Source organism: Arthrobacter sp. CAN_A2 (assembly GCF_015752045.1).
In the GTDB taxonomy this organism is placed as follows: domain Bacteria; phylum Actinomycetota; class Actinomycetes; order Actinomycetales; family Micrococcaceae; genus Arthrobacter_D.
The window spans coordinates 170,892-225,614 of sequence record NZ_JADOUS010000005.1 but is presented as its reverse complement, the minus strand read 5'-3'; the positions used below and the strand labels follow the sequence as shown (position 1 = coordinate 225,614).

General features: G+C 69.6%; 58 protein-coding genes (1 of these 58 cut by a window edge). 28 read left to right on the top strand and 30 right to left on the bottom strand.

What is annotated here, in order from left to right; genetic code table 11:
• Window positions 1–138: 138 nt before the first annotated feature.
• From IWX63_RS08445 to IWX63_RS08425, 5 genes are all read left to right on the top strand, one after another.
• Window positions 139–759: a hypothetical protein gene (locus IWX63_RS08445; RefSeq protein ID WP_199277702.1), complete on the top strand. Its 621-nt coding sequence runs from the start codon at window positions 139–141 to the stop codon at window positions 757–759.
• Between the two features lie 123 nt (window positions 760–882).
• Window positions 883–2,154, top strand: coding sequence for an endonuclease/exonuclease/phosphatase family protein (locus IWX63_RS08440; RefSeq protein WP_334685741.1), 1,272 nt, complete (start codon window positions 883–885; stop codon window positions 2,152–2,154).
• A 252-nt stretch (window positions 2,155–2,406) separates the two neighbouring features.
• Window positions 2,407–2,640, top strand: a complete 234-nt coding sequence (locus IWX63_RS08435; RefSeq protein ID WP_199277701.1) for a hypothetical protein — start codon at window positions 2,407–2,409, stop codon at window positions 2,638–2,640.
• A gap of 146 nt (window positions 2,641–2,786) precedes the next feature.
• Entirely contained in the window at window positions 2,787–3,524 is a 738-nt protein-coding gene (locus IWX63_RS08430) for a helix-turn-helix domain-containing protein (RefSeq protein WP_334685749.1), read from the top strand.
• Window positions 3,525–3,529: 5 nt separating this feature from the next.
• Window positions 3,530–4,243, top strand: a complete 714-nt coding sequence (locus IWX63_RS08425) for a hypothetical protein (protein WP_199277700.1) — start codon at window positions 3,530–3,532, stop codon at window positions 4,241–4,243.
• A gap of 258 nt (window positions 4,244–4,501) precedes the next feature.
• Here IWX63_RS08425 and IWX63_RS08420 read toward each other — a convergent pair whose 3' ends face one another.
• The 5 genes from IWX63_RS08420 to IWX63_RS08400 all read right to left on the bottom strand — a co-directional run bounded on the left by IWX63_RS08420 (window position 4,502) and on the right by IWX63_RS08400 (window position 9,155).
• Window positions 4,502–4,780 (bottom strand): HPr family phosphocarrier protein, encoded by a 279-nt coding sequence (locus tag IWX63_RS08420; RefSeq protein WP_199277699.1) that lies wholly within the window; start codon window positions 4,778–4,780, stop codon window positions 4,502–4,504.
• A gap of 52 nt (window positions 4,781–4,832) precedes the next feature.
• The gene (locus tag IWX63_RS08415; RefSeq protein ID WP_199277698.1) at window positions 4,833–6,917 is read right to left on the bottom strand and encodes a PTS fructose transporter subunit IIABC; all 2,085 of its coding nucleotides are present in this window, start codon (window positions 6,915–6,917) and stop codon (window positions 4,833–4,835) included.
• Complete coding sequence (locus IWX63_RS08410) at window positions 6,917–7,936, bottom strand: 1-phosphofructokinase family hexose kinase (RefSeq protein WP_199277697.1); 1,020 nt, start codon at window positions 7,934–7,936, stop codon at window positions 6,917–6,919. Before IWX63_RS08410 ends, IWX63_RS08415 begins: the two co-directional genes overlap by 1 nt.
• Window positions 7,933–8,700 carry a DeoR/GlpR family DNA-binding transcription regulator gene (locus tag IWX63_RS08405; protein ID WP_199277696.1) on the bottom strand — a complete coding sequence of 256 codons (768 nt, stop codon included), beginning with the start codon at window positions 8,698–8,700 and terminating at the stop codon, window positions 7,933–7,935. The genes IWX63_RS08410 and IWX63_RS08405 overlap by 4 nt, the downstream gene beginning before the upstream one ends.
• 197 nt (window positions 8,701–8,897) lie before the next feature.
• On the bottom strand, window positions 8,898–9,155 hold the full coding sequence (locus IWX63_RS08400; RefSeq protein ID WP_199277695.1) for a DUF6458 family protein: 258 nt from the start codon (window positions 9,153–9,155) through the stop codon (window positions 8,898–8,900).
• 336 nt (window positions 9,156–9,491) lie between these two features.
• Here IWX63_RS08400 and IWX63_RS08395 point away from each other — a divergent pair, with 336 nt between their 5' ends.
• Both IWX63_RS08395 and IWX63_RS08390 read left to right on the top strand, forming a co-directional pair.
• Window positions 9,492–9,761, top strand: coding sequence for a GlsB/YeaQ/YmgE family stress response membrane protein (locus IWX63_RS08395; protein WP_199277694.1), 270 nt, complete (start codon window positions 9,492–9,494; stop codon window positions 9,759–9,761).
• A gap of 219 nt (window positions 9,762–9,980) precedes the next feature.
• A complete protein-coding gene (locus IWX63_RS08390; RefSeq protein WP_334685740.1) occupies window positions 9,981–10,736 on the top strand; it encodes a hypothetical protein in 756 nt (251 codons plus the stop codon).
• Here the strand turns inward: IWX63_RS08390 and IWX63_RS08385 are convergent.
• Window positions 10,733–11,980, bottom strand: a complete 1,248-nt coding sequence (locus tag IWX63_RS08385) for a DUF445 domain-containing protein (RefSeq protein WP_334685739.1) — start codon at window positions 11,978–11,980, stop codon at window positions 10,733–10,735. The two genes, IWX63_RS08390 and IWX63_RS08385, sit on opposite strands and share 4 nt — an antisense overlap.
• 128 nt (window positions 11,981–12,108) lie before the next feature.
• Between IWX63_RS08385 and IWX63_RS08380 the strand changes: the two genes are divergently transcribed.
• A complete protein-coding gene (locus IWX63_RS08380) occupies window positions 12,109–12,975 on the top strand; it encodes a glycerophosphodiester phosphodiesterase (RefSeq protein ID WP_334685738.1) in 867 nt (288 codons plus the stop codon).
• 37 nt (window positions 12,976–13,012) lie between these two features.
• Window positions 13,013–14,833 carry a glycoside hydrolase family 15 protein gene (locus tag IWX63_RS08375; RefSeq protein WP_199277691.1) on the top strand — a complete coding sequence of 607 codons (1,821 nt, stop codon included), beginning with the start codon at window positions 13,013–13,015 and terminating at the stop codon, window positions 14,831–14,833.
• A 68-nt stretch (window positions 14,834–14,901) separates the two neighbouring features.
• Here IWX63_RS08375 and IWX63_RS08370 read toward each other — a convergent pair whose 3' ends face one another.
• On the bottom strand, window positions 14,902–16,092 hold the full coding sequence (locus IWX63_RS08370; RefSeq protein WP_199277690.1) for a zinc-dependent alcohol dehydrogenase: 1,191 nt from the start codon (window positions 16,090–16,092) through the stop codon (window positions 14,902–14,904).
• A 98-nt stretch (window positions 16,093–16,190) separates the two neighbouring features.
• Here IWX63_RS08370 and IWX63_RS08365 point away from each other — a divergent pair, with 98 nt between their 5' ends.
• On the top strand, window positions 16,191–16,928 hold the full coding sequence (locus IWX63_RS08365) for an AzlC family ABC transporter permease (RefSeq protein ID WP_199277689.1): 738 nt from the start codon (window positions 16,191–16,193) through the stop codon (window positions 16,926–16,928).
• Complete coding sequence (locus IWX63_RS08360) at window positions 16,925–17,236, top strand: AzlD domain-containing protein (protein WP_199277688.1); 312 nt, start codon at window positions 16,925–16,927, stop codon at window positions 17,234–17,236. The genes IWX63_RS08365 and IWX63_RS08360 overlap by 4 nt, the downstream gene beginning before the upstream one ends.
• 37 nt (window positions 17,237–17,273) lie before the next feature.
• On the opposite strand, the gene IWX63_RS08355 is transcribed toward IWX63_RS08360, so the two are convergent.
• From IWX63_RS08355 to pta, 3 genes are read right to left on the bottom strand one after another with little or no spacing between them, the layout of a single operon-like run.
• Window positions 17,274–17,612: a YnfA family protein gene (locus tag IWX63_RS08355; protein ID WP_199277687.1), complete on the bottom strand. Its 339-nt coding sequence runs from the start codon at window positions 17,610–17,612 to the stop codon at window positions 17,274–17,276.
• Between the two features lie 25 nt (window positions 17,613–17,637).
• Complete coding sequence (locus IWX63_RS08350; protein ID WP_199277686.1) at window positions 17,638–18,753, bottom strand: acetate/propionate family kinase; 1,116 nt, start codon at window positions 18,751–18,753, stop codon at window positions 17,638–17,640.
• Between the two features lie 34 nt (window positions 18,754–18,787).
• Window positions 18,788–20,869: a phosphate acetyltransferase gene (gene pta, locus IWX63_RS08345; RefSeq protein WP_199277685.1), complete on the bottom strand. Its 2,082-nt coding sequence runs from the start codon at window positions 20,867–20,869 to the stop codon at window positions 18,788–18,790.
• Between the two features lie 165 nt (window positions 20,870–21,034).
• Between pta and IWX63_RS08340 the strand changes: the two genes are divergently transcribed.
• Window positions 21,035–21,382, top strand: coding sequence for an ArsR/SmtB family transcription factor (locus IWX63_RS08340; RefSeq protein WP_199277684.1), 348 nt, complete (start codon window positions 21,035–21,037; stop codon window positions 21,380–21,382).
• Between the two features lie 12 nt (window positions 21,383–21,394).
• A complete protein-coding gene (locus IWX63_RS08335; RefSeq protein WP_199277683.1) occupies window positions 21,395–21,892 on the top strand; it encodes an SRPBCC family protein in 498 nt (165 codons plus the stop codon).
• Between the two features lie 102 nt (window positions 21,893–21,994).
• On the opposite strand, the gene IWX63_RS08330 is transcribed toward IWX63_RS08335, so the two are convergent.
• Window positions 21,995–23,134: a fatty acid desaturase family protein gene (locus IWX63_RS08330; protein ID WP_199277682.1), complete on the bottom strand. Its 1,140-nt coding sequence runs from the start codon at window positions 23,132–23,134 to the stop codon at window positions 21,995–21,997.
• Between the two features lie 21 nt (window positions 23,135–23,155).
• Complete coding sequence (locus tag IWX63_RS08325; RefSeq protein WP_199277681.1) at window positions 23,156–24,268, bottom strand: ferredoxin reductase; 1,113 nt, start codon at window positions 24,266–24,268, stop codon at window positions 23,156–23,158.
• Between the two features lie 71 nt (window positions 24,269–24,339).
• On the opposite strand from IWX63_RS08325, the gene IWX63_RS08320 reads away from it, so the two are divergent.
• Window positions 24,340–25,575, top strand: coding sequence for a PucR family transcriptional regulator (locus tag IWX63_RS08320; RefSeq protein ID WP_334685737.1), 1,236 nt, complete (start codon window positions 24,340–24,342; stop codon window positions 25,573–25,575).
• On the opposite strand, the gene IWX63_RS08315 is transcribed toward IWX63_RS08320, so the two are convergent.
• Both IWX63_RS08315 and IWX63_RS08310 read right to left on the bottom strand, forming a co-directional pair.
• Window positions 25,572–26,435: a DNA-3-methyladenine glycosylase family protein gene (locus IWX63_RS08315; RefSeq protein WP_334685736.1), complete on the bottom strand. Its 864-nt coding sequence runs from the start codon at window positions 26,433–26,435 to the stop codon at window positions 25,572–25,574. The genes IWX63_RS08320 and IWX63_RS08315 overlap by 4 nt on opposite strands.
• Window positions 26,432–27,226 carry an SDR family NAD(P)-dependent oxidoreductase gene (locus IWX63_RS08310; protein ID WP_199277809.1) on the bottom strand — a complete coding sequence of 265 codons (795 nt, stop codon included), beginning with the start codon at window positions 27,224–27,226 and terminating at the stop codon, window positions 26,432–26,434. The genes IWX63_RS08315 and IWX63_RS08310 overlap by 4 nt, the downstream gene beginning before the upstream one ends.
• 90 nt (window positions 27,227–27,316) lie before the next feature.
• Here IWX63_RS08310 and IWX63_RS08305 point away from each other — a divergent pair, with 90 nt between their 5' ends.
• The 4 genes from IWX63_RS08305 to IWX63_RS08290 all read left to right on the top strand — a co-directional run bounded on the left by IWX63_RS08305 (window position 27,317) and on the right by IWX63_RS08290 (window position 30,059).
• Window positions 27,317–27,916 carry an SOUL family heme-binding protein gene (locus tag IWX63_RS08305; RefSeq protein ID WP_199277680.1) on the top strand — a complete coding sequence of 200 codons (600 nt, stop codon included), beginning with the start codon at window positions 27,317–27,319 and terminating at the stop codon, window positions 27,914–27,916.
• 99 nt (window positions 27,917–28,015) lie between these two features.
• On the top strand, window positions 28,016–28,321 hold the full coding sequence (locus IWX63_RS08300) for a DUF4193 domain-containing protein (RefSeq protein ID WP_043442948.1): 306 nt from the start codon (window positions 28,016–28,018) through the stop codon (window positions 28,319–28,321).
• 111 nt (window positions 28,322–28,432) lie between these two features.
• Window positions 28,433–29,074, top strand: coding sequence for an alpha/beta hydrolase (locus IWX63_RS08295; RefSeq protein ID WP_199277679.1), 642 nt, complete (start codon window positions 28,433–28,435; stop codon window positions 29,072–29,074).
• A 58-nt stretch (window positions 29,075–29,132) separates the two neighbouring features.
• Complete coding sequence (locus IWX63_RS08290; RefSeq protein WP_199277678.1) at window positions 29,133–30,059, top strand: AEC family transporter; 927 nt, start codon at window positions 29,133–29,135, stop codon at window positions 30,057–30,059.
• A gap of 144 nt (window positions 30,060–30,203) precedes the next feature.
• Here the strand turns inward: IWX63_RS08290 and IWX63_RS08285 are convergent, their stop codons facing one another.
• On the bottom strand, window positions 30,204–31,394 hold the full coding sequence (locus tag IWX63_RS08285) for a low temperature requirement protein A (RefSeq protein ID WP_199277677.1): 1,191 nt from the start codon (window positions 31,392–31,394) through the stop codon (window positions 30,204–30,206).
• 141 nt (window positions 31,395–31,535) lie between these two features.
• Here IWX63_RS08285 and IWX63_RS08280 point away from each other — a divergent pair, with 141 nt between their 5' ends.
• Together IWX63_RS08280 and IWX63_RS08275 are read left to right on the top strand one after the other, a co-directional pair.
• Window positions 31,536–32,402 carry a YsnF/AvaK domain-containing protein gene (locus IWX63_RS08280; RefSeq protein WP_199277676.1) on the top strand — a complete coding sequence of 289 codons (867 nt, stop codon included), beginning with the start codon at window positions 31,536–31,538 and terminating at the stop codon, window positions 32,400–32,402.
• A gap of 79 nt (window positions 32,403–32,481) precedes the next feature.
• Window positions 32,482–32,964: a tetratricopeptide repeat protein gene (locus IWX63_RS08275; protein WP_334685735.1), complete on the top strand. Its 483-nt coding sequence runs from the start codon at window positions 32,482–32,484 to the stop codon at window positions 32,962–32,964.
• A gap of 97 nt (window positions 32,965–33,061) precedes the next feature.
• On the opposite strand, the gene IWX63_RS08270 is transcribed toward IWX63_RS08275, so the two are convergent.
• Both IWX63_RS08270 and IWX63_RS08265 read right to left on the bottom strand, forming a co-directional pair.
• A complete protein-coding gene (locus tag IWX63_RS08270; RefSeq protein WP_199277675.1) occupies window positions 33,062–33,298 on the bottom strand; it encodes a hypothetical protein in 237 nt (78 codons plus the stop codon).
• A 96-nt stretch (window positions 33,299–33,394) separates the two neighbouring features.
• Window positions 33,395–34,234, bottom strand: coding sequence for a sigma factor (locus IWX63_RS08265; RefSeq protein WP_199277674.1), 840 nt, complete (start codon window positions 34,232–34,234; stop codon window positions 33,395–33,397).
• Between the two features lie 80 nt (window positions 34,235–34,314).
• On the opposite strand from IWX63_RS08265, the gene IWX63_RS08260 reads away from it, so the two are divergent.
• A complete protein-coding gene (locus tag IWX63_RS08260; RefSeq protein WP_199277673.1) occupies window positions 34,315–34,662 on the top strand; it encodes a cytoplasmic protein in 348 nt (115 codons plus the stop codon).
• Window positions 34,663–34,807: 145 nt separating this feature from the next.
• Window positions 34,808–34,966, top strand: coding sequence for a hypothetical protein (locus tag IWX63_RS08255; RefSeq protein ID WP_199277672.1), 159 nt, complete (start codon window positions 34,808–34,810; stop codon window positions 34,964–34,966).
• A 279-nt stretch (window positions 34,967–35,245) separates the two neighbouring features.
• On the opposite strand, the gene IWX63_RS08250 is transcribed toward IWX63_RS08255, so the two are convergent.
• From IWX63_RS08250 to IWX63_RS08240, 3 genes are read right to left on the bottom strand one after another with little or no spacing between them, the layout of a single operon-like run.
• Window positions 35,246–36,013 (bottom strand): SCO1664 family protein, encoded by a 768-nt coding sequence (locus IWX63_RS08250; protein ID WP_199277671.1) that lies wholly within the window; start codon window positions 36,011–36,013, stop codon window positions 35,246–35,248.
• On the bottom strand, window positions 36,013–36,567 hold the full coding sequence (locus tag IWX63_RS08245; protein ID WP_199277670.1) for a DUF3090 domain-containing protein: 555 nt from the start codon (window positions 36,565–36,567) through the stop codon (window positions 36,013–36,015). Before IWX63_RS08245 ends, IWX63_RS08250 begins: the two co-directional genes overlap by 1 nt.
• A 15-nt stretch (window positions 36,568–36,582) precedes the next feature.
• Window positions 36,583–37,284, bottom strand: coding sequence for an MSMEG_4193 family putative phosphomutase (locus tag IWX63_RS08240; RefSeq protein WP_199277669.1), 702 nt, complete (start codon window positions 37,282–37,284; stop codon window positions 36,583–36,585).
• Window positions 37,285–37,506: 222 nt separating this feature from the next.
• Between IWX63_RS08240 and IWX63_RS08235 the strand changes: the two genes are divergently transcribed.
• Window positions 37,507–38,589 (top strand): TerC family protein, encoded by a 1,083-nt coding sequence (locus tag IWX63_RS08235; protein WP_199277668.1) that lies wholly within the window; start codon window positions 37,507–37,509, stop codon window positions 38,587–38,589.
• A gap of 445 nt (window positions 38,590–39,034) precedes the next feature.
• Window positions 39,035–41,359: a polysaccharide deacetylase family protein gene (locus tag IWX63_RS08230; protein WP_199277667.1), complete on the top strand. Its 2,325-nt coding sequence runs from the start codon at window positions 39,035–39,037 to the stop codon at window positions 41,357–41,359.
• A 78-nt stretch (window positions 41,360–41,437) separates the two neighbouring features.
• On the opposite strand, the gene IWX63_RS08225 is transcribed toward IWX63_RS08230, so the two are convergent.
• From IWX63_RS08225 to IWX63_RS08215, 3 genes are read right to left on the bottom strand one after another with little or no spacing between them, the layout of a single operon-like run.
• Complete coding sequence (locus IWX63_RS08225; RefSeq protein ID WP_199277666.1) at window positions 41,438–42,655, bottom strand: cation:proton antiporter domain-containing protein; 1,218 nt, start codon at window positions 42,653–42,655, stop codon at window positions 41,438–41,440.
• Window positions 42,652–43,803, bottom strand: a complete 1,152-nt coding sequence (locus tag IWX63_RS08220) for a glutamate--cysteine ligase (RefSeq protein WP_199277665.1) — start codon at window positions 43,801–43,803, stop codon at window positions 42,652–42,654. The genes IWX63_RS08225 and IWX63_RS08220 overlap by 4 nt, the downstream gene beginning before the upstream one ends.
• A 17-nt stretch (window positions 43,804–43,820) precedes the next feature.
• Entirely contained in the window at window positions 43,821–44,243 is a 423-nt protein-coding gene (locus IWX63_RS08215) for a hypothetical protein (RefSeq protein WP_199277664.1), read from the bottom strand.
• A gap of 205 nt (window positions 44,244–44,448) precedes the next feature.
• Between IWX63_RS08215 and IWX63_RS08210 the strand changes: the two genes are divergently transcribed.
• Window positions 44,449–44,622, top strand: coding sequence for a hypothetical protein (locus IWX63_RS08210; protein WP_199277663.1), 174 nt, complete (start codon window positions 44,449–44,451; stop codon window positions 44,620–44,622).
• On the top strand, window positions 44,619–45,287 hold the full coding sequence (locus tag IWX63_RS08205) for a GAP family protein (RefSeq protein ID WP_199277662.1): 669 nt from the start codon (window positions 44,619–44,621) through the stop codon (window positions 45,285–45,287). The genes IWX63_RS08210 and IWX63_RS08205 overlap by 4 nt, the downstream gene beginning before the upstream one ends.
• A 37-nt stretch (window positions 45,288–45,324) precedes the next feature.
• Here IWX63_RS08205 and IWX63_RS08200 read toward each other — a convergent pair whose 3' ends face one another.
• The 3 genes from IWX63_RS08200 to IWX63_RS08190 form a co-directional block, all read right to left on the bottom strand.
• Entirely contained in the window at window positions 45,325–46,596 is a 1,272-nt protein-coding gene (locus tag IWX63_RS08200) for an LssY C-terminal domain-containing protein (protein ID WP_199277661.1), read from the bottom strand.
• A 67-nt stretch (window positions 46,597–46,663) separates the two neighbouring features.
• Window positions 46,664–47,128 carry a GyrI-like domain-containing protein gene (locus tag IWX63_RS08195; RefSeq protein ID WP_199277660.1) on the bottom strand — a complete coding sequence of 155 codons (465 nt, stop codon included), beginning with the start codon at window positions 47,126–47,128 and terminating at the stop codon, window positions 46,664–46,666.
• 55 nt (window positions 47,129–47,183) lie between these two features.
• A complete protein-coding gene (locus IWX63_RS08190; protein ID WP_199277659.1) occupies window positions 47,184–48,746 on the bottom strand; it encodes a chitinase in 1,563 nt (520 codons plus the stop codon).
• Between the two features lie 199 nt (window positions 48,747–48,945).
• Between IWX63_RS08190 and IWX63_RS08185 the strand changes: the two genes are divergently transcribed.
• Entirely contained in the window at window positions 48,946–51,381 is a 2,436-nt protein-coding gene (locus tag IWX63_RS08185; RefSeq protein WP_199277658.1) for a glycosyltransferase family 2 protein, read from the top strand.
• 9 nt (window positions 51,382–51,390) lie between these two features.
• On the opposite strand, the gene IWX63_RS08180 is transcribed toward IWX63_RS08185, so the two are convergent.
• From IWX63_RS08180 to IWX63_RS08165, 4 genes are all read right to left on the bottom strand, one after another.
• On the bottom strand, window positions 51,391–51,642 hold the full coding sequence (locus IWX63_RS08180; RefSeq protein ID WP_199277657.1) for a hypothetical protein: 252 nt from the start codon (window positions 51,640–51,642) through the stop codon (window positions 51,391–51,393).
• 141 nt (window positions 51,643–51,783) lie between these two features.
• Entirely contained in the window at window positions 51,784–52,086 is a 303-nt protein-coding gene (locus IWX63_RS08175) for a hypothetical protein (protein WP_199277656.1), read from the bottom strand.
• 105 nt (window positions 52,087–52,191) lie between these two features.
• The gene (locus tag IWX63_RS08170) at window positions 52,192–53,655 is read right to left on the bottom strand and encodes a protein adenylyltransferase SelO (RefSeq protein ID WP_199277655.1); all 1,464 of its coding nucleotides are present in this window, start codon (window positions 53,653–53,655) and stop codon (window positions 52,192–52,194) included.
• A gap of 71 nt (window positions 53,656–53,726) precedes the next feature.
• A complete protein-coding gene (locus tag IWX63_RS08165; protein WP_199277654.1) occupies window positions 53,727–54,641 on the bottom strand; it encodes a LysR family transcriptional regulator in 915 nt (304 codons plus the stop codon).
• Between the two features lie 72 nt (window positions 54,642–54,713).
• Here IWX63_RS08165 and hisD point away from each other — a divergent pair, with 72 nt between their 5' ends.
• Window positions 54,714–54,723: the beginning of a histidinol dehydrogenase gene (hisD, locus tag IWX63_RS08160; protein WP_199277653.1), read on the top strand. The gene runs 1,337 nt beyond the window's last position; 10 of the gene's 1,347 nt are visible here — the first part of the coding sequence; its start codon is at window positions 54,714–54,716; the stop codon falls past the right edge of the window.

Here is a 54,723-nt window from a genome sequence, read left to right as displayed (position 1 = left end):
GACGCCCTGCGATCCGAGGCAGCAGGAAGTCCCTCGGCGATCGGGGATTGACTCGGGGCGCCCGCTCGTTTGAACTGGAAGGAGCCATTGCTCGGTGGCGAGCCGGAAGGCCCGCCGAGCCGCAGCGGAGAGGGATTCATGGACGCCGTCGCCCTGGTGGGTAGCCTGGCCGCCTGTGCCGCCATGGTCGGTGCCGCGGCGCTGACCGCGTGGCGGATCGATGCCGTCTCCCGGCGCGGCGGCGAAGCGGACGACCCCTTCTGGCTCGCCTTCGGCGGGGCCGTGGTCATCGCGGGCGCCGGCGTCGTCGCCGGGGCCCTTGGAGCGGCGTGGCCGGCCCTCGCGGTGGGTATCACCTCCGCCGGTGCGGCCGTCGCCTGGACCTGGCGCCGCCATGGCCGGCGGCGGCGCCAGGCTGAGGAATCCTCGCGGGCGGCGGCGAGGCGGGATCTGCAGCACCGCCACGAGGACGTGCTGCGGCGCTGGGCGGACTACGACGTCGATCCGGGCAAGGCCATCCACTATCCGGGGATGCACGACCCGGGGAACCCTGCCGTACGCCCCCTGGTGCGGGCCGTCCGTGCTGCCGGGTCGGCCCGCGACGCCGTCACGTCCTCCCCGCTCGACGAGGCGGCGGCGGTGGGATACGCGGTCGCAGTGGCCCGGCTGGAGCAGGCGCTCGATGCGGCCGAGAGGGACCTCGGCGCCCTCGGGGCGCGAGGCCCGGGACGGCATCGGGCCACCCCTGGTCGACCTTGAATCGTTACCTTCGGGCCGGCTCCAGGACGCTTTCCGCCGTTAGGATCAAGTTACCGAAGCGAACCATTCGGGGACGGCGCGCACACGGGGCGGCGCCGTCTCCCCGACCCGAGGAGGGAAGCGATGCGACTGACAGCGCGCTGCGCCATCGGCCTGATGGCCGTCTCGCTCCTCGTCGTACCCGCGCCCCTCGCGGTCGCGAATCCGGGGGACGACACACGCGCCGTACTCCGCGCCGGCACCCAGGGCGCCCTGCAGGAGGTCCGCTTCGCCACGTACAACGCGAGCCTGAACCGGTCAGCGGCCGGCGAGCTCGTCCGGGACCTCGGGACGCCCGGCAACGCGCAGGCGACGGCGATCGCCGAAGTCCTCCAGATCAACAGGCCGGACGTGGTGCTCCTCAACGAGTTCGACTACGTCGCGGGGAACCGGGCCGCCGACCTGTTCAACGACAACTACCTCTCGGTCGGCCAGAACGGCAAGGCCCCGCTCGACTACCCCTATGTGTACACGGCGCCGTCGAACACCGGTGCTCCCAGCGGGTTCGACCTGAACAACGACGGCTCCGTGGGCGGAGCCGACGACGCCCTGGGCTTCGGCGTGTTCGAGGGCCAGTACGGTATGGTCATCTACTCCCGGTATCCCATCCTCACGGAGTCGGTGCGGACCTTCCGGAACTTCCTGTGGAAGGACATGCCCGGCGCGCTCCTTCCCGACAACCCCGCCACGGACGCGCCGAGGGACTGGTACTCCGCCAGCGAGCTCGCCGCGCTCCCGCTGTCCAGCAAGTCCCACTGGGACGTGCCCGTGAGCGTGGGCGGCACGACCGTCCACGTCCTGGCGAGCCACCCCACACCTCCCGTCTTCGACGGCGTGGAGGACCGCAACGGCAGGCGCAACAGCGACGAGATCCGCTTCTGGTCCGACTACGTCACCAGCGGGTCCGACGCCTCCTACATCTACGACGACGCCGGGGCGGCCGGGGGACTCCAGCGCGGCGAACGCTTCATCGTCATGGGGGACCAGAACAGCGACCCGCTCGACGGCGACTCGCTGGGGGGCTCGATCGATCAGCTGCTCGGCAACAAACTGGTGCAGGACCCGCTGCCGTCGTCGAACGGAGGCACCGAGGCCTCGGCGTTCCAGGGCGGCGCGAACGCCGTCCACCGGAGCGATCCCGGGTTCGACACCGCGGATTTCGAGGATCTCGACGCCGGCAACATCCGGGCCGACTACGTGCTCCCGTCCCGTACCCTGCGGGTCGCTGCGGCGGGGGTGTTCTGGCCGCGGGCGGGCATGCCCGGGTCGGAACTGACCGGGATCTTCCCCTTCCCCACGAGTGACCACCGTCTTGTCTTCGTCGACGTCGCGCTGCACGGCATCCGCCGTCGCTAGATCGGACAGGCCCGGCTCGCCCGGCACCTTGTCCGGCCGCTTCGGCCGGGTGTACGGTCATGGGCATGAGGACACTTCTTTTCCAGTAGAGAGCCGGCTCCGGCCGAGTTCCGCGCCACTTGTCGATGACACCCTCCAAGGGCGCCCACTGAATCTGTCCGGTCCTCCCGGCGCGATCCCCGCGGTCCTCCTGCGTCCCGTGCCGACCTGTCCAGACACGTTCCGCGGGCGTTCCTACCCGAAAGGAACACCATGACCAGCACGCCCCAGAACCACCAGCCCCAGGATGACGCGTCGGCCGCCGAGGCCGGCAGGACCCCCGCGGGGGCCGGCGCCAGGAAACTGCAGGACGACCCCAGGGCGCGGCTCGCGCTGGCGAAGAAGAACAACGCCGCCGGTCCCGCTGCTGCGACCGGGGCCGGCCACGCCAAGGCCGCGCACGAGAGCAGCAAGCAGGGAAAGAAGGAGAAGAAGGTCCGCTGGTAGGCCCGCCGTGGGCGGCGCGCGCCGCCGCGAGGGAATGCCGTTAAGTGGAGCTGGCTCCGAGTTCTGCGTATGGGGGAATCGCAGAACTGGGAGCCAGCGATCTCAGTATACTTCGACAGGAGACCGGAAAGTCCAATCGAAAGGTGATGATGGCCGTCACAGCCAAGGCGTTCCAGCTGTGGCGTTCCCGGATCGCACCCGAGGACACCGTGACCGACCTCTGCAGGGTCGCGGGCATCAAGCGATCCACCCTCGCCCAGCAGCTCGTCCGGGGCAAGGTCTCGGTACCGACCATCGTGGCCATCGCCCGTGCGTACGGGCTCTCGCCCACGGATGCACTCGCCGGCTTCGAAGGCTATGGCGACCTCCAGGACGGCATCCGGACACCGACCGACGCGGAACTCGTCAGCCAGGTCTCGCACATCGACATCCTCCGACTGCTCGTGGCCCGCAGCGAGGACAAGGAGTGTGCGGGGACGGACCTGCGGTTGAACCTCGCACCCTTCCCGCACCGGAACTCGGTCCGGGCCTGGATCGAGGCGATCGACCCCGGCGATCTCCGGCAGCAGCTGGCGGCCAGCACCGGCGTCGCCCGCCAGAACCTGTCCGCGCAGCTCACGGCGGGCCGGCTCGCACCCGAGATCGCCATGCAGGCGGCCAGGATCGCCGGCGTCTCCCTCACGAGCGGGCTCGTGGTCACCGGTCTCCTCACGCCGCTCGAGGGAGGCTGGCCGGAGGACGGGCGCGCTCGGGCCCTCTGCGCGCTGAGCGACCTCGACCTCGTGTTCCTCGCCCGGGACCGCCTCGACGTGCTCGGCAAGCAGATCCGGCGGGCCGAACTCGACGACGGCAAGGACCGTGCCATGTGGGAGAACCTCGGATGAATGCGATGACGATCCAGTGGGTGGCACTCGGCCTGTGCGCCGCCGGCGCGGCAGTCCGCATCCCGGGGCTGCGAGACCGTCGGGGCGGCACCATCTTCCTGGCGCTCGTGCTCCTCACGCTCGCCGTCGGCCTGTCGATCGATCCGATCTACCTGGCGGTCGACGCAGCCCTCGGCGGGGTGAATATCGCGAACCTCCTGCTGCGTCTGGCCCTGTACGCCGTCTTCGTCCTCCTCGGCATCCGGATGGCGGCGGCGTTCGGTTCCACCCTGGCCCGCCGCCTGATCATCGGACCCTTCGGCCTGGCGATCGTGGGCCTGAGCGTCGCGGCGACGCTCTACTTCTTCGTGTCCAGCGAGCTCGAGGGAAGCTCGACCGCCCTGCTCGCCTTCGCGGACCAGGACACGGTGCAGCAGTACGCCGCCGTCGGACGGCTCTACCCGGGGTGGGTCGCCGCCTGCCTCGTGATCCCGGCGGCGGCGGCGGCCTTCGACCGGCAGGGGCGGATCATCCACCGCGTCGCGTGCGCCCTCCTGGCCTGCGGCTTCGCGCTCGTGGTGGTGTTCGTGCTGCTGAGGCTGACCACCCTGGACCTGATGTACTGGGACATCGTCCTGCCGTTCTCGGCCATCCTGCTGACGGTCCTGGGTCTCTGCCTGATCTGGGTGAGCCGTGCCGTCGGCAGGAAGAGCGCCGCCTCCGCGAACAAGCTCGCGTAGAGGGGCATCGAGACCTGCACCCCTGCAGGAAACGTGACGTGTTTGTGTCCGGCTGCTGTTCACGTTTCCATGATTGTGTGTGAAAATTATGATTATGTAACTGCCGCTCTCCGTGGGGGGTCAGCGGATCGTTACCCGGCAGGCGGGTGTGTCCATCACAACCGGTGGATCCACCCGGAGGTCTCGCGCTGGGGACGCAAGAAGGGCACCACCCGCCACGTATGGACGGCGGATGGTGCCCTTTTGCGTTGGTGCAGGCTACGCGGCGTCGTGGTCCGTCTCGATGATGCGGGCCAGGGCCTCGAGGGCGTTCTCGGCACCGTCACCGTCGGCACGCAGGACGACGACGTCGCCGTGCGAGGCTCCGAGGCTCATGAGCGAGAGGATGCTCGAAGCGTCCATGGCTTCCTCGGCGGGCTCGCCGTCCATCGCGATGGTCACCTCGAGGGGAAGCTCGCCCGCTGCCTCCGCGAAGATCGATGCCGGACGGGCGTGCAGCCCGACGCGGCTCGCGACGGTTGCCTTGCGTTCTGCCATGATGTGCTCCTTTTTCGTGGATGGGTTCAGGTACAGCCAAGCCGACTGCGGATCAGGCTGCAACCGGCTCGGCCACGGGGGTCTCCGTCTTGCGGGTCGCGTAGCGCTTGAGGGCGATCACCGCGAGTGCCGAGACAACCATCCCGACGAGGATCGCGACCACGAACATCGCGAAGTTCCCGATCGCGAAGAAGACGAAGAAGCCGCCGTGGGGTGCCTGCGAGGTGACGCCGGTGCCCATGATGATGGCGCCGGTGACCGCGGAGCCGAGCAGTGACGCCGGGATGACGCGCAGCGGGTCGGCCGCCGCGAACGGGATGGCGCCCTCGGAGATGAAGCTGGCACCCAGCAGCCAGGCGGCCTTCCCGTTCTCCCGTTCCGGTGCGGTGAAGCGGTTGCGGTCGATCAGGGTGGCCAGGGCCATCGCGAGCGGCGGCACCATGCCGGCGGCCATGACGGCCGCCATGATCTGCAGGGGCGCGATGTTGTCGACCGAGGCGGCTCCGAGCCCGGCGACGGCGAAGGAGTAGGCGACCTTGTTGACCGGGCCGCCGAGGTCGACGGCCATCATGAGTCCGAGGATCACGCCGAGCCCGACGGCGGCCGTGCCGGTGAGCCCGGACAGCCAGGCGTTGAGGCCCGCGGTGAGCGCGGCGATCGGTCCGCCGAGCAGGAGGAACATCAGGCCGGACGCGACGATGGACGCCACGAGCGGGATGATGACGACCGGCATGAGGCTCCGCAGCCAGCGGGGCACGGAGAGTCGGCCGATCATCATGGCGGCGTACCCGGCGAGCAGGCCGCCGACGATACCGCCGAGGAAGCCCGCACCCATGAATCCGGCGACGGCGCCGGCGACGAAGCCGGGGGCGATGCCCGGGCGGTCCGCCAGTGCGTACGCGATGTAGCCGGCGAGGGCCGGGACGAGGAACCCGAGCGACAACTGGCCGATCTTGAAGGCCACGGCTCCGAGGTACTCGCCGAGCCCTCCGGCCGGCAGGTTCACGAGGCTGTTCTCGAGGACCACGGCGTCCGCGGTCTCGGTGATGAGGTAGCCGCCCAGGAGGAAGCCGAGGGCGATCAGCAGACCGCCGCCTGCGACGAAGGGGATCATGTAGCTGACGCCGGTGAGCAGTGCGCGCTTGAGTGTGCTGCCGACGCTGTCCCGGCCGCCGTCGTCATCCGTCTGCTGGTCTCCGGCGGTGCCGGCGACGCGCCGCGCGTTCGGGTTCCCGGCCGCGGCGAGGGCTTCCTCCACCATCTCGCCCGGCTCGTCGATGCCGCGCTTGACGGGCGAGCTGATGACGGGGAGGCCGGCGAAGCGCTGCTTGTCGCGGACGTCGACGTCGACCGCGAAGATGACGGCGTCGGCGGCCGCGATGACCGCGGGATCCAGCGGCGTGGCGCCCGAGGAGCCCTGGGTCTCGACCTGGAGATCGACCCCGCGCTCCCTGGCCGCCGCGACCAGGGAGTCGGCCGCCATGTAGGTGTGGGCGATGCCGGTGGGGCACGCGGTCACGGCCACGAGGCGGCGCACCTTCGTGTCCGTGGAGTGCCCGTGCTCGACGGCGGGTCCCGCGGTGTCGGCCCCGGCAAGCGAGGTGCCGAGCGTGGCAGCGGCTTCGGCCGTCCGCGTGCCTGAGGTGGACCCGGTGGACGCGCCCGCGGCGTCCGTCGGTGCGGTACCGACGCCGAGCGCGCCGTTGACGAGCGCGACGACGTCGGCCGGCGACTGCGCGGCGCGCAGCGAGGCGGTGAAGTCCTTCTTGATCAGTGACCGCGCGAGTTTGGACAGCAGTTTCAGATGCTCCTGGTCCGCCCCGTCGGGTGCGGCGATGAAGAACACGAGATCCGCCGGGCCGTCCTTGGCCCCGAAGTCCACGGGCGGGGAGAGGCGTGCCATCACGAGGGTCGCCTCCGAGACGGCCGTGGATCGGCAGTGCGGGATGGCGATGCCGCCGGGGATGCCGGTCGCGGTCTTCTCCTCCCGGGCGAGGGCATCGGCGAACAGCGCGTCGACTTCCGTGGAGCGGCCCTGTGCGGCGACCAGCTCGGCGAGGTGGCGGATCACCCTGGAACGATTCGCCCCCAGGTCCTTGTCCAGAGCCACGAGCTCCGGGTTGATGAGATCGGACATCAGAATTCCTCCTGTTGGGGCCCTGCGACGGACCCGATTGCACTTGGTTCGATCACGGGCAGCGTGACCTTGAGGGGTGTGACCGCGACGATGGACGGCGTGGTCTGGTCGAGTGACGGGACGGTCGAACCGGGAAGCGCGGCGGCCGCCGATCCGTGGGCGACTGCCTGGCGCAGGCAGTCCTCCGGGAGTTCGCCTGCGGTGTGCGCCAGCAGGTAGCCGGCCAGTGCTGAATCGCCTGCACCGACCGTGGAACGCGCCGTGACGGGCGGGTGCACTGCGTGCCACGCTCCCTTGTCCGTCACGAGGAGGGCGCCCCTGGATCCAAGGGTCGCCAGTACCGCTCCCACCCCCGCGGCGATGAGCACCGCGCAGGCCTTCGCGGCCAGGTCATGGTCCTTCTCGAGCTCGTCGCCCGTGCCGATACCGGTCAACTCGCTGAGCTCCTCGGCATTGGGCTTCAGCAGGTCCGGAGCCGGGACGCCGGCGGCGGCCTCGTTGAGGGGCTCACCGCTGGAATCGATCGCGACGAGGGGTGCCGCCGGCCCGTACGCCTTGCGCACCGCGGCAGTGACCGTCGTGTAGAAGGTAGGAGGGACCCCCGGGGGCAGGGACCCGGCGAGGACCAGCCAGTCCGCGCCGTCGCTCTCCGCGACCACGACGGCGAGGAGTTCCTCGAGGCGGGCGGGGGAGAGCTCCGGGCCGGGCTCGTTGATCTTCGTCGTCGTGCCGTCCGGCTCGGTGATCGCCGTGTTGGTGCGGAGGCCCGCGCCGATCGGCAGGTTGCGGAACGGGAGGGCGATGCTGCGCAGGCCGGCCAGGACCGCGTCGTCGTCGTCGCCAGGCAGGACGGCGAGGGTGCGGGTACCGGACATCGCGAGGGCGCGGCTCACGTTGACGCCCTTGCCGCCGGCCTCCTGCACCACGTGGGTGGCACGCTGGACCGCCCCGCGCGCAAGGGGGGCGCTGAGCTCGACGGTGCGGTCGATGCTCGGATTCGCCGTGAGGGTCACGATCACGCGACGATCACCTCCACGTCGGCGTCGGTGAGGGCCTCGGCGAGGGGGCCCCGGGGTGCTCGGTCGGTGATGAGTGCATCGATATCCTCCAGGTAGGCGAAGCTGGTCAGGGTCTCCTCGTCGAACTTCGACGAGTCCGCCAGGAGCACCACGCGCCGGGCGGAGCGGACGATGGCGGTCTTCACGGCCGCCTCGTCCACGTCGGGCGTGCTGAGGCCGAAGCCGGCTGCGAGCCCGTTGGCGCCGATGAAGGCGATGTCCGCGCGAAGGCGGGAGAAGAGGCTCACGGTGCTGCTGCCCACGGCGGCGCTCGTCAGGGCCCGGACGCGGCCGCCGACGAGTTCCACGCTCAGGCCGGCACCGGAGATCAGGGCTGCGATCGGGACGGAGTGGGTGATCACGGCCAGGTCCGTGCGGGCTTCCTCGACGAGGAGGTCGGCGAGTGCGCCGGTGGTGCTCCCTGCGTCGAGGACGACGGCGCCGGTCGCGGGAGTGAGCGCGAGGGCGGCCTGTGCGATGCGCTTCTTCTCCGGGGAGTGCTGTGTCGAGCGGCTGGTCAGGCTCGGCTCGTTCGTCGTCGCGCCGCTGCCGGCGATGGCACCTCCATGAACGCGTCGCAGGACGCCGTCGCTCTCCAGGAGGGCGAGGTCCCTGCGGACGGTCTCCTTGGTGATGCCGAAGCGCGAGGAGAGCCCCGCGACGGTGACACGACCGTCGGCGGAGACAAGGGTGCTGATCTGCCGGTACCGCTCTTCCGCGAACATGGTGACCCCCTCGTCGTGGCCGTCGGGCGGGCCCGAGGCATGTGGCTTTATCTTTGTTTGAGTGACTCTATCTTTGCTTTGATGTGACGTCAAGCACTTTTCTGTCGACCTGGACCACGCGATGCACCAGGGGCGGTGGTAAACGCAGACAAAAAAGGCCGGGACCATCGTCCCGGCCTTTCCCGTGCGTGTGGAGGCTAGATCCCCGAGTCGCGTGTCTCGTTGCGCGTGATGGTCTCGCCCGTGTTCGGATCGACGATGGATCGCGACTCCGAGACGCGGTTCTGCCTGCGCGGGGCCGCGAGGACGAGGGAGGCGATCAGGCCGATCACGCCCACCGCCATGAGGATGTAGCCCACGAGGTTGATGTCGACGATGCTGATGACGTCGGCCTGAATGGCAAAAGCAAGAATTGCACCGAGTGCAATGAGGAAAATCGAAGAACCGATTCGCATTAGTAATACTCCTTAAGTGTGGGCTCAATGGGAGTTCCGTCAGAATTCCCCAGCGGTTTCACTTCCATTGCCACCCACTCCCAGGACGGCCCGCCTGCGGTCATCATACGGCGTGTCGCGTCGATGGGAGGCGTTTCGGCGCGCCGTGATGCGGGTGGTAACAGTTCGGGAAGGATCCGCCCCAGACGTTGCTGAATGGTATTCCTCGGGTGCTACGATTGCACCCTAAGCAGGCTGATGAAGTACACTTGAGGCGAGTTGCACTCAGGTGCATCGAACTATCAGGTAGTGGGCGGCCCTCGGGTCGTGCACTGAATATCACTCAAGGAGCATCTTATGGGAATTATCGGTTGGCTTATTCTTGGTCTTCTCGCCGGCGCGATCGCAAAGCTGATCCTGCCGGGCCGTCAGAGTGGCGGATGGGTCATCACCCTCGTCCTCGGCGTCGTCGGAGCCCTGCTGGGCGGCTTCATCGGTAGCGCGATCTTCGGCGTCGGCATCGACAGCTTCTTCGACCTGTCGACGTGGCTGCTGGCCATCGGCGGCGCGCTGATCGTGCTCGTCATCTACGGCGCCGTCACCGGCCGCAAGGGCTCGCGCGTCTAGTCCGCAGCACCGGCTGCACCATGGGGGAGCAGTTGTCGAAAGGGCGTCACCGGTCATCGGTGGCGCCCTTTCCTGTTGTCCCATCACCCTGGGGCTGCTCTGCGCCGGCAGCAGAACCCCGACCCGGCAGCACGCGCCCCACCTAGAATCATTGTCAGCAGCACACCGATCACCGGCGGAAGGACCACGATGTTTGGCCGTAACAAGGAGAACCCAGCCGTGAGGGCCGCGAGCGGAACGCTGTTCGACAAGGACGGCAACCCGAAACCCGCCATCCTCAGGGGCATCGAACGTGCCCTGGACGTCCAGCGACCCCTGATCATCGCCAACATCGACCGGCTTCGCCGCCGCAACCCGGAGGCCTCCCCTGCGGAGCTGACCCTGTTGCTCGAGCGCGACTACCTGCGTGCGACGACTGTCGCCGGAGCCGCTGTCGGATCGATCGCCGCCGTGCCCGCCGTCGGCACCCTCGCCGCACTCGGGCTGTCCGGTGCCGCGACGATCGGGTTCCTCGAGGCCACGGCGCTGTACGCCGAGTCGGTCGCGGAGCTGCACGGTGTCCGGACGGAGGACCCCGAGCGGTCCCGCACCATGGTGATGGCCATCCTCATGGGCGAGGAGGGTACCGCGCTCATCCGTTCCATCCTCGGTGCATCCGCCGGGCAGGGCGCGCCGCAGCACTGGGGCCAGCTCGTCAACAAGTCCGCTCCGGCGTCACTGGTGAAGACCCTCACCGGGTCCATCCAGCGGCGATTCGTGAAGAAGTTCCTCGCCAAGCAGGGTGGGTTCATGCTCGGACGCGCACTGCCGTTCGGCGTGGGCGCCGTCATCGGCGGAACCGGCAACCACCTCATGGGCAAGGCCGTCATCCGCACCACACGCGAGGCCTTCGGTCCGCTGCCCCAGACCATCCCCGGCGAGTTGGCCGAAGTCCTGCAGCTTCCCGAGCCGGGCGCGAGGAAGAAGCGGGCCTAACCGAAGATCGCGTGGGCGATGGAGAAGATCAGCAGGCCGGCCAGCGATCCGACCACCGTGCCGTTGATGCGGATGAACTGCAGGTCCTTGCCGACCTGAAGTTCGATCTTCCGTGACGTCTCCTCGGCGTCCCAGCGACCCACGGTCTCGGAGATGACGCCGGCGATCTCGCTGCGGTAGGTGCGCACCGCGTAGGAGGCACCGTCCCCGATCCAGCGGTTCACCCTGTGTGCGAGGTCGGCGTCGCTGGTCAACCGTGAGCCGAAGTCCCGGATGGCCGCCTTGAACTTCTTCGTCAGCTCACTGTCCGGATCGTTGACGGCCTCGAGGAGGGCGTTCTTGATGGTCGACCAGGTGCGTGCTGTGATGTCGCGGACCCGCGGATCGTCGAGCAGTTGCCCCTTGATCTCCTCGGCCTTGGCGATCGTCTCCGGCTTGTGCTGCAGATCCTTCGCCAGGTCCCGGAGGTACCTGTCGATGGCGATCCGGACGTCGTGCTGCTGATCGTCCTGGATCGCACGGATGAACTTCGACAGTTCCGCGTGGACGCGGTCGCCGACCACGCCGTCGACGAGGCGGGGGACCCAGGTGGGGGAACGCTGGGCGACGACGCGTGTCACCACCGCGTAGTTGGCGTCCACCCAGTCGGCGGCGCGGTCCACCAGCAGGTCCACGAGGCGGTGGTGGTGGCCGTCCGCGAACACGCGCTCGGCGATGCTGCCGATCGGCGGACCCCAGGGTGGATCCAGGAGGTGCTTCCGGACCATGGACTCGATCACGCCCTGCACGGCGTCGTCGTTCAGGACCGTGAACATGCCGCGGATCAGCGCCGCTCCCTCGGCTGCCACGCGGTCGGCGCTCTCCGGCTTCTCGAGCCAGGCGCCGACCTTCTGGGCGATGTGCGCCGAGTCCAGCTTGGCCCTCACCACGTCCTCGGAAAGGAAGTTCTCCTCCACGAACTGGCCGAGCGATTCGCCGATCTGGTCCTTCTTGCGCGGGATGATCGCGGTGTGCGGGATGTTCAGGCCCATCGGGTGCTTGAAGAGGGCTGTGACGGCGAACCAGTCGGCGAGTGCGCCGACCATGCCGCCCTCGGCCGCCGCCCGGACGTACTGGAGCCAGGGATAGGTGTCCTGCAGCGCGAAAGCCACCACGAAGATCACCGCCATGAGGGCCAGCAGCCCCGTGGCGAGCATCTTCATGTGGCGGAGGGCGGCCGCCCGCTCCATATCCGTACCGGTCATCTGAGCATTCACCCTCCCGAGTCTATCGAGGGCGGACTCCCTCCCGCCGGGCCTGCCGGCCATGGTGCCCCGATCAACCGGTCGCGTACCGTGAGAGGGTCATCAATCACCATGTGAGGGGATGCCCCGTGCCTCCTGTGATCTTCGCCCATCGCGGTAGCAGCGGCACCTATGCCGAGCACACCCGCGCCGCCTACCTGCAGGCCCTCGCCGACGGCGCCGACGGCGTGGAGTGCGACGTCCACCTGACCCGGGACGAACAGCTCGTGTGCATCCATGACACGACCCTGGACCGCACCACCAGCGGATCCGGCCGGGTAGCCGACCACACGCTGGAGGAGCTGCGCGGGCTCGACGTCTCCTCCTGGAAGAACGCGGACATCCCGGCTGCATACGGCAGTCCGTCCGAGCAGTTCCTCACGCTCGCGGACCTGCTCCTGCTGCTGCGCCACGCGGGGCGTCCGGTCCGGCTGGCGATCGAGCTGAAGCACCCGAGCCCCTTCGGCCTGAGATTGGAGGACGCGCTGATCGCCTTCCTCATGGACGAGGGGTGGGACCCGGAGTCCTCGATGCTCGGCATCATCGAGGTGAGTTTCATGAGCTTCAACCCGGACTCGATGCGGCAGCTCGCCGAATCGGCGCCGGCCCACATGCTGTGCCAGCTGGTGTCGGACATGAAGCCACAGGAGGTGCGGGACGCGCTGCGCTTCGGTCCCATCGCCGAGGGCGCGCTGATCACCGTCATGCAACGGGCACTGAAGGAGGGCGAGCAGCTCGTGAACCACCAGACGGTGGGTATGGTCGGGCCGGGCATGCGGTACACCCGCAGCCATCGCGGGCGCGTGCTGCGCTGGGTCCGCGACGGCGTGCGGGTCCGGGTGTGGACCGTGAACTCGGTCAAGGACGCGCTGTATCTCGCGGAACTCGGGGTGCAGGAGCTGACGACGGACTATCCGGCGCGGATCCGGGCGGCCTTCGAGGGCGGGCACGGCTGAGCGGGCGGTCATACGGAGCGTGTGGTTGAGTTGAAGGATGCAATCCCTGATCGAGGACTACGCACTCCTGTCAGACCTGCACACCGGTGCGCTCGTCTCCCGGAACGGCAGCGTCGACTGGCTCAGCTTCCCCCGGTTCGACTCCGAGTCGGTGTTCGCCGCGATGCTGGGCACGCCGGAGCACGGCCGCTGGCTCGTGGCGCCGGCATCGGACGCCGAGGTGGTGGAGCGGAGCTACCTCGACTCCACCTTCGTCCTCCAGACCCGCTGGAAGACCGGCGAGGGTGAGGTGCTGGTCACCGACTTCATGCCCGTCACGGACCGTCGCGCCAACGTGGTGTGTCGTATCCAGGGGCTCCGGGGCTCCGTCACCATGCGGCAGGAACTGCAGATCCGCTTCGGCTACGGCGACATCATGCCGTGGGTCACCCAGGGGACGCACGACGGCGGCCCGGTACTCCTCGCCATCGCAGGACCGGACGCGCTGCTCCTGCGGGGGCCGCGGCTGAGGGCGAAGGACCATCGCCACGAGGGCACGTTCGCCGTGGCCGAAGGCGACGTCGTCGACCTGGAACTCGTGTGGTACCCCTCGCACCGTGAGAAGCCGGACGCCGTCGACGTCGACGAAGTGCTCGACAGCACCATCAGCTACTGGCGCGCATGGGGAGCCAGCTGCAGGATCGAGGGCGACTACTCCGACGCCGTCCGGCGCTCCCTGCTCGTCCTGCGGGCCCTCACGCACGAGGACACGGGGGGCATCGTGGCCGCCCCGACGACGTCGCTGCCCGAACAGTTCGGCGGCTCCCGCAACTGGGACTACCGCTTCTGCTGGCTCCGCGACGCGGCCCTGACGCTCGAGGCCATGATGACGCACGGCTTCTCCGAGGAGGCGCTGGAGTGGCGCAACTGGCTGCTGCGGGCGGTCGCCGGTGATCCCGAGGACCTGCAGATCATGTACGGGCTGGCCGGGGAACGGCACCTGCCCGAGCGCGAACTCGGCCACCTGCCGGGCTACGCCGGCTCGACGCCGGTGCGCGTGGGCAACGGCGCCGTCGACCAGTACCAGGCCGACGTCGTCGGCGAGGTGATGGTGGCGCTGGAGAAGCTCCGCGTCCACGGCGTCACCGAGGACAGCTTCTCGTGGCCGCTCCAGCGGGCACTGCTGGGGTTCGCGGAGAAGCACCTCCACGACCGGGACCACGGGATCTGGGAGATGCGCGGGGACCCGCAGCACTTCACCCACTCCCGGGTGATGATGTGGGCGGCCTTCGACTGCGCGGTGCGTGCGGTGCGGGATCATGGCCTGCCGGGGCCGCAGCAGCGCTGGACGGAGATCCGGGACGGCCTCCGCGAGGAGATCCTGGAGCACGGCTTCAGTCCCGGGCTGGGCTCGTTCACCCAGGTGTACGGGGGGACCGAGGTGGATGCCTCCCTGCTCCAGCTGCCGCAGGTCGGCTTCGTCGGATTCGACGACCCGCTGATGCTGGGCACCGTGGAGCGGATCGAACAGGATCTCCTGGACGGTCACGGGCTGCTGCTGCGCTACCGCACCGGCAACTCGGACGACGGCCTCGAACCCGGCGAGCACCCGTTCCTCGCCTGCTCGTTCTGGCTCGTGGAGCAGTACGCGCACGGCGGCAGGCCGGACGACGCCGCGCGGCTCATGGATCAGCTCGTGGGGTACGCGAACGAACTCGGCCTGCTGGCCGAGGAGTACGACCCCGGCCACCGACGCATGGCGGGCAATTTCCCGCAGGCGTTCTCGCACCTCGCCCTGGTCCGGGCCGCGGATGCGCTGCAGATGGCCCGCGGGACGGCCGGGCCGTACGACGCGATGGCCGAGGACCAGGCGCAGTAGACAGCGACGGCGGGAGCCAGGCCATCAGGGCCGGGCTCCCGCCGTCGTGCTGTGTGAGGTCGGCGCTGCTAGAGCGTGACGCCCTGCGGCTTCAGGACCACCTTGATGGTGCCGTCCGTCTTCTTCTGGAAGTTCTTGTAGGCGGCAGGCGCCTCGTCGATCGACACCTCGTGGGTCATGAGGTCCATGACGCCCAGGGGATCCGAGGGATCCTCGACGATCGGGAGGAGCTCGTCCGTCCAGTTCCGCACGTTGCACTGGCCCATGCGGAACTGGATCTGCTTGTCGAACATGGTCAGCAGCGGCATGGGGGTGGCCGTGCCGCCGTAGACGCCGCTGAGGGACACGGTCCCGCCGCGCCGGACGGCGTCGATCGCCGAGTGCAGGACGCTCGTGCGGTCGCTACCGCCGGTCTCCATGACCTTCTGCGCCAGCTTGTCCGGCAGGACGCCCACCGCGTTCTGGGCGAAGGCGCCCACGGGGGACCCGTGCGCCTCCATGCCGACGGCGTCGACGATGGCGTCCGGGCCGCGCCCGTCGGTCATGCTGCGCAGTTCCTCCGCGGTGTCCTTCGTGAAGTCGATGGTCTCGATGCCGTGGCGCCTGGCCATCTCGCGGCGTTCGGGGACCGGCTCGACGGCGATCACGCGGTGGCCGAGGTGCCTGCCGATGCGCGCGGCGAACTGTCCGACGGGTCCGAGGCCGTACACCGTGAGGACGCCGTCCTTGGGCACATCCGCGTACTGCACGCCCTGCCAGGCCGTGGGGAGGATGTCCGAGAGGTACAGGTAGCGCTCGTCGGGCAGCTCCGAGCCGACCTTGACCGCACCGTAGTCGGCGAAGGGGACGCGAAGGAACTCCGCCTGGCCGCCGGGTACGGAGCCGTACAGCTCGGAGAAGCCGAACAGGGAAGCGCCCGATCCCTTCGCGTGCACCTGGGTGGTCTCGCACTGCGACTGCAGGCCGCGCGTGCACATGAAGCAGTAGCCGCAGGAGATGTTGAACGGGATGACGACGCGGTCGCCGACCTTCAGGTTGGTGATACCCGCACCCACCTCCTCGACGATGCCCATCGGCTCGTGGCCGAGGATGTCACCCTTGTGCATGTACGGGCCGAGGACCTCGTAGAGGTGCAGGTCCGAGCCGCAGATGGCGGTCGAGGTGATGCGGACGATCGCGTCCGTGGGTTCCTGGATCGTGGGGTCGGGCACGTTCTCCACGCTGACGTTGCGCTTGCCCTGCCATGTCACTGCCTTCATGTGGTGCTCCTCCGGGTAGTAAGTAGGCTTCCCTTTCCACTATTCACCCCTTCGGCGTGAATGGGAAGTCGAACCTCGCCGTCGCCTAGCCTTGTCAGGTGGTTCTTCTTTATTCTCCGGCCGTCCGCGTGGCCCTGTCCGTGGCGATCGCGACCGGTCTGTACGGACTGTCCTTCGGCGCGCTGTCCGTGGCTGCCGGCCTGGATCTCCTCCAGACCATGGCGCTCAGCCTCCTGCTGTTCAGCGGGGGTTCGCAGTTCGCGTTCATCGGCGTCATCGCCGGCGGGGGGAGCGGGCTCTCGGCGATGTCCGCTGCCGCCCTGCTGGGGATCCGCAACGGCGTCTACGGCATGCAGGTCAACGTGCTGCTGCGGCCGTCCCGCTGGCGGAAGCTGCCGGCCGCGCACCTCACGATCGACGAGTCCGTGGCCACCGCGACGGGCCAGACCGATCCGGACGAGCAGCGCCGCGGGTTCTGGGCGGCCGGGATCGGCGTCTTCGTGCTGTGGAACCTGTTCACGCTCGTCGGTGCGCTCGCGGGCAACGCGATGGGTGATCCGGCCCGCTGGGGGCTCGACGGCGCCGCCGTCGCCGCGTTCCTGGGACTGCTGTGGCCGCGCATCCGCTCGCGCGAGCCTGCGGCGATCGCCGTCGTCTGCGCCGTCGTCACGCTCATCGCCGTTCCGCTCGTGCCACCGGGAGTGCCGATCCTCCTGGCCGCCGTCGTGGCGGCCGCCCTCGGCCTCTCGGGCCTCGGGCCGGCGACGGAAGGTCTCGAGCCCGACGTCGAGCCCTACCCCTCCGGCACTGCCGGTTCGGGGCGGGGGGACGCATGAGCCTCTGGGGCTGGGTCCTGCTCGCGTGCGCGGTCTCGATCGCCACGAAGTTCCTCGGCTTCCTCGTGCCCGCGCGGCTGCTCGACAACCCGCGGATGCTGCGCGTCGCCGGGTCCCTGACCATCGGGCTGCTCGCCGCACTGACGGCGACGAACACGTTCGCGTCCGGGCAGTCCCTCGTGGTCGACGCGCGGGTCGTGGCGCTGGTGGCGGCCGCCGTCGCGCTCTGGCTGCGGGCGCCGTTCCTCGTGGTGGTCGCGGTCGGGGCGCTCGCGGCCGGCCTCGCTCGGCTGCTGGGGGCGGCGTAGGCCCGATGCCGAACCCGGCGGAGCGCGGGCGGCCGGCTCACGCCGTCGGGCGCGGCACGAACATGATCAGCGCGACGCCGACCAGGCAGACCGCCGAGCCGGCGAGGTCCCAGCGGTCGGGCCGGAAACCGTCGACGAGCACGCCCCACGCGAGCGATCCGGCCACGAAGACCCCGCCGTACGCGGCGAGGATCCGTCCGAAGTTCGGGTCCGGCTGGAGGGTCGCCACGAAGCCGTAGGCACCGAGCGCCATGATCCCGAATCCGGCCCACCACCACGGCCTGCCCTCGCGGACCGCCTGCCAGATGAGCCATGCCCCGCCGATCTCCGCGCCCGCGGCGAGGATGAACAGGAGCGTCGTGCGGAGGATCGTCATGGTCCCAGTCTCCCGGAGCAGCAGGCTAGGAGGCGCTGACGACGGCGGCCGTCGCCTCCGCGATCGCCGCCTCCTCGTCGGTCGGCACCACCAGGACGGGGAACGCCGACGCCTCGGAGCTGATGATGCGGGCGTCCCTGCTGCGCTCGCCGTTCTTCTCCTCGTCGAGTTCCAGCCCCAGCGCGCCGAGCTTGGCGACGACGGCGGTCCGGAACGCGGGCGCGTTCTCGCCGATGCCCGCGGTGAACACGAGGGCCTGCGCCCCGCCGACCGCCACGTGGTAACCGCCCACGTACTTCGCGAGCCGGTAGGAGGCCACCTCGATCGCGCGCTTCGCCCGGTGATCGCCGGCATCGGCGGCTTCCGTCACGGAGCGCATGTCATTCGTGCCCGCGAGGCCCTTGAGCCCGCTGTTGCGGTTCAGGAGGGTATCGAGGTCCTGTTCGGTGTATCCCTCGCGCAGGAGGAACAGCAGGATCGAGGGGTCGATGTCCCCCGAGCGTGTGCCCATGACCAGGCCCTCGAGGGGCGTGAAACCCATCGACGTGTCGACGCTCTCGCCGTCGCGCACGGCCGTGACGGACGCGCCGTTGCCGAGATGCGCGATCACGCCCGTGAACGTGTCCGCGCCGAGCATCTCCGCGGCGCCGCGTGCCACGTAGGCGTGCGAGGTGCCATGGAAGCCGTACCGCCGGATGCCGAACTTCCGGTACAGCTCGTCCGGGACCGCGTAGCGCCAGGCGTGTTCCGGGAGCGTGCGGTGGAAGGCGGTGTCGAACACCGCGACCTGCGGCATGTCCGGCCACTTGTCGGTGATGGCGCGGATGCCGGTGACGGCCGCGGGATTGTGCAGCGGGGCCAGCGGGTTGAGGCGCTCGATGGCCCGGGTGATCTCGTTGTCGATGAGCACCGGCTCGCTGAAGCGCTCGCCGCCGTGGACCACGCGGTGCCCGACGGCGTCGATCCCGCGGTCGCCGAGGGCCGCGGACACCTCACCGTCCACGCGGTCCAGCGCCGCCGCATGATCGGGTACCTCGGCCTCGCCGATCCGCTCGACGAGGCCCTCCGCGAGGACGTCGTCGCCCTCCCGGACCTGGTACTTGAGCGAGGATGAGCCGGAGTTGATGACGAGGATGATCATGGGGTCCTGTTCTGGAGGGGGCAGACGAGGGCGGTCAGGAGGCGGCGGGCTGCTGGGCCTGCACCGCGGTGATGGCCACGGTGTTGACGATGTCCTCCACGGTGCAGCCGCGGGAGAGGTCGTTGACCGGCTTGCGGAGGCCCTGCAGGACGGGTCCGACGGCGACGGCGCCGGCCGACTGCTGGACGGCCTTGTAGGTGTTGTTGCCCGTGTTCAGGTCCGGGAAGATGAACACCGTCGCCTGGCCTGCCACCGAGGATTCGGGGAGCTTGGACGCCGCGACCGAGGCGTCGACGGCGGCGTCGTACTGGATGGGCCCCTCGACGGCGAGGTCCGGGCGCTGCTTCCGGACGAGTTCGGTGGCGCGCCGCACCGCGTCCACCGCGCCGCCGTGCCCGGACCCGCCCGTCGAGTAGGAGAGCATCGCGACCCGCGGCTCGACGCCGAACTGCTCGGCCGTCTCCGCCGAGGCCACCGCGATGTCGGCGAGCTGCTCCTCGTTCGGCTCCGGGTTGACCGCGCAGTCGCCGTACACGAGCACGCGGTCCTGCAGGAGCATCAGGAACACCGAGGAGACGATCTTCACGCCGTCCTTGGTCTTCACGAACTCGAGCGCCGGCCGGATGGTGTTCGCCGTGGTGTGGGCCGCGCCCGACACCATGCCGTCCACGGTTCCGAGCTGCACCATCATCGTCCCGAAATATGCCCCTTCGAGCATGCGCTCGCGGGCCTCCTTCAGCGAGACGTTCTTGTGGGCGCGGAGCCGGACGTATTCGGCGGCGAACTCCTCACGGAGATCGGAGGTCGCAGGGTCGATGAGCGTGAGGCCGCTGAGGTCGATGCCCTGGCCGGCGGCGAGTTCGCGGACCCGTGCCTCGGGGCCGAGGATCGTGAGGTCGCAGACGTCGCGGCGGTGCAGGATCTCTGCGGCTTTCAGGACCCGCAGGTCCTCGCCCTCGGGGAGGACGATGCGCTTGCGCTCCGCCCTGGCGCGCTGGATCAGTTCGTGCAGGAAGCGCAGCGGCGTCATGCTGACCGGCCGGGGGAGTTCGAGGCGCTCCAGCAGTTCGCTCTCGTCCACCTGCCGCGACCAGGCGCCCAGGGCCGCTGCGGCCTTGCGGCGCAGTCCGCTCGCGATCTCCCCGCGTGCCTCGCTGACGTGGCGTGCCACGGTGTAGGTGTCGTCGTCGAGCGCGAACACGGGGAACGGCGCCTGTGCCAGGAGGGCCAGGATGTTGGGGTCGGGCGCGAGCCCGCCGGTCAGGAACAGGGCCGACGGCACGGGGAAGTCGGGGGAGAACGACGACGCCAGGGTGGCCACGAGGACGTCCGCGCGGTCCCCGGGCACGATCACGAGGGCGCCGTCCGTGAGCAGGTGCAGGAAGTTGCCGACGTTCATCGCGGCGACGCGGACGCTGGTGACGTCCCGCTCGAGGTTCGAGTTCCCGGCGATCTGGCGGGCGCCGAGGTCCGCGGCCACCTCGGAGACGGTGGGCTGGGAGATCTCGGAGAGTTCCGGGATCACATAGACCGGCCGGCCCGAGCGGCCGGGGCGGACCTGCTCCCTGATCGCGGTGACGGCGTCGTCCGCCGCGCGGTTGACCATCATCGCGAGGAGGGACACCTTCGCGGCATCGAGTTCGCGGCGGGCGACGTCCACGGCGTCGGCGGCCTCCTCGACGGACATGTCCTTGGCGCTGACGACGGCGAGGACCATGGCGCCGAGGTTGTTGGCCAGGCGCGCGTTGAGGTCGAACTCGACGGCGGCATCGTTCCCGGAGAGGTCGGTGCCCTCGACGATGACGACGTCGCACTCCGCGGCGATCTCGCTGTAGATGGCGACGCAGCGGGCGTCGATCTCCGCGCGGTCGCCGGTGACGAGCAGGGCGCGGGCCTCGGCGCGGGTCAGGCCGCCGCGGGCACGGCTCCCGGGGAGGTCGAACGAGCGCTGCATGAGGCGGACCATGGGATCCGCGGTGGGGTCGTCACCCTCGACGATGGGCCGGAAGAAGCCCACGCGGTCGGCGTGCCGGTGCAGCATGTCGGCCAGGCCCAGGGAGATCAGGGACTTCCCGGAGCCGTTGGTCATGGCGCTCACATATATTCCGCGGGTCATGGGGCAAGTCTTACAGGGTCGCGGGAGGCCCGCCATAATCGGTGTCACGTCGTCGCACTGAGGTGCCGCGACGTCGGAAGGACACGGATGACCGCCTGCGGGCACTGTTCACGATCTTCTCCATACCCTTGACCGCCGTCGGCCCCGGGACTAATGTACAACCACATGGTTGTAAGAGAGTCGAGGCAGGACGAGGTGGATCGCCTGTTCCAGGCGCTCGCCGACGCGACACGCAGGGATATCGTGGCACGCGTCCTGGTCGCCGAGTATTCGGTATCCGGACTGGCCGAGCAGTACGACATGAGCTTCGCGGCGGTCCAGAAACACGTGGCGGTGCTCGAGAGGGCCTCACTCGTCTCCAAGGAGAAGCGCGGACGGGAGCAGATCGTGCGCGGAGAGGTCGACGGCGTGCAGAAGGCGCGGCGCCTGCTCGACGACTACGAGAGGATCTGGCGGCAGCGCGTCGACCGGATCACGGACCTCCTCGGGGAGGACGCCGGGGATGACGACTAGGAAGGCATGATCATGACGGTCATCAGTACTGAGAAGGACGCCGAGGCGCTCAGCTTCAGGCTCGTCACGGAATTCTACGCCGGTATCGAGCGCGTGTGGCGGATCTGGGCCGATCCGCGGCAGCTCGAACGGTGGTGGGGGCCGCCGACCTGGCCCGCCACCTTCGAGGCCTACGATTTCACGCCCGGCGGCCGCGCCGCCTACTTCATGACGGGGCCGGACGGCGAGAGGTCGCGGGGCTGGTGGCGCATCACCGGCCTCGACGCGCCGCACCGCCTGACGTTCGACGACGGCTTCGCGGACGAGAACGGCGATCCCGTCGCCGAGATGGGCGAGACGCACGCGACCGTCACCCTCGAGGACCTCGGGGGCCGTACCCGCATGACGATGGTCACGGCGTTCGAATCCCTCGAGCAGCTCGACCAGATGGTGGCGATGGGCATGGAGGAGGGGCTGAAACTCGCCCTCGGCCAGGTGGACGCCCTCCTCGCGGAGGACGCGCAGGTCTGAGTCCCCGCCCGGCGGACGCTCGAAGAGACAGGAATGACCGCCGAGACGTGCTTTCGGCGGTCATTCCTGTCCTCCTGGTGGAGGAGGGGGCGTCCCGGAGCGCTATGCCGTCGCGGCCTTGCGCGGCGGCAGGGCGAGCTTGAAGATCTTCGCCCAGGTGGAGCCGACCTGCTTGGGCAGCGGGCCCGTGGTGTAGGGGAGCTTGTACCGGGTGCAGATCTCCCGGACCTTCACGGCCACCTCGGCGTACCGGTTGGACGGCAGGTCGGGGAAGCAGTGGTGCTCGATCTGGTGGGAGAGGTTGCCCGTCAGGAAGTGCATGAGCTTCGAGCCGGAGATGTTCGCCGAGCCGATCATCTGGCGGACGTACCAGTCGCCGCGGGTCTCGCCGTCCACCTCTTCCTCCGTGAACGTGTCCGTGCCGTCGGGGAAGTGGCCGCAGAAGATCACAGCGTGCGCCCAGAAGTTACGGATGGCGTTGGCGGCGAGCGTCCCGTAGAGGGCCTGTTTGCCGGAGCCGGTCAGCATGGCGACGGCAGGGGTGGCCGCGTAGTCCTTGGAGAACTGCTTGACGACCTTGACGCCTACGGCCTTGAGGTCGCGGTTCATGTCCTCCTTGGACTTCAGGCCCTCCTTGTACTCCGGGATCTCGAGGTCGTACAAGGCGATGCCCCATTCGAAGACGGGGGCCAGGATGGCGTTGTACAGCGGGTTGCCCAGGTTGAACGGCTTCCAGGGCTGGTCGGGGTCCATGCGGAGCAGGTTGTATCCGATGTCCCTGTCCTTGCCGATGACGTTGGTCCAGCGGTGGTGCAGGTCGTTGTGGGTGTGCTGCCAGGAGCGGGCCGGGGTGACGAAGTCCCACTCCCAGGTGGTGGAGTGGATGTCGGGGTCGCGCATCCAGTCCCACTGGCCGTGCAGCACGTTGTGCCCGATCTCCATGTTCTCCATGATCTTGGCCAGGCTCAGCATGGCCGTGCCGGCGAACCAGGCGGGCTTGTACTTGCTGAACAGAAGGGTGCCGCGGCCGGCGAACTCGAGGGACCGCTGGATCTTGATGACGCGGCGGATGTACGCGGCATCGGTGGCGCCGCGCTTGGCGAGGATCTCGTCGCGGACGGCGTCGAGCTCGCGGCCGAGTTCCTCGACCTGCGCGTCGGTCAGGTGCTTGGCGGCATCGGGGCGGACCAGGGGGTGGCCGGATGCCGCAAGGGCGCCTGGGCGGGTCGCAGTGGTGGTCATGGGGGACTCCTCCGTCGGGGGTTACAGGTCGAGGTTCACGGGCCCGGCGGCTGCCGAGACGCAGGTCTGGATGAGCTGGCCGGGAGTGTTGTGCAGCTCGCCGGTGCGGAGATCGCGCACCTGGCCGGCGCGGAGCGGGATGAGGCAGCTGTGGCAGATGCCCATCCGGCAGCCGCTCGGCATGAGCACGCCGGCGTCCTCGCCGATGTCGAGCAGCGTCGTGTCGCCGTCGGCCTGCACCTCGCGGTCGGACTGCTCGAAGGTGACGAGGCCGCCGTCATGTCCGGCGCCCGCGGTGAGGTCGGTGCTGAACCGCTCGATCGTCAGCGTGCCGGTCCGTGCGGACTGTGCCTCCGCTCCGGCGGTGACATTCGGGACGGTACGCGACTGCTCGAGCGCCGCCTCCTGCTCCCAGAGGACCTCGGCGTCGTCGAGGAACCCCTCGGGTCCGCAGGCGTACGCGGCACGTGAGCGCCAGTCCGGGCAGAGGTCGGCGATGGTCTGGGCGGTGAACTGCAGGCGGCCGCGGGCGCTGGTGAACCAGTGGCGGACCGTGAGGTTGGGGAACTGGTCCGCCAGTTCGTCCAGCTCCTCGCGGAACAGGCTCTTCTCCGGGGTGCTGTTGGAATTGATGAGCACCACGCTGGCGTCCGGTCGGCGCGGGATGAGCGTGCGGATCATGGACATGACCGGCGTGATGCCGCTGCCCGCCGTGAGCATGAGCAGGGAGCGCGGGTGCTCGGGAAGGATGAAGTCGCCCTGGGGCGGTGCGAGGAACAGGACGTCCCCCGGCTTCGTATCGCGGACCAGGACGTGGGACACGGATCCGGCGTCCGTGACGGTGATGGCGGGATCGTGTCCCGCGGCGTTGCTCAGGGAATAGGAGCGCCACTGGCGGACCCCGTCGAGTTCGACGCCGATACGCGCCCACTGGCCGGCCTGGTGCGCATGCCAGCCGTGCCCGGGGCGGAAGTAGATCGTGGCGGAATCCTCGGTCTCATGCACCACACGGGTCACGACACCACGAAGCTGGCGCGAGGAGTACACCGGGTTGAAGAGCGCCAGGAAGTCTTCCGCCGTCAGTGGGGTGGTCAGCGCGGCCGTTGCGCGCGCCAACTTCTTGAACCGGATCATTGAACCAACAATATAGCCTCCGCCGCTAAAGTTCTGCACTCCTGACATAGAGTTGAGGTAGAAGAATTGTCTTGACGAAACAGATCGGAGTCGTCCCCTTGAGTTCTGATGTGCTGGAGATCGCTCCGCCGGAACCGCCGTGGCTCAGTCTCCCGCCGGAGGTCAGCGACCGGTTGAGGCCCCTGACGCCGGACCTCGTGGAGGCCATCATCCAGGCGGTCCCGCAGCTGGTCCCCGCCTACGCGCGGCCCATCGAGGGTAAATTCGGTCGCGGCCTGCGCCGGGGCGTGGCTGCCTCGCTCGAGCGTTTCCTCGAGCTGCCGGGCACCGCTCTGCCGGCGCTGTCCGATCAGAGCCGCCAGTTGGTGGCGGGCCTGGGTCGGGGCGAGTTCCGGCAGGGGCGCAGCATGGATGCGTTACTGGGTGCCTATCGCATGGGCGCGCGCGTCACGTTCCGGGAGATGTCGCGCCGCTCCATGGAGGAGGGCCTCGGCCCCGCCGTCGTCGTCGACCTCGGGGAATCGATCATGGCCTACATCGACGAGCTCTCCGCCGTGAGTGCCGAGGCCTACGCCTTCGAGCAGTCGGAGCGGGCGGGGGCCGTGGACCGCCGCCGCGCCGAACTGCTGGAGCTTCTGCTGCTCGGGCAGGCGGACGAGACCGCGCTCCGGCAGGCGGCGTCCCTCGCGGACTGGGCTGTTCCCGCGCAGGTCGCCGTGGTGACGCTGCCGCTGGACCGTGCGCGGGGGATCCGGCAGCGGCTCGGGCCGGGGGCGATCGTCGTCGAACGCGAGACCGACGCCGTCGCCCTGGTCCCCGAACGGGGGGCCCGGCAGCGTGCCGAGCTCGACCGCGTGCTCACCGGGCGGAGCGCGGCGATCGGGCCCGCGGGTGGCCTCGACCAGGTGGCGCAGTCGCTGCGCCTGGCGGTCCTGGCGGCCTCCATGCTCCCACCGCGCGAGGGCTCCGAGGAGCGGCCGGTCTGGGCGGACGAGCACATGACCGAGGTGGTCCTCGCGGCCGAGCCCTCGGCCGTCGGGGAACTCGCCCGCCGGAGGCTCGCCCCGCTCGCCGGCCTGCCGGACATCCAGCGCATCAAGCTCGAGGAGACCCTGCTGGCCTGGCTGCGGCACTGGGGTCAGCGTGCGCCGATCGCCGAGGAGCTCGGCATCCACGGGCAGACGGTCGGCTACCGCGTCCAGCAGCTGCGCGAACTGTTCGGCGACGACCTCAAGGACCCGAAGGTGCGCTTCGAACTGGAGATCGCGCTGCGCAGCGACCGGAGGGCCCCGGCGCAGTACGCCTAGGCTCCGCGGTAGGTCGCCGCCGTCCAGAGATGGAACAGGGCATAGGCCCGGTAGGGGCGCCAGGCCTCCGACAGCCGGTCGGCGTCCCGGATGCTCGGGTTGCCCATCGCGCGGCGTGCCACGAGATCGCCCGGTGTGAACGCGTCGGGATCGCGCAGCACCCGCACCGCGAGGTAGTCGGCGGACCAGGGGCCGATCCCGGGGATCGCCAGCAGCCGGCTGCGCTGCAGCGCATGATCGGCGTCGGGATCGAGGGACAGGCCGTCGACGACGGCGCGGGCCACGTTCTGGACGGTCGCGGCCCGTGTGCGGGTCACACCCACCGCGGCACGCAGCTCCTCGTGCGGCGCGTCGGCGAGCGACTGCGGCGTGGGGAACAGGGTCAGGCCCGACGTCGACCGCTCACCGTACGCCGCCGCGAGCCTGCCGCCGAAGGTGCACCCCGCCGCGACGGAGACCTGCTGGCCGAGGACGGTCATGACCGCGGCCTCGAACGCCTCCGGGTAGCCGACCGCGCGCAGGCCGGGGAGCCGACGGACCAGCGGGCCGAGGAGCGGGTCGCCGTCGAACGCGCGCTCGACGGCGGTGGTATCCGCGTCGAGGTCCAGCCAGCGGCGCGTGGCGTGCTTCAGGTGCGCGAACTCGGCGTCGTCGTCGGTGTCCGCGGTGAGTTCGACGTCGTCGGGCCGGAGGGTGACCGTGACGCGACGGGGGCCGCCCGGCGTCGCCAGCAGGCGCGTGTGCGAGAGCCCGCCCGTGCCGGTGACCTCGCAGCCGGGGATGGCGTGGTTGGCGAGGATCGCGGCCATCGGGCCCGCCTGGAGAGCGCCGTTCGGGGTGAGGGCTCGGGTGCGGCTCACGGGAGGATGGCGTCCACGTACCCGCCGTCCACGCGTACCGCGGCGCCCGTCGTGGCCGAGGCGAGCGGCGAGGCGAGATAGGTCACCATGTTCGCGATCTCCTCGGGCTCGATCAGTCGTTCCAGCAGCGACTGCGGGCGGTGGTCCCTCATGAACTGCCGCTGCGCGTCCTCCCACTCGAGGTCCTTGTCGACGAGCTGGTACACGAAGTCCTCGACACCGCCGGTGTGCGTGGGCCCCGCGATGATCGAGTTCACGGTCACCCCGGTGCCGCGGGCCTCCTTCGCGAACCCGCGCGAGACGCCCAGCAGCGCGGTCTTGGAGACCCCGTAGTGGATCATCTCGGTGGGGATGACGACGGCGGAATCGCTGGCGATGTACTGGATGCGGCCCCAGCCCGCGCTGATCATGCCGGGCAGGTAGGAGCGGGTCAGGCGGATGGCGGTGAGCACGTTGACCTCGAAGTAGCGGCGCCATTCTGCGTCGTCGATCTCGAGGGCGGGCTGAGCACCGAAGATCCCGAGGTTGTTGATGAGGACGTCCACGGCGGGGAGGACGCCCAGCGCCTTCGCGACGCCGTCGTCCGTGGTGACGTCCGCGGCGACGGCCACGAGGTCGGCGTCCGGCACGTCCCGGCGGATGGCTTCCATGGCGCGCGCGACGCTGCGGTTGCTGCGGCCGTTGACCCCCACCCGGGCGCCGGCGATCGCCAGGCTCGTCGCGATCGCCCGTCCGATGCCCTGCGTGGAACCGGTGACGAGCGCCGTCCTGCCGCTGAGGTCGAGTGCCAATGCCATGGAAGCTCCTGGAGGGGTCGGGAAGGGGGCTGCGTCCCACCCTACGACGGCCCGCGGTCAGGATCGGGGCGTACCATCCCCGGCATGACCGAACAGCAGCCCTACACCCTGATCGACGCCTACCCGGGGTTCGAACTGCGGGCCTACCCGGCGCACGTCGTGGCCGAGGTGGACGTCGAGGCCGCGTTCGACGACGCCGGCAGCGCGGCCTTCCGGACGCTCGCGTCGTACATCTTCGGTGCGAACACCTCGCGGCGGAAGCTCGCGATGACGGCGCCCGTGACGCAGCAGGCGTCCGGCCCACCCGGGGAGGGGGTGTCGGAGCAGCTGGCGATGACGGCCCCGGTGACCCAGCAGAGGGCATCGACCGGCCACACCGTGGCCTTCGTGCTGCCCGCCGATGTCTCCCTCGCCACCGCGCCGGTGCCCGATGACCCCCGGGTCCGGGTGGTGGAGAAGCCCGCGGCAACCACCGCCGTCGTATCCTTCTCCGGCCGCGGCGGCCGTGCATCCTTCGAACGACACCTCGGGGAACTGCTGGCAGCCGTGGAGAAGGCGGCCTTCGCGCCGCAGGGTGAACCGCGGTACGCGCGCTTCAATCCGCCTATCACGCCCGGGGTCTTCCGTCACAATGAAGTTCAGATCGACGTGGGAGCGGAGCGTGGAGAAAAGTCCCATCCGTAACCGGTATATTGCAGCCCGTATATGGAATACTTCCGCCTCTGCCGAGGTTGAGAGTGGCATCTGGGCGTCATTCCCGCCCATAGAAGGAGATCAACCGTAATGGCAACCGACTACGACGAGCCGCGCGTTCGTCCGGAAGACCAGCCGGCCAACGAGTCGTTGGAGGCAATTCAGGCACAGCGCAGCGCAACCACGCAGACCGCGCTGATCGATGTCGAGGACGGCGAGACCGCGGAAGGCATCGACCTCCCGGGGGCCGACCTCTCGCACGAGGAACTCCTGATCCAGGTCATCCCCCAGCAGGAGGACGAGTTCACCTGCATGTCCTGTTTCCTGGTGCACCACCGCAGCCAGCTTGCGCGCGAGAAGAACGGCGACAAGTACTGCGCCGAGTGTGAGGGCTGACAGCTCCCTCGGATGCGCGTCGAGCCCCTGGCCCCACGGCCGGGGGCTTTGTGCATCAACCGGTCAGGTGACGGGTCCGCCCGTCGGCTGCGGCCACAGTACGGTAAGGGCATGAAGTCTTCCCACGTCATCGTCCTGCCCGGCGGCGGCTACACCATGCTGTCCGACAACGAGGGTGAGGTCGTCGCCGAGCGGCTGCGCTCCTTCGGCCTGTCCGCCGGGGTCTTCGCCTATCCCGTCCGGACCCGCCACCCCGGACCGCTCGACGCCGTCCGTGCGGAGATCCGCCGGGTCCGCGCTGCCGGCGCCGACCGCGTGGCGCTGCTCGGATTCTCGGCCGGCGGCCATCTCGCCGGCCATGCGGCGCTCGCTCCGGGCGCGCGCGACGATGAACGCGTGGACGCTGCCGTGCTGGGCTACCCGGTGGTGTCCATGGAACTCGCGACGCACCGGGGATCGCAGGACGAACTGATCGGGCCCGACGCCGGGGGGACGCTCCGCGCCGCGACCTCACTGGACCGGCTGGTCACCGGGGACGCGCCGCCCTTCTTCCTCTGGCATACCGCCGCGGACGAGTCCGTCCCCGTGGAGCACGCCTACCTGCTCGGCCAGGCGCTCGCGGCGCACGCCGTGCCGCACGTCCTCCACGTCTTCGAGGAGGGTGAGCACGGCCTCGGCCTCGCGGAGGGACAGGGTGCCGCCGAGCAGTGGGGCAGGCTGGCCGCCGACTGGCTCCAGGACCGGGGCTGGTGACCGCCCCGGGCCTGCCCGCCCGACCGTCACTCGCCGTTCTGCCGCCGGATCCGGGCCGGTGATCGCCCAGACCCTTGTCGCGCTCGGCCCAGTGATCGGCCTGATCGCCCTCGGTTACGGCATCCGCGCGCGCAGCTTCCTCGTACCCGCCTTCTGGCCACCCGCCGAGCGGCTCTGCTACTTCATCCTGCTGCCCGCGCTGTTCATCAGCGGCACCGCGACGGCGGATCTCGCCGGTCTGCCGATCGCCCTGATGGCACCGATCCTCGCAGGGTCGGTCATCCTCACGGCGCTCGGACTCGTCCTCGCGCAGCGCCGCCTGGACCTCGACGGCCCCGCCTTCACCTCGGTGCTGCAGGGCGGCATCCGGTTCAACAACTACCTCGGGCTCTCCATCGCCCTCGCCCTGTTCGGGTCCGACGGCGTGGCGCTCGCCGCCATCGCCAACACCATCCTCGTGCCGCTCGTGAACGTCCTCTGCACGCTCGCCTTCGCGCGCTACGGCGCCGTGCGGCTGACCGTCGGCGGCACCGCCCGCAGCATCGCCACGAACCCGCTGATCTTGGCCTGCCTGATCGGGATCCTGCTGAATGTCACGGGGGTCGGCCTGCCGCCCGGCATCGACGGCTTCGTGCGGACCCTCGGGACGGCGTCGTTGCCGCTCGGCCTGCTCTGCGTCGGTGCGGCGCTCGAGCTCCGCAGCATGGGCAGGAACTTCGCTGCCGTGGCGCTTTCCACCTCGGTCAAGTTCGTGGTGCTCCCCGGCCTCGGTGTCGCCGGCTGCCTGCTGCTCGGGCTCACGGGGGAGCCGGCCGCCACGGTGATCCTTTTCCTGTCCCTGCCGACGGCGTCCTCGGCGTACGTGATGGCCCGGGCCCTCGGCGGGGACTCACGCCTCATGGCCTCGACGATCACCCTGCAGACGGTCGCCGGCGTGGCCTACCTGCCGCTCGTGTTCCTCGTCATCCGGGGCGTCACCGGCTGAGGGCCCGACCGCCGAACTGTTCCTCGAGGTCGTGCAGGTCGAGGTCGCAGCCCCTGACGGATCCCCGTGAGCCAGGCGGCCGGCGTCGTGCCCGTCTCCGCGCGGAAGCGCCGGGCAAAGGTCCGCTCCCTGCGCGGTCCCGTACTACTCCCGGATCGACGCCCTCGCCTCGGCGTCCCGAAGGCTCTCCGTGACCACCAGTGCAGCGGCTATCACGGACGCCAGCGCGAGGGCCGCCAGCGGTGCGAGCGGGGCGGCCACGGGGATGAGCAGGAGCAGGACGGCGGTGCCGACGAGCCGGAGCTTCTTCCAGTCACCGGCCATGCGACGCCAGAAGGCCGAACTGCCGAGGAGGAACAGGGCGGCCCCGCCGAAGAGCGCGAAGGAGCCGAGCACGCCGAAATCGTCCGTGTCGTAGACATGCGCGAGCACGTCCTCCACTCCGAACGCGGCGAGGATGATCCCGGCCACGAGCGGCAGATGCAGGTAGGAGTAGGCGTCCACGGCGGCCGAGATGCGTTCCGAGCCGCGCAGCGTCGCGAACCGGTGCTCGGCGGCGATCGCGGCGACGTCGAAGTGCAGCCACCACAGGCAGATGGACAGGGCGATCCCGAACACCGCGCCGAGGAGGATCGGGATGCTCACGGGCTCACGTGACGCGCCGACGCCGATGGCCACGATCGACTCGCCGAGCGCGAGGATGACCACCAGTCCATGGCGTTCGGTCCAGTGCGCCGCCGAGGGCAGGCGCCAGTTGCCGCCCGTGGAGGTGAGGTAGGTCAGGGTGATGTCCAGCGCGAGCCCGGCCAGCCACAACCAGGTCTGCGCCGTCCCGCCGATCAGCGCGCCCGCGAGGATGAGGGCAGAGCCCGGGAGCATCGCCACGGACAGCGTGAGGATCTGGCGCTGGAGCGGTTTGTCGTCCATCGCCGCATACAGGTAGAGCAGCAGGTGCATCACCCGCACCACGAAGTAGGCGAGCGCGAGGACGAGGGGGCCGCTGAGCCCGCCCTCGAGATCGTGGAAGGCTTCGGGGATGGCGAGTGCCGCGACGAACATGGCAACCATGACGACGGCCAGGCCGAGGCGCATGATGCCCTCGTCCACGTGCGTCTGGTTGCCGAGCCAGGAGAAGGCCACCCAGGACCACCAGAGCAGGCCCAGGATGATCATGCCCTGCAGCACCCCGAGGAACGAGTGCTCGTGGGCCATGAAGCCGGTGACCTGCGTGAACGCGAACACGAAGACCAGGTCGAAGAAGAGCTCGAAGGTGGTGACGCGGTGCGATTCGTCGGACACGCGCGCGGCCCGCAGTGGTCTCCGCCGGAGGTGCATGCGGGACAGTGTAGGACCGTGTGGGCGCGCGGCCGAGGGGTCGAGGGGATTATGAAGCAGACACCCGAGTAGTAAGCATGCTTGCTATCACTTCGGGAGGCACCTACGGTGAAGAGAAGCAACCTCCTCGAAAGGGCCATCATGATCACGCTTGAACAGATGAAGGATTCCATGAACGCCGGCGCGAATGTGCTGAGCGACGACGGGGCCGTCCTCGGTCCCATGGGCCAGCTCTACGTCGATGATGCCACCGGCGAGCCCAGTTGGGTCACCGTCGCGACCCACACGGCGGGAAACCCGGAATCCTTCGCGCCCCTCCGTGATGCCACGCTGGACGGCCAGGACGTGCGCCTCCCGTATCCGCACAGCACGGTCTACGATTCCCCGAAGATGTCCCAGGACGGTCACCTCAGTCCCGAGGAGGAGCAGCACCTGCTCCGCTACTACGGCCTGATCGCCGCGGCGACGGATGGCGACTCCGGCCCGGCGGTCTCGTCGTCCGGTGATCGTTCGTCGCGCGCCGATACCCGCGGGGGGCGTTCCGATATCGACGCCGGCCGTTCCGACGCCTTCGCAGGCTCGGCCGATGACGACGAGGTGTCGATGACGCGCTCCGAGGAGCAGCTCCGCGTCGGCACCGAACTCCGCGAGACGGAGCGCGTGCGCCTCGTCAAACGCGTGGTCACGGAGGACGTCACCATGACCGTGCAGATCCGGCGCGAGGAGCTCGTCGTCGAGCGTGTGCCGGTCCAGGACGGTGCGCCGCTGTACGACGACGGCGCGGGCACGTTCAGCAAGGCCGAGCGCGAGCGCCTCTACGCGGCCGTGGAGACCGCCTTCAACGGCGACGTGGTCGAGATGGTCCTCTACGAGGAGAAGCCGCGCATCGAGGTGGACGTCGTGCCTATCGAGCGCGTCCGGATCAGCCGCGAGGCCCGCACGCAGGACGAGACGGTCACCGGCCAGGTGCGCAAGGAAGTCATCGAGACGGAGCGCATCGAGCTGTAGGACTCCTGCGCTCGAAAAGGCAGAAATGACCGTTGGAACGATCTTTCGGCGGTCATTTCCGCCGTGGCAGGCTGGAGCGATGGGCGAAACGACGTGGGACCAGCGGGTCGACTCCTTCTGGACGGGCGAGTTCGACGAATCGGATCCGGAGGGGTCCATCGCGAGGATGAGGGCGCTGGTTGCGGAACGGCCGCCCGGCGACGCCGCGGCACTCTTCGAATTCGCCGGGGTCCACGACTCGCTCGGACTCGAGGCGGAAGCCATCGTGCTCTACCGCCAGGCGATCGAGGCCGGCCTCGACGGGGAACGCGCCACGCGCGTGCTCATCCAGCTGGCCAGCACGCTGCGCAACGTCGGGTCCTCCGCCGAGGCGGTCGCCATCCTCGAGTCCATGCCGCACGCGGGCGGCGACGACCCTGCGCGCCAGGCATTCCTCGCGCTGGCGCTTTTCGACGAGGGCCGGCACGGGGACGCCCTGCGGACTGCGCTGCTCGCCCTCGTCCCCACGCTGGACGGTTACCGGCGATCGCTGACGGCCTACGCCGGGGAACTGCCGAGGTGACGGCGCGGGCTAGCGGCACGACGGCGGCGCAGGGGATTGCGCGTCCCCGTCCCTGACCGGCGCCGGGCCCGCAGCCAGGGACGGGCTTTCCGGGCCCTCACCCCTCGGGCAGTGCCGCGAAGGCCTTCCTGGTGTCGTTGTACCAGCCCAGGCCCTTGATCGGGTTCTTCCACCGGCCCTTCATCGCGTCATGGGCCACCTGGTGCCGTGTGTCGCCGGCCGTGATGGCGTCCTTCAGGTGCTGGTCCTGCGCCTTGATGACGTCGTCCGCGGAGTCGCCGTGGAGTGCCAGGTCGCAGGGGCCGCCGAGCTGCTTGCAGGTCATCGTCTTCATGGGAGTTCCCTTTCGCTGGGTGGGACGTGCATGAGACCGGCGTCGGCCGCCCTCGTACTGATGACGCGTCAGGCGCCGGATGTGTGACCGCCGGAGTCATGTCCGTTCCGCGGCGGCACGCCGGACGAGGGAGGTCAGGACCTCCGGCCGGGCGCGGAAGGTGATCGCGCCGACGACGCCGTCGGTGACCGTGAAGTCGAACGCTACCCGCGCCTCGCCGCGATGGAACCATGCCGCGCCCGGCCGTCCGTCGACGAAGACCGGGAAGGCGGTCGTCGCGGCGCCGTCGAACATCGCCGCGACCGCCTCGCGGCCCTCCAGCCGGGTCGGGGTGCCCGCGGCGATCGCCTCGGTGTCGGCGCTGACGACGACGTCGGGCGCGAGCAGGTGCACCAGGCGCGCGAAGCTGCCGCCCCGGGATGCCGAGAGGAACGCGTCCACGACCTCCCAGTCGGCCGGCGTGCCGTCCGGGGCGAGGGTCGAGACCCTGGACCGCGCCCTCGACGCCAGTTTGCGTGCGGCCTCCGGCGAGACGGTGAGGACGGTCGCGATGGTGCGGAAATCCACGCCGAAGGTGTCGTGCAGGATGAACGCCACCCGTTCGGACGGTGACAGACGTTGCAGGACCACCTGGAGGGCGACGCCGACGCTGGTGGCCTGGATCAGCTGCTCGGCCGGGTCGGGGGCTGCGGCTGCCCCGGACTCCGGGACGATGTCCGTCGGTTCCGGCACCCTGGACCGCAGGCGGTCGAGGCAGAGGCGTGTCGTGACGACCGTCAGCCAGGCGGGCACATTCTCGATCACGGTATCGGTGCCGTGGAAGCGCAGCCAGGCCTGCTGCACCATGTCCTCGCCTTCGGCCCGGTCATCGAGGACACCGGCCGCGATGCGTACGAGGCGGGGGCGTTCGGCTTCGAACTGTTCCGTCAGGTCCATGCGCACACCCTAGACGGTCGTGTATCGGGGACGGCAGGAGGACTCTGGCCGCTGGTGACCCGTGAGCGTACAGTCCGGCCATGACACATGATCCGGTGGAGACCAATCCTCAGAACTACCGCGTGGTCTTCGAGAACGACCGCGTCCGGGTCCTGGAGTACACGGACGAGCCCGGTCACACCAGCACCGAGCACCACCACCCCGACAGCGTCATGATCACCGCCAGTTCGTTCCGCAGGCGGCTGCATGCCCGCGGGACGAGCGTCGACGTAGAGCTCCCGGACGGGGCGGTCCGCTGGCTGCCCGCCCAGGATCACCACGGCGAGAACACGGGGACGACGCCGACGCACGCCTACTTCGTCGAACTGAAGGAGGCGGATCCGAACCCCGTCACGGGCGCCCCGCACCTGGGCCCGGTCGCACCCTGATCCCGGTCGACGCCGATAGATACCAAGCAGGCTGATGATTCGCGTAGGCTGGAAGAACGACGTCGAACAACCCACCGTGGCGGTCCTACCCCGCACCCCCGCAGCGCGTCGCACGGCCAGCAGGATCCGATCGGAAGGACTTCACATGAGCACCCACGACGAGCAGCCCCAGCACGACGAGTCGGCCGACGAAGAGCTGTCCGAGTCGCTTGAGGGTCACGACGAGCTGTCGAAGGACGGCGACGGCGAGGACTCGCCCCTCGAGGAGATCGAGGACAGCCCGGTCCGCACCAAGAACAGCTGACCTGACGGGCTGGTGGGCAGCGCATCGCTGCCACGCACCTCTGGCCCCGCATGACGACGACAGGGCGCCCGCTGATGCGGGCGCCCTGTCCGTGTCTTTCCCGGTCAAGCGCACCTCGCCGAGCGGTCCGCACTCGTCACGGTGCGCTCTCCCGGTCAAGCGCACCTCGCCGAGCGGTCCGCACTCGTCACGGTGCCGCAGCAGGGTTGCTGGAACATCGTGAGCGAAGGCGAAGGCCGCGAGACCCTCAACGGGTTGGTGGCCCGAGCGATCGTCCCCTCAGAACAGGGGCCAGGGCACGGCCGACATGTCACCTCTCGGACCCGGAAACCGCCCGGTCGCGCGCAAAGCGGCACAGCGTGCGGCGAGCGAAGAGATCTCCTGAGCAGTGAGCAACTCCGCCAGGTGTCGGCCCAGTTCACCCCGCAGCGCGTCAGTGACACGGTCGACACCCTCGAGCTCCTCGGCGGTCAGTTCGTCGCCCAGCCATCCCCACAGCACCGTGCGCAGCTTGTGGTCGCTGTGGAACGTGAGCCCGTGGTCCACGCCGTACCGGTGTCCGTCCGAGATGGCGAGGATGTGGTCACCCTTGCGGTCCGCGTTGTTGGCGACGACGTCGAACACCGCCATGCGTCGCAGTGCCGGGGTGTCCTCGTGGACGAGGGCGACCATCCGTCCGCTCTCGTCCTGGCCCTCGAGGACCTGCTTCCACCCGGTCTCCGGGACCTCATCCGCCGCGACGAAGTCCACGGCGTTCTGGTCCGGGTCCGTCTCCTGCCACAGCTGCACCATGCCCTCGCCGAAGGGACCATCGCGCAGCCAGGTACGCGGCACGATGTTCCAGCCGAGGACCTCCGAGACGAGGTAGGCCGCCACCTCCCGGTGGGCCAGGAAACCGTCGGGGAAATCCCACAGCGGCTTCTCGCCCCGGATCGGCTTGTACACGACCGCCGCGTCGCCGATGCTGCCCAGGAACGTGGCGTTCGACGCCGTCGTGATGCGGCCGGTGAGCGTCAGCTCGGCGGTCACGAGGTCGGGGGCCGGCATCAGACCTCGGGAAGGGTGCAGGTGTGCCCGTCGGCGTCGATGGGATTGCCGCAGAGCGCGCACGTCGGGCGGCCGGCGCCCACGACCTCGTGGGTTCGCTTGGCGAAGGCGCGGGCGGTGCCGACCGGCATGCGCACCAGCAGCATCTCGGATGCGTCGCCGTCGCCATCGGAAAGCGAGGCGTTGTCGTCGTCAGCATCGACCTCGGCAATCGGATAGGCCTCGATGACCACCTGCGCCGTCGTCGGATCCCAGCCCAGGCTCATGGCGCCGGTGCGGAACTGCTCCTGGACGGCCTCGAGCCCGTCATTGTCGACGAGCTCGATGGGAGTAGTCGTGGGGACGCTGAAGGGATTGCCCTCGAGGGTGATGAGCTCATCGAGGATCTCGTCGATCTTCTCGGCGAGCAGAGCCGACTGCTGCTTCTCCATGGCGATACTCACCATCTGCGACCCGGTGCGTACCTGCAGGTAGAACGTGCGTGCCCCCGGGAGGCCGATGGTGCCGACGACGACCCGGTCAGGCCAGGCGAATTCGTGAACAGTTGTAGGCATACAAGCATTTTAGGCTCATGAGGTTCGTGTCGCCGTCTGCCCTGCACCGCCACCCACCGGCGCATCGCCGGACAGGGTGTTCTTCGCCAGCCACGAGAGGTCCCCGGCGTCGGTGTTGGTCGCGTAGACGCTCGGGCGACTGCTGCCGTACTGCACGATCGACACGGACGCGGGGCCCACGCTGATGCGCTGGAACAGGTCGAGGTGCATGCCGAGCGCGTCCGCGAGGATCGACTTGATGATGTCGCCGTGACTCACCGCCACCCAGACGGCCGTCGACCCGTACTCGGCCTCGAAGGCAGCATCGTGGCGCCGGATGGCTGCCACCGACCGGGCCTGCATCGCGGCCATGGATTCCCCGCCGGGGAAGGTGACGGCGGACGGTTGCGACTGGACCACCGGCCACAGATTCTCGGTCGCGAGCTCACTGAGCAGGCGGCCCTGCCACTGGCCGTAATCGCACTCGGTGAGATCGGGATCGATCGGCGCGTACGGGGTTCCGGCCTGGCGGTCGAGGATGAACCGGGCGGTCTGCTGACACCGCTCGAGGGGACTGGACACGACGCCGACGACGGGCACGGACGCGAGCCGGTCGCCGGTCACCGCCGCCTGGTCGCGGCCCACCTGGTCCAGGCCGACGCCGACGGTCCGACCGGCCAGGAGGCCGGTGGCATTCGCTGTGGTGCGGCCGTGCCGCACGAGGATAACTGTCGCCATCCACCCAGCCTAGCCATCCGCTCGACGGCGGCGCCCACCCGCCCCGGGAATGCGCACCGCCGCGCGTACGTTAGGCTTTTCGTATCAAGGGGAGTACTCCCGTCTGTGATCGGCCCGTCAATACGGATGCACTGAAGCATCCCGGGCCCATCGGTTCCGGTTCCGTCCGGGCGGAGGAGACCTTGGCGCCTATGTCCGACGCCTACCCTTTGGAGTCCCCTCATGCAGGTCACCCCCACGATCTGGTTGATCACGATCGCCGTGACGATCCTCTTCTTCGTCTACGAGTTCTTCGCGCACGTGCGCAAACCCCACGAACCGACCATCGGTGAATCGGCGCGCTGGTCCGCGTTCTACATCGGCCTCGCCCTGCTGTTCGGTGTGGGCATCGGCGTCGTGTCGGGCTGGACGTTCGGTGGCGAGTACTTCGCCGGCTACCTCACCGAGAAGGCCCTGTCGATCGACAACCTCTTCGTCTTCCTCATCGTGATGACGGGCTTCGCGGTCCCGAAGAAGTACCAGCAGAAGGTGCTGATGGTCGGTATCATCATCGCCCTCATCCTCCGCGGCGGGTTCATCGCCATCGGCGCGGGCCTGATCGAGAACTTCTCCTGGATCTTCTACATCTTCGGCGCCCTGCTGCTCTTCCTGGCCTACAAGCAGGCGTTCGGCAGCCACGAATCCAACCCGGCCGACGGCAAGTTCATGCAGCTCGTCCGCCGTATCCTGCCCGTCACGGACGAGTACCACGGGGACAAGCTCACCGTGAAGAAGGACGGCACCCGCTTCGTCACGCCCATGCTGCTCACGATCATCGCGATCGGCTTCGTGGACCTCATCTTCGCCGTCGATTCCATCCCCGCGATCTACGGCCTGACCAACGAGGCGTACATCGTCTTCACCGCCAACGCCTTCGCGCTCATGGGCCTGCGCCAGCTGTTCTTCCTCATCGGCGGACTGCTCGAACGCCTGGTCTACCTCGCCCAGGGACTCGCCGTCATCCTCGCCTTCATCGGCGTGAAGCTCGTCTTCCACGCCCTGCACGTCAACGAGCTGTCCTTCATCAACGGCGGGCAGCCGCTCCTCTGGGTGCCGGAGATCCCCATCTGGTTCTCGCTGCTGTTCATCGGCGCCACCATCGCCGTCGCGACGGTCGCGAGCCTGCTCAAGACCCGGGGCGACGACGCCCGGAACGACCGCGACAGGGTGCGGGACGAACCGGTGATCTCCGCCGACCCGGAGGACCGCATCGAGGGTGACTCCGCCGACCAGTCGACGGGCTCAGCCGCCGAGCCCTCCAAGTAGCACCGCAGGCGCGCCCCTCCCCGGCCTGCGGCCAGGGGCGGTCGTCGCTCCGCTCTCCCCGGCTACTTACATGCGAAGGATCCTGAGCGAGTAGAGACAAGTAGCGCGGGTGGGTGCTGCCCTGCGAAGTGGGGTAGTAACCACTCGCGACCCTGGGCGTAGGTGCAAAATACGCTTCCAGCACAGGTCGTTATGGGGGCCTGACGCAATAGCTGGCGAACGCACTGGTGTTGCGGAATCGCAGGGGAACGAGCGGCTGGGTCAGGGTTTCGGGGCGTCGGGAAATTCGTCTTCACTACGCTCCAGGCAGTGATCAAACGGGTTCCCCCTGAACAGAGCGGGATACAACATGGGAACACCGGATGGTCGGCGCGCTGACACGAAACAGAATCATGAACGGCGAAGGGTCCGCGGAGCCCCTCCGGGCCGGACCCGCTGGACCGCCATGGGTAGCGTACTGGCGGTCCTCGCCGGTCTGCTCAGCGGAATCGTCTTCGCCGCCCCTGCGAACGCCATAGCGAACACGGTTGTCAGCCTCACGTTCGACGACGCCAACGACAACCAGGTCGGCGCCGCGGCCACCCTCAGGGCCGCGGGATTCCGGGGGACGTTCTATGTTCCGTCGGGGTATCTGAATGCGCCGACCTACATGACCACCGGCCAGGTGCAGGCGCTGCAGGCCGACGGCCACGAGATCGGCGGGCACACCGTCACGCATCCCGACCTCGCAGCGACAGGGGCGAACGAGGCCAGGCGCCAGGTCTGCAACGACAGGGTCAATCTGACCAATCTCGGGCTGAACATCACGAGCTTCGCCTACCCGTTCGCGTCCTCCAACGCGGCGGCGGAAGCGATCGTCAGGGAGTGCGGGTACAACAGTGCGCGGGGCCTCGGCGACGTGCGGAGCAAGAACCCGGAGTCCGCGGCCTTCCCGGTCGCCGAGACCATCCCCCCGGGCAACCTCTACTACACCGGAGCCCCGGACCAGGTGGACAACACCTGGACGCTGGCCGATCTGCAGCGGGTCGTCACGCAGTCCGTGAACGGAGGCGGCGGCTGGGTCCAGCTGACGTTCCACCACGTGGGCCGTGACAGTGATCCGTTGTCCGTCACGAACGCCATCTTCAGCCAGTACACGACCTGGCTCAGGGGCGAGGTCGCGGCCGGAAGGATCGAGGTCAAGACGGTCGACGACGTCATCGGCGGCACCACGAAGCCGGCCATCGCCGGGCCCGCCGCGCCGGCACCCATCACCACGGGGAACCTGCTGCGGAACCCGGGCCTGGAGACGAGTAGCGCTGTCGCAGGGAAGCCCGAGTGCTGGGCCTTCGGCGGCTTCGGCACGAACTCCCCGACCTTCAGCCAGGTCAGCCCGGGACGCACCGGCAACATCGCCCAGCAGTTGACGATGGCGGGATATGTCGACGGCGATGCGAAACTCCTGCCGACCCTCGACCTCGGCGAATGCGCCCCCAGCGCGAGCCCCGGCACCTCCTACGAGATGAAGGCCTGGTACAAGTCGACCGCACCCACCCAGTTCGAGCTGTACTACAGGACCGGCCTTGGTACCTGGAAGTACTGGACCTCCAGTCCGAAGTACAACGCCGCCGCGAACTGGACCCAGACCGCCTACACGTCGCCTCCCGTACCGGCCGGCGCCTCCGCGATCAGCATGGGCCTGAACCTGACCAGCAACGGGACGCTCACCACCGACGATTACGATGTCAGGGCGACCGGTCCGACGACGCCCCCGCCGCCCCCGCCGCCGCCACCACCGACGACTCCGTCGGTTCCCGCGGCCGCCACCACGGCCATCAACGCCGCGGCGGCCAGCAGGCCGGGCCTCGGGGCCGCCCAGAGCGAGATCATCTGCGGCCTCGTCGCCGGAGGCTGCTACAAGGCGTTCCAGAACGGCGCGATCCACTGGTCCCCGGCCACGGGGGCACGCATCACCAACGGCGGGATCAAGATCCGGTGGATGGCGCAGGGCTCGGAGAACGGGTTCCTGGGTTACCCGACCAGCAACGAGATCGGCGGCCTGAAGAACGGGGGCGTCTACCAGACGTTCCAGGGCGGCGCGATCCACTGGTCCCCGGCCACGGGGGCGTACATCACCAGCGGCGCGATCAAGGCCCGGTGGGTGGCGCAGGGATCGGAGAACGGGTTCCTGGGTTACCCGACCAGCAACGAAATCGGCGGCCTGAAGAACGGTGGCTCCTACCAGACGTTCCAGAACGGCGCGATCCACTGGTCCCCGGCCACGGGCGCCTATATCACCAACGGCGCGATCAAGATCCGGTGGATGGCGCAGGGCTCGGAGAACGGGTTCCTGGGTTACCCGACCAGCAACGAGATCGGCGGCCTGAAGAACGGGGGCGTCTACCAGACGTTCCAGGGCGGCGCGATCCACTGGTCCCCGGCCACGGGCGCCTACATCACCAACGGCGCGATCAAGGTCGCCTGGGTAGCGCAGGGATCGGAGAACGGGCTCCTGGGTTACCCGACCAGCAACGAGATCGGCGGCCTGAAGAACGGGGGCGTCTACCAGACGTTCCAGGGCGGCGCGATCCACTGGACTCCGACCACGGGGGCGTTCGTCACCCGCGGCGCGATCAAGGTCGCCTGGGTAGGACAGGGGTCGGAGAACGGCCGCCTCGGCTATCCGACCGGTAACGAGATCAGGGTCAGCGCCACGGTGCAGGCCCAGGACTTCCAGGGAGGACGGATCACCTGGTCCGCCGCGACCGGGGCCACGATCGCCTACAGGTAAGCCCGGACATGCCGTAGGGCAAGGAAGCGCCCGGTGGACAGACATCCACCGGGCGCTTCCCTTTGTGCGTACAGCCCCCTACGGTCGCGGCACGGGAGGGGTCGACGTCGATGCCGCGGACGCCCGCCCGTACCGCGTCGCCAGCGGGGCGGCACTGAGTCCGTGAGCCAGCACGCTGATGAGGATGGTGACGGCGATGACCGTCACGGCTTCGTCGGCCGCAGGCCCGAGTGCCTCCAGCGCGAGCAGGGCGAACACGATGGATGCCAGGCCACGCGGACCGAACCAGCCCACGAACAGGACCGTGGAGCGGTCGACGCCGGAGCCGATCATAGACAGTGCCACGGGCAGCATGCGCACCACCGTCAGGCTGAGCACCGCATAGACGACGGTGAGTACGGTGATGCGGTCCAGGACGATGGAGACGGTGACGGTCCCGAAGATCGACCACACGAGCAACGACACCAGACTGCTCGTCTGTTCGAGGAACACCAGCTCGCCCTCGGCGCGGCGGCCGGCGAACATGCCGAACGCCAGACCGCCGCAGAACGCCGCGACGAATCCGTTACCGCCCACCTCGATGGCGGCAGCGTAGGTCAGCAGACCGAGGGCCAGGACGCCGATGCCGGTGAACTCATCGGCAGCGTCCCCGTGGCGGCGCGCCCATCGCAGCAGCCACCCCCCTGCACCACCGATCACCGCGCTGACCGCCACGCCGATGAGCAGCGTGACCAGCGCCGGTCCGGTACCCTCGGCATTCTCCATGCCCATCGCGGCGGCGGCGCCTGCGATGGCCAGCAGGACGACGGGGGTGGTGATGCCGTCATTCAGGCCGCTCTCCACGGTGAGCAGCCGACGGATCCGCGACGGCACGGCCGGATTCGTCACCACGGGAAGCCCGAGAGCGGCGTCCGTCGGGGCCAGCGCGGCAGCCACCACGAGGGCCAGCCACCACCCCAGCTCCGGGAAGAACCAGGCGGCCAGCGCCCACCCGGCCACGATCGTCAGGGGCAGGCCGAGGCCCAGGAGCCGCACGAGCCGTCCCGCCTCGCCGCGCAGCTGCTGCACCCGCAGGTGGGCGGCGTCGGAGAAGAGAACCCACACCAGGGTGATCTCGACCAGGGGAGCGTACGTCTCCGGAATGGTGGAGCCGTCGACCAGACCGAGTCCTGCCAGCGCCCCTCCGAGGATGATGAACACGATCGGCGGCGTCAGGTCGGCCCGTTGCAGTCGCGCCGAGACCAGCGCCCACCCGAACAGGGCCGCGGTGACGAGGATGATGGCCGTCTCGCTCATGGGGTACCTCCTGGCTCGACGGCATCGGCCGTGGTCTCGCCCCGGTCGAAGGAGTGGGTGGCCTCAACGGCATCGGTGACCACATCCGCCAGCCGGCCGGTGCGGTGGAAGACGGCGCGTTGCCGGTCGGCGCCGGTGCCCCGGTCGAGCAGCCGGACGAGCCCGTCCACCACGGCCTCGGTGTCCCCGGCCTCGGTCAGGGCCGGGAGCACGTGATCCAGCAGGGCCGCCACCACGTCCCATGCGGGGGCGGGGCGTCCGGTCTGCGGATGCACGAGGTCCGCACCCAGCCCGGACAGCCTCGCCTGCCAGCCGGCGAGGCGCAGGGCCGGAGCGGAGATCTTCGTGGGCGGCAGTCCGGCGCGCCAGTCCCGTGCCGCGGTCTCCACGAGCCCGCGGGCCAGGGCGGCGATCAACCCGGCGTCCTCGGCGAACAGGCATACGTCGGCGACCCGGATCTCCACCGTCGGATACGTGTGGGACAGCCGGGCATCGAAGTAGAGCATCTTGCGGTCCAGGAGGACCCCGGTGGCCATCAGCTCCTCCTCGCGGGCGCGGTAGGCGCCTACCGTCCCGTACACCGGTGAGGGCCCGGCCGAGGGCCACCCCTGCCAGACCTGCGAGCGGTAACTGGTGAAGCCGGTGTCCTGCCCGTTGAAGAAGGGGGAGTTCGCGCTCAGGGCCACCAGCACCGGCAACCAGTTGCGGATGCGGTCGAGCACACCCACGCCTTCCCGCGGGGACGTCACGAAGACGTGGACGTGCATGCCGCACGTCAGGTTCTCCCGGGCGAGGACGCCGTAGCGGTCGATGATCGTGCCGAACCGCGCCGTCGGGTGGACGTGCGGGCGCCCGGGCAACGGGGATGTGGCCAGAGCGGCCGCCCGCGCCCCGACCGCACGGGCCGCCCTGTCAGCGACGGCACGGCCGCTGACGACCTCCGCCACCAGCCGCACCAGCGTGCGGGGCGCGGAGGAGACCACCTCGATCATCTCCTGCTGCAACTCGGCCTCGAGCGTCGGCCCGCCGGCGTCCTCCTCGTACTCCTCGAGCAGGGCCCAGGAGGCCGCGAGCGGCAGACCGCTGTCGCCGTCGACCAGGAGGAGTTCCTCCTCCACACCGAATGTCCGCACTCCCTCGGCATTCATCCCGCGCCCTTCAACGGTCAGCCACAATCGAGTTCAGCGACGTACTCGTCGCGCGTGACGTCGATCCTGGCGACCTCCTCCTGCAGGGCGGCGGTGCTCTCGGAGAGCGTGGCGTCATCTGGGACCTCGTCGATCGCCGTCTGGAACTCCCCGACCGCCTTGTTCAGGGCCTCCCTCTGGTCCTCGGCCACGTCCCCGCCCTCCTCCATCAGATCCTTGAAGGTTCGCTGGACTTCCTCCCGCGCAAGCTGGACCTCGTCGACTGTCGCGCCCGGGCTGAGTGTGTCCGTGAAACTGTTCACCGCAGCCACGAAGGCATCGGTGGAAGCGCAGGCCTGGTCCGTGTTCTCGCTCGGGGTGGTCGAACTGCAACCGACCAGCAGCGCGGCGACCACCCCGCCGGTGATCAGTCCGGCCAGCCCTGGTTTCGTCGTCGACATGGAGCGTCCCTCCCAAAAGTGTGGCTGTGATGCGCGGCCCATGCGCCTGCCGTCAGTGCCCGACCGTCGTCGGTCCGCGATCCACGCAGGTCCACCGTCCCCCACCCTCGCCGCCCATGTCCTCACCCTGAAAGGGTGTTGCTCGCCGGGAGGGCGCACCGCGACAGTGAGGATGCAGAGTCCACCGTGCAGAAGCGAGCATGCCGTGCAGCAGAAACCCGCATCACCGCCTCTCGAGCACGCACACAGGGTGGCCCGGGAGGCCCTCTCGTTCCCCGACATCCGTGACGTCGAGGACGCGGACCGTGGCCCCGTCGCGGCCCAGGTGAAGGACGCGCCGGACCAGGGTGATCCGGAGTTCCAGATCGTCGCCCCGTGATCACCGCGCTCGGCGCCGTGCTGCCCATCGCCCTCGGCGGGATGCTCGCGTCACTGCCCGTCGTGGCGATGGCCGCGGTGCTCGGCACCGTCTCCGGCCGGAACGTGCTCCGCAGTTTCACGCTCGGCTGGCTGGTCGGCATGCTCCTCGTCGGGACCCTCGGGCTGCTGCTCGTGGATGTCGTCACCTTCGCCTCGGAATCGGCGGCGTGGCTGGCGTGGCTTCGCATAGCCCTCGGCGTCGGACTCATCGCCCTCGCGGCGCGCTCGTTCCTGCGCCGGCCGCGGGGCGACGCACGCCGGGAGAGCCCGAAGTGGATCACGACGCTGGAGGGCATGGGTTCGGTCCGGGCCTTCAGGATGGCCTTCCTCCTGGGGTCGGTGAACCCGAAGAACGTCGTGATCGTGCTCTCCGGCGTCGCGGCGATCGTCGGGCAGACCCAGGACGTGGGCACCCAGATCGTCGTGCTCGTGGTGTTCGTGGTGGTGGCGAGTCTCGGTGTCCTGGCACCCCTGGTCGCCCTCGCCCTGCTCGGCGACCGCGCCGCGCGTCCGCTGGAACGCTTCGTGGACTGGTTCACGCGTAACAGCCAGGTGGTTCTCGCGAGCGTGATCCTCCTGCTCGGCGGTCTCGTCCTCTCGGGCGGGCTCGCCGCGCTCGGCTGACCGCCGGTGCCCCCACGCCGTCGGGGGGGGGCCGGGCTCACGCAGCAGGGCGGAGCCGATGCGCGAACTCGCGTGACCGCTGACTCGTCAGGGCGATGATGAGCAGGATGTCGAGCGAGAGCCCGAAGAGCGTCGTCTCGAACGTCACCGGCGCACCGGTCCCGAACGCGGCCACGGCCTGGCTCGTGATGGCGGTCGCGCTGAGGACCATCGCGGTGATCCGAGCCCTGTTCCCGCCGCGCAGCACGAAGCGGGCGAGGATGAGGTCGAACAGCCCGAAGGCCACGAGGACGACGGCGACTGCGGGGAGCACCCGCGCGTTCGGTCCGGCTGCGATGGCGGCGTCCGTCGCCCCGCCCAGGAGGATCAGGCCGAGCACCAGTGCGGCCACCCCGCGCAGTCCCACGAGGATCGCTCCGACGACGGTCGGGGCCGGCGTCGTCCGCCGCTGTTCCACCGGCGGCAGGGGTGCCTCCGCATCCGGTTCCACGCCTGTGAGGTCCACGACGGGCAGGTTGCCGTCCGTCGAGATGGTGTCTCCGCCTCCGTTCCGGGAATGGTAGCCCGTGGAGAAGTCCTGGATGACCCTCACGCCGATCCCGGGATCCGAGGCCTGGAGCGATGCCAGGACGAAATCGCGCTCCCGGTCCGTGTCCTCCTCGATCTTGTGCGTGATCTGGAGGGTGAACAGCGACAGCCCCACGGAACGGTCGTACGTGCCCGCCGCCAGCCAGTCGACGGCGGTCCCGCCCGGCAGGACCCAGCCGGGTGGGCACGGCCAGAACCGGATGTGGTGCCGCTTGCCCGGGTTGCTGTCCACCTCCTGCTGGTAGGCGAGGTCCTGCTGGCGTCCGAAGAGGAACAGGGGGCTGACGGGAGCCCGGTCGTAGCTGCGCCGCCGGATCGTGGCGGTGACGATCCGGCGGCTGCTGCGGAGATCGACGGCGTCCGCGAGGATCCATCCGGCACGGTTCATCGCCGTGTGGAGTTGCTGGGCGCTGCCGAGCAGTGCGACGTTGATCGGGTCTCCGAGCAGTCCGTCGCTCGTTCGCGCGCGCCCGATGAAGTAGTCGGGGAGGTAGATGCGGGTGAGGATGCGGTGTACCCGGGGGAGGACCAGATAGGCCAGGACCACCCAGAAGACGAGGCCGAACCACAGCTGCCCCCACTGCAGGGTCTCCTCGAGGAGGATGGCGGCGAACCAGACGGCGGCGAGACCGCTGAACGCGAACAGGGCACGGTCGATGATGGTGTCACGGTCGGAGGCACCATCCTGGGCCGACAGAACCACACCGGGCTGGGCGGTCATGCGGAGAACAGTACAGCCCTGTCCGGGACTGCAGAAGGGCACCGGGGACTGACCCGCCCGTCGCGCGTCAGTCCCCGTGCACGGGCCAGCAGATCGCGGTCCGCCAGGTGGCCGGATCCGGCTCCACCTCGGGATCGCTGAGGTAGCTCTCCCACATCACCGGCTCCGGTGCCAGCTTCGCCTCCATGAAGTAGCTCTGGATCTCGGAATACGTGTCGGCCAGGGTGTCGTAGGGCCCGGTGTGGGTCGCTTCGACCACCCGGCCGGCCGGCAGGGTTCCCGGCAGCACGTTCCCGGCCGGCGCGATGGTCGCGGCGACGGGGAAGCCCGCTTCGACGTCGACGACGGCGCCGGGCGGGCCGTAGTACTTCCCGAAGGGGGCGCCGGTCGGCTGCACGCCCTGGGCCTGCAGCGCCGCCATCGTGTCCTGGAAGGCGCGGGAGAAGAAACCGGTCAGCTCTGTCATCGGCACCTTCTCCCGGACACCCGCCGTGAGTTGCTCGCCGTGCTCCATGATCTGGATCGTCGTCATGGATCAACCCTTGTGATGCAGGTGTCCACCGCACAGGGCCGAAGGTCACGGCCGGTCAGGACGTCGGGGGCTCCTCGAGGATCTTCAGGAGGGTGGCGTCGTCGACCTTCTGCCAGGGTGAGGCGTCCGAGCCCTGGACGGCGGCCTCGGGGCTGTCGCTCTGGCTCCACCACTTCGCCTCGTACACGCGCCCCTCGACGAGGATCCGGTCGCCACGCTCGTACACCTGCTTCGGATCCCACTCCGGGTAGAGACCGGCCGGCGCGGTGACCGCGGGGACGGGCCGCTCGTCGGGCAGCACCGGTCCGAGCAGCGTCCACGGGGTCTCCTCCGCCTGCAGCACCGGATCGTTCGGGAGGTCGCCCTGCGTCCAGTACTTCGCCACGTACACATTGCCCTGCCACACCACGCGGTCGTCCTCGCGGTACGTCCCGACGTCGGACCAGATGGGATACGGGCTCGTCTCGGGGTCGTCCTCGACGAGGGCCTCGGGGGTCTCCTCGGCCACGGGCTCGTCGGCGAGCGTAGCGGCACGGCCCTCGAAGTCCGCTCCGAGGATCGGCGCGAAGAGCAGTCCCTGCTGGTCGATCCCGCTGCAGGAATCCGAGACCACCGTGGTGTCGGCATAGTTCTCGCTGCACGTGGCGTCGCGGTTCAGCGACCACATCGACATGCGGCCCACGCCGCGCTCGGCGGCGAACGCGTGGAAGGCCTTGGCGTCATCGAGCGTGAAGACCTCGCCCTTGACGTCGTTCTGCCCGATCATCGGCGTCAGGCCGATCTTCCGCCACGCGGCCTGCGGCCCGAGTTCGATGCCCGCCCGCTCGTAGAGCACCTGCACCTGGCGGTGGGTGGCGTCCGCGGCGTTCCGCGAGGCGGTGAGCATGTCGGTGCCCTCCGGCCGGCTGCCGCCGTAGTCCATGGTCATGACATTCACGCCGGCGAGGTCCACGCCGGCCTCCAGGAACTGCGCGACGGCGGCGGTGCCGTCCGCGGTCAGTCCGGTCGGGGCGACCGGCAGGGTCAGCCACACGTTGAGCGGCGTATCCGTCCCGGCCCGCTCGGCCTGGAGGGCAGCCATGGCTTCGGCGCGGCGCTTGCCGGCGGCGACGTCCTTGAGGTTCTCACCCTCGATGTCCAGGTCGACGGTTGCCAGCGTGTAGCGATCGATGACGGCGGCGTAGGCGTCCTGCAGGTCTCCGGGATCCGTGCAGGCGGTCGCGAGCTCGTCGTTCAGGAGGCCGCCGAAGGACACGATGACCTCACCGCCGTCCTGCACGAGCCGGGCCACGCGGCGGTCGAGGTCGAGTGCCGCCTCGGCCTCGTCCAGGCCGTAGAAGGTGCCCCAGGACGGCGCGCACGGATCCTCCGTGGATGCCACGATGAAGGACAGCACGGCGCTGCCGCCGTTCTCCCCGGCGGGGTCCTCGAACGCGTAGGAGGGCGTCGCCGTGACGTCGACGTAGCCCGCGAAGAAGGCCCCCGCGCCATCGGCGGCCCGCGCGTCCTCCCAACGGTTCCAGCCTGTGAGACCACCCACGGTCACAGCGCCGACGACGACGGACAGGAGCAGCAGGCGGAGGAGAGATAGCCTCCGGCCAGGAAAACGTGCAGACACAGGAACCCCAGATGACGGCCTCCACGGGAGGCAGGAGTGCGCACCCAGATGCGCGAGACGCTTGAAGCGTATGGGAAATCGCCGCCGTCGTCATTCTTTCGCCTAACGCTCACGGCGGGCCTGCCGATGGTGGACAGTGACGCTGCATGTCGCGGGGCGACGCCGTGCGTCGACCCGTCCGCCCACTGCCGAGGTAGCCATGTCCAGACCCAGCGATGCCACCGAATCACCGGCACCCCGCGTACGCACCGGCGCAGCACCCGACGGGACCGCGGGCGTGACGGCCGTCCCGTCGTCGGGCGCGGCCGCCGCCGTGGTCCTCGAGAAGGCGTCGCCCGCAGCCGTCGCCGCGCGACGCCGGCAGTGGGGAGCGGAGCGGCGCTCGGAGCCGCTGTCCATCGTGCACCCGGCTCCGTCCTCGCGGAAGATCGCCCTGGGCCGCCTCGGCATCGTGGTCACGGTGCTGGCGTGGCTGACCTACATCGTCACCACCATCCTGCGGCAGTTCGCCAACAACCCGAACGCGGGCTTCCGGTTCCAGGTGGAGGCCACGTCGTACCTGATCGTCGTCACGTTCCTGACCTTCTCCGCGCTCATGTACCTGCTGGCCCGCCAGGGTGCGCTGTACCGGTTCCGCGATCACCGGCGCGTCCCGCGCGGAGAGCTGGACCGCCACTTCGCCGACCACCACGAGGGCATCACCGTGCTCGTGCCCTCCTACGCGGAGGAGCCCGCCGTCGTCCGGGCCACCCTGTGGTCCGCCGCCCTGCAGGAGTTTCCCACCATCCGCGTGGTCCTGCTCCTCGACGACCCCCCTCACCCCACCGATCCGGCGATCCGGCAGCGCCTCGATGCGACCCGGGCGCTCACGTTCGAGATCGAGTCCGCACTGCTCGAGCCCTCCACGCGGGCGGGCGCCGCGCTGGCAGGGTTCGAGGCCGCCCTGGCCGCGCGCGACCCGGACGCGCCGTCGTCGTGCGAGGACCTGCCCCCGCTCATCTCGGCCTACGAGGACGCCGCTGTGTGGCTCGAGGGCATGGCCGACACCGAGAAGGTTGAGGACCACGTGGACGAGTTCTTCGTGGATCTGGTGGTCATGGGGCTCGCCCGCGAGTTGCGGCTGACCGTGTACGCGCTGAAGGCCGCGCTGGCGCAGGAGCAGTGCCCGGAGCCGGGCCGCATCCGTGAGCTGTACGTGCGCCTTGTGCGGATCTTCAACACGCGGCTGGAGACCTTCGAGCGGAAGGCCTACGCCTCGCTGTCCCACGAGGCCAACAAGGCGATGAACCTCAACGCCTACATCTCCCTCATGGGCCACCGCTGGCGCAAGGAGCACGTCGCCACCGGCACGGTGCTGCGCCCACTGACGCACGGGGAGGGCGCGGAGGACGACGACGTCCTGGACGTTCCCGACTCCACCTACCTGCTGACCCTCGACGCCGACTCCCTGCTGCTGCGCGACTACTGCGTGCGGCTCGTCCACCTGCTCGAGTCCCCGGGCAACGAGCGCATCGCCGTCACGCAGACGCCGTACTCCTCCTTCCGGGGGGCACCGACGCGGATCGAGCGGGTGGCCGGTGCGTCGACGGACATCCAGCACATCCTGCACCAGGGCATGACCTACTACGGGGCCACGTTCTGGGTGGGCGCCAACGCCGTGATCCGCAAGCGCGCGGTCGAGGACATCGTCGAGGTCGAGAACGTGGGCGGCTTCGAGATCAAGACCTACATCCAGGACCGCACCGTCATCGAGGACACCGAGTCCAGCGTGGACCTCGGCAGCCACGGGTGGACGCTGATGAACTACCCCGAGCGCCTCAGCTACAGCGCCACGCCCCCGGACTTCGGCTCGCTCGTGGTGCAGCGGCGCCGCTGGGCCAACGGCGGACTGCTGATCCTGCCGAAGCTGTGGAGCCAGCTACGACGGCGTCGCCACCTCCGCGAGCAGGTCCTCTTCCGCGAGGTCCTGCTGCGGGTCAACTACATGGCGTCGATCGCGTGGGCGAGCTTCGGGCTGCTGTTCCTCCTCGCCTACCCGTACGACAGCCGGCTCCTCAGCCCCGTCGTGTTCCTCGCCGCCGCGCCGTACTTCCTGGCGATGGGCAGCGACCTCCGCGACTGCGGCCACCGCTTCTCGGACATCTTCCGGATCTACGGGTTCAACCTGGTGCTGCTGCCGGTCAACCTCGCCGGTGTGCTGAAGTCCATCCAGCAGGCCTTCACGGGGGAGAAGATCCCGTTCGTCCGCACGCCGAAGGTCAAGGACCGCACCGCTGCGCCCGGCCTGTACGTCGTCGTCCCGTATGTGATCGTGGCCTTCTCCCTGCTGACCCTCGGCCGGGACGTCCTGGAGCAGAACTGGGGCAATGCGCTGTTCGCCGGGCTGAACGCCGTGCTGGCGGCCGGCGCCATCCGCGCGTACATCGGTATCAAGAACTCGGCCGTGGACATGGGGCTCGGTGTCCTGAACTGGCTGTACGTGGCCCCCCGGGTCACGAAGGTCGAGGTGTCGAAGGTCATCGACAAGGCGCCGGAGGAGGCGGACTGGGAGTCCATCCTGTACCACGGCGACCGCCGCCTCAACCGGGACCTGCGCTCGGGGACCGACCGCCGTCGTCGTGCCGGGATGCGGTAGACCGCTCCGTCAGGCGCCCAACGGTGTCGGGAGGGAGCCGGCTCGCGAGACGGTGCGCTGTTCCAGAGCGTCGAGGGCGGCCAGCGGGGACAGGTCGGCGAGGATCGCCACCGTCATCAGGGGTTCGCCGCTGATCAGGGCGTCGGCCACGGCATCCTGGAGCTCCGTCCCCGCGTCGAGGCCGTCCCGGAGCATTGGACTGATGGAGTCCGGGCCCTGGCGTCCTGCAGCCTGGACCCGGTCGAGATGTCGGGAACTCACGCGGACCTCCTTCGCATTGGGTGGTAGGTCCAAGCGTGGTCTGCGGGCCCTCTTCCGGGAAAGCTCTCCCGGTCCGGCGAAAAGACGTGCACTGCGGCGCTGGATGTGGTGCGCCGGTGCAATCAGCGTCCGGCCCGCCTCCTACGCGTCGGGAGCGGGTGGTTCTTCGGTGAGGAGGCCCTGGATCTGCTCCGGGGCGTCGTCGTAGGTCGCCAGGACGTCCTCGAGGTCGATCATGGGAGGGAAGTCGATGACCGACTGGTGGCGGGCCAGGAAGTGTGCCGTGGCCTCGACGATCGTCACTTCGTCCGCGTCCGGGGCTCCGAGACGGCCCAGCAGGTCGGGGTTCATCCGGAACAGCGATTCCACGGACTGTCCTTCGGCTTCGGTCCGCACGCGATACTCGTTGTCACTGACCCGGGTGATGTCGAAGGATGCACTCATGCCGGCAACGCTACGCGGTCCGACCGGCGGTGCCCGGCAACCACTTCCCAATGGACAAACCGCTCATCACCGATGCACCGTACGGTCGTCCGACCCTCGGATCCGTCAGGTGCCGCAGTACGTCGTGTACGCCCCGAAGTCGTCCGGCGCCCCTGCGGCGTAGCGCTCCAGGCCGGGCCGCTCCTCGAACGGTTTCGTGAGGACCTCGAGGAGCCGTCCCAGCGGGTCGAGGTCTCCCGTCGTCGCCGCGTCCAGTGCCTCCTCGACGAGGTGGTTTCGCGGGATGTACACGGGGTTCACGCGGTCCATGGCGTCGGCATCGGGCATGGTGGCGAGCCAGCGGGCGGTCCAGGCGTCGAAGGCGGCGACGTCGAGCACCCTGTCGCGCGCGGGCCGGGCATCGCCGCGGACCACCGAGCCGAGGCCGCGGAAGAAGGACGTGTAGTCGACGTGGTTGTCCTGCAGCAGGGTGAGGACGTCGTCGGCCAGCGCGGACGCGACCGCGTCGCCGACGTCGTCGGGCAGTCCCAGCTTGGCCTTCATCCCTGCCAGCCAGGCGGCGCTGTACCGGGGGCGGAACGCCTCGAGCGCGGCGACGGCGAGCGGGACGGCCTGCTCCCGGTCGTCGTCGATGAGGGGCAGCAGGGTCTCGGCGAGCCGTGCGAGGTTCCACTCGGCGATGAGCGGCTGGTTCGCGTAGGCGTAGCGGCCGTCGCGGTCGATGGAGCTGTACACGGCGGCGTAGTCGAAGACGTCCATGAAGGCACATGGCCCGTAGTCGATGGTCTCGCCCGAGACGGTCATGTTGTCCGTGTTCATGACGCCGTGGACGAATCCGGTGAGCATCCACTGCGCCACGAGCGAGGCCTGCGCCGACACGACAGCCTCCAGCAACGCGAGGTAGGGGCGCCCGGCTGCGGCGGCAGCGGGGTGGTGGCGGCTGATCGCATGGTCGGCGAGGCGCTTCAGGAGGTCCTGGTTGCCCGTGGCCGCGGCGTACTGGAAGCTGCCGACCCGCAGGTGGCTGCTTGCGACACGCGTCAGGACGGCACCCGGCAGCATCGTCTCGCGGCGCACGTCGCGGCCGGTGGCGACGACGGCGAGGGACCGCGTGGTCGGGATGCCGAGCGCCTGCATGGCCTCACTCAGGATGAACTCGCGGAGCATGGGCCCGACGGCGGCGAGGCCGTCACCGCCGCGCGCGAAGGGGGTGCGTCCGGACCCCTTGAGGTGGACGTCGCGGAGGCGGCCGTCGACGTCGGCGACCTCTCCCAGCAGCAGCGCGCGGCCGTCGCCGAGTCCGGGGTTGAAGCTGCCGAACTGGTGGCCCGCGTAGGCCTGGGCCACCGGCGTCGCACCGTCCGGCAGTGCGGCGCCCACCAGCAGCGACAGCCCCTCGGGGGAGCGGAGGAACTCCGGGTCGAGCCCGAGCTCCGCGGCGACGGGCTCGTTGAGGGCGAGGAGGGTCGGATGGGGGGCGGCCTCCGCCTGCCACGCGACCGCCATCTCGGGCAGCTCCCGCGCGAAGCTGCCGCCGAAGGTGACCCTGGACTCTGTAGGCACGCTCATGCCTCCACCGTACGCCGGGGTGCTGCGACTCCGACCGCCGGGGGAGGGGTTGCATGAGGAGGGCGCAGGGCTCACACCAGGCTGGTCAGCCCACGCTGGGCCGCGATGGCCCGCTCCGCGAAGACGGAGAACCGATGCGTCGCCGGTGAGATGTAGCCGTGTTTACGCCGGACGAGGGCGATCGTGTCGTAGAGGGGCTCGGCGAACGGGAAGCTCCTCACATTGTCGGCGGGGCGCATGGACGCGAGGATGCCGCTGGCCATGAACGAATCCCCGGCGCCGGCTGCCACCAGGCTGTACGCCGTCTCCGCGTGCTCGACCTCCATCTCGGCCTCGATGGAGAACCCCGCGAGGTCGGCGCGGTCCCGCAGCTGGCGGCGCGTGGGATCCTTCCAACCGGAGTGCGCGTCGTAGAGGACGAGCTTCGCCGCGGCGAGTTCCTGGATGCTCACCGGGCCGGCGCCGGCGGGCCGGGTGGAGGAGATGAACCGCACCTCGTCGCAGGCGAGCGGGCGAATCTCGAGACCGTCACTGTCCACCGGCAGCACGACCAGGCCGCACTCGATCTCTCCAGCCGCCACCGACGCGGCCACGACGTGCGAATTGAGGCCGATCATGCGCACCCTCACCTCCGGGTGCTGCCGGTGGAACTGCACGACGAGGTCCGCGAGGTCGTAGTTGGCCGCGTACCTCAGCACACCGAAGGTCGAGACGCCGCCGTTGAGTGTTCGGAGCGACCGCACGGCCTCGGCCCCTCGGCGCGCGGAGTTCACGCAGTCCAGGGCATGGGTGTGGAGCTCCTCGGCCGCCGGGGCGGGGGAGAGCCCCTTCGACGTACGGGCGAACAAGGGTGCGCCGAGTTCTTCCTCGAGCCGCGCGATCAACTCGGACGTCGAGGCCTGGGTGATGCCGAGTTCCTTCGCGGCGGCGCTGAACGACCCGCAGTTGTAAGCCGCCAGGAACGCACGAAGTTGATTGAGGGTCACAGGTAAATCCTATAGGTTCCATTGGTAAAGGGAGGGTTCCCCTATGACCGGGTACGGTTCTACGCTGCTTGCATGGAACTCA

Coding starts and splice junctions, on each gene's coding strand:
- IWX63_RS08445 (WP_199277702.1), top strand. CDS start 139: ATGGACGCCGTCGCCCTGGTGGGTAGCCTGGCCGCCTGTGCCGCCATG.
- IWX63_RS08440 (WP_334685741.1), top strand. CDS start 883: ATGCGACTGACAGCGCGCTGCGCCATCGGCCTGATGGCCGTCTCGCTC.
- IWX63_RS08435 (WP_199277701.1), top strand. CDS start 2,407: ATGACCAGCACGCCCCAGAACCACCAGCCCCAGGATGACGCGTCGGCC.
- IWX63_RS08430 (WP_334685749.1), top strand. CDS start 2,787: ATGATGGCCGTCACAGCCAAGGCGTTCCAGCTGTGGCGTTCCCGGATC.
- IWX63_RS08425 (WP_199277700.1), top strand. CDS start 3,530: ATGACGATCCAGTGGGTGGCACTCGGCCTGTGCGCCGCCGGCGCGGCA.
- IWX63_RS08420 (WP_199277699.1), bottom strand. CDS start 4,780: ATGGCAGAACGCAAGGCAACCGTCGCGAGCCGCGTCGGGCTGCACGCC.
- IWX63_RS08415 (WP_199277698.1), bottom strand. CDS start 6,917: ATGTCCGATCTCATCAACCCGGAGCTCGTGGCTCTGGACAAGGACCTG.
- IWX63_RS08405 (WP_199277696.1), bottom strand. CDS start 8,700: ATGTTCGCGGAAGAGCGGTACCGGCAGATCAGCACCCTTGTCTCCGCC.
- IWX63_RS08400 (WP_199277695.1), bottom strand. CDS start 9,155: ATGCGAATCGGTTCTTCGATTTTCCTCATTGCACTCGGTGCAATTCTT.
- IWX63_RS08395 (WP_199277694.1), top strand. CDS start 9,492: ATGGGAATTATCGGTTGGCTTATTCTTGGTCTTCTCGCCGGCGCGATC.
- IWX63_RS08385 (WP_334685739.1), bottom strand. CDS start 11,980: ATGACCGGTACGGATATGGAGCGGGCGGCCGCCCTCCGCCACATGAAG.
- IWX63_RS08375 (WP_199277691.1), top strand. CDS start 13,013: ATGCAATCCCTGATCGAGGACTACGCACTCCTGTCAGACCTGCACACC.
- IWX63_RS08370 (WP_199277690.1), bottom strand. CDS start 16,092: ATGAAGGCAGTGACATGGCAGGGCAAGCGCAACGTCAGCGTGGAGAAC.
- IWX63_RS08360 (WP_199277688.1), top strand. CDS start 16,925: ATGAGCCTCTGGGGCTGGGTCCTGCTCGCGTGCGCGGTCTCGATCGCC.
- IWX63_RS08355 (WP_199277687.1), bottom strand. CDS start 17,612: ATGACGATCCTCCGCACGACGCTCCTGTTCATCCTCGCCGCGGGCGCG.
- IWX63_RS08350 (WP_199277686.1), bottom strand. CDS start 18,753: ATGATCATCCTCGTCATCAACTCCGGCTCATCCTCGCTCAAGTACCAG.
- pta (WP_199277685.1), bottom strand. CDS start 20,869: ATGACCCGCGGAATATATGTGAGCGCCATGACCAACGGCTCCGGGAAG.
- IWX63_RS08340 (WP_199277684.1), top strand. CDS start 21,035: ATGGTTGTAAGAGAGTCGAGGCAGGACGAGGTGGATCGCCTGTTCCAG.
- IWX63_RS08335 (WP_199277683.1), top strand. CDS start 21,395: ATGACGGTCATCAGTACTGAGAAGGACGCCGAGGCGCTCAGCTTCAGG.
- IWX63_RS08330 (WP_199277682.1), bottom strand. CDS start 23,134: ATGACCACCACTGCGACCCGCCCAGGCGCCCTTGCGGCATCCGGCCAC.
- IWX63_RS08325 (WP_199277681.1), bottom strand. CDS start 24,268: ATGATCCGGTTCAAGAAGTTGGCGCGCGCAACGGCCGCGCTGACCACC.
- IWX63_RS08305 (WP_199277680.1), top strand. CDS start 27,317: ATGACCGAACAGCAGCCCTACACCCTGATCGACGCCTACCCGGGGTTC.
- IWX63_RS08300 (WP_043442948.1), top strand. CDS start 28,016: ATGGCAACCGACTACGACGAGCCGCGCGTTCGTCCGGAAGACCAGCCG.
- IWX63_RS08295 (WP_199277679.1), top strand. CDS start 28,433: ATGAAGTCTTCCCACGTCATCGTCCTGCCCGGCGGCGGCTACACCATG.
- IWX63_RS08285 (WP_199277677.1), bottom strand. CDS start 31,394: ATGCACCTCCGGCGGAGACCACTGCGGGCCGCGCGCGTGTCCGACGAA.
- IWX63_RS08280 (WP_199277676.1), top strand. CDS start 31,536: ATGATCACGCTTGAACAGATGAAGGATTCCATGAACGCCGGCGCGAAT.
- IWX63_RS08275 (WP_334685735.1), top strand. CDS start 32,482: ATGGGCGAAACGACGTGGGACCAGCGGGTCGACTCCTTCTGGACGGGC.
- IWX63_RS08270 (WP_199277675.1), bottom strand. CDS start 33,298: ATGAAGACGATGACCTGCAAGCAGCTCGGCGGCCCCTGCGACCTGGCA.
- IWX63_RS08265 (WP_199277674.1), bottom strand. CDS start 34,234: ATGGACCTGACGGAACAGTTCGAAGCCGAACGCCCCCGCCTCGTACGC.
- IWX63_RS08260 (WP_199277673.1), top strand. CDS start 34,315: ATGACACATGATCCGGTGGAGACCAATCCTCAGAACTACCGCGTGGTC.
- IWX63_RS08255 (WP_199277672.1), top strand. CDS start 34,808: ATGAGCACCCACGACGAGCAGCCCCAGCACGACGAGTCGGCCGACGAA.
- IWX63_RS08250 (WP_199277671.1), bottom strand. CDS start 36,013: ATGCCGGCCCCCGACCTCGTGACCGCCGAGCTGACGCTCACCGGCCGC.
- IWX63_RS08245 (WP_199277670.1), bottom strand. CDS start 36,567: ATGCCTACAACTGTTCACGAATTCGCCTGGCCTGACCGGGTCGTCGTC.
- IWX63_RS08240 (WP_199277669.1), bottom strand. CDS start 37,284: ATGGCGACAGTTATCCTCGTGCGGCACGGCCGCACCACAGCGAATGCC.
- IWX63_RS08235 (WP_199277668.1), top strand. CDS start 37,507: ATGCAGGTCACCCCCACGATCTGGTTGATCACGATCGCCGTGACGATC.
- IWX63_RS08230 (WP_199277667.1), top strand. CDS start 39,035: ATGGGTAGCGTACTGGCGGTCCTCGCCGGTCTGCTCAGCGGAATCGTC.
- IWX63_RS08225 (WP_199277666.1), bottom strand. CDS start 42,655: ATGAGCGAGACGGCCATCATCCTCGTCACCGCGGCCCTGTTCGGGTGG.
- IWX63_RS08220 (WP_199277665.1), bottom strand. CDS start 43,803: ATGAATGCCGAGGGAGTGCGGACATTCGGTGTGGAGGAGGAACTCCTC.
- IWX63_RS08215 (WP_199277664.1), bottom strand. CDS start 44,243: ATGTCGACGACGAAACCAGGGCTGGCCGGACTGATCACCGGCGGGGTG.
- IWX63_RS08200 (WP_199277661.1), bottom strand. CDS start 46,596: ATGACCGCCCAGCCCGGTGTGGTTCTGTCGGCCCAGGATGGTGCCTCC.
- IWX63_RS08195 (WP_199277660.1), bottom strand. CDS start 47,128: ATGACGACGATCCAGATCATGGAGCACGGCGAGCAACTCACGGCGGGT.
- IWX63_RS08185 (WP_199277658.1), top strand. CDS start 48,946: ATGTCCAGACCCAGCGATGCCACCGAATCACCGGCACCCCGCGTACGC.
- IWX63_RS08175 (WP_199277656.1), bottom strand. CDS start 52,086: ATGAGTGCATCCTTCGACATCACCCGGGTCAGTGACAACGAGTATCGC.
- IWX63_RS08170 (WP_199277655.1), bottom strand. CDS start 53,655: ATGAGCGTGCCTACAGAGTCCAGGGTCACCTTCGGCGGCAGCTTCGCG.